Origin of the sequence: Pseudomonas sp. S30_BP2TU TE3576, assembly GCF_050436025.1 — a bacterium.
Classification (GTDB): domain Bacteria; phylum Pseudomonadota; class Gammaproteobacteria; order Pseudomonadales; family Pseudomonadaceae; genus Aquipseudomonas.
Map to the genome: position 1 here is coordinate 5,963,961 of NZ_JBNDLK010000001.1, position 52,141 is coordinate 6,016,101.

The 52,141-nt window shown below is 60.3% G+C and carries 31 protein-coding genes and 2 pseudogenes; 15 read left to right on the forward strand and 18 right to left on the reverse strand.

Annotated elements, in window-relative coordinates; genetic code table 11:
- Position 1: 1 nt before the first annotated feature.
- The gene (locus tag ABIA48_RS27265; protein WP_429492690.1) at positions 2–2,341 is read right to left on the reverse strand and encodes a tetratricopeptide repeat protein; all 2,340 of its coding nucleotides are present in this window, start codon (positions 2,339–2,341) and stop codon (positions 2–4) included.
- Positions 2,342–2,632: 291 nt separating this feature from the next.
- Positions 2,633–3,058, reverse strand: a complete 426-nt coding sequence (locus tag ABIA48_RS27270; RefSeq protein WP_007991867.1) for a YciI family protein — start codon at positions 3,056–3,058, stop codon at positions 2,633–2,635.
- Positions 3,059–3,237: 179 nt separating this feature from the next.
- On the opposite strand from ABIA48_RS27270, the gene ABIA48_RS27275 reads away from it, so the two are divergent.
- The 8 genes from ABIA48_RS27275 (at position 3,238) to ABIA48_RS27310 (ending at position 17,030) form a co-directional block, all read left to right on the forward strand.
- Complete coding sequence (locus ABIA48_RS27275) at positions 3,238–3,681, forward strand: polyketide cyclase (protein WP_429492692.1); 444 nt, start codon at positions 3,238–3,240, stop codon at positions 3,679–3,681.
- A 250-nt stretch (positions 3,682–3,931) separates the two neighbouring features.
- On the forward strand, positions 3,932–4,432 hold the full coding sequence (gene tpx, locus ABIA48_RS27280; RefSeq protein ID WP_429492694.1) for a thiol peroxidase: 501 nt from the start codon (positions 3,932–3,934) through the stop codon (positions 4,430–4,432).
- A 178-nt stretch (positions 4,433–4,610) separates the two neighbouring features.
- Complete coding sequence (locus ABIA48_RS27285; protein ID WP_429492696.1) at positions 4,611–5,927, forward strand: MdtA/MuxA family multidrug efflux RND transporter periplasmic adaptor subunit; 1,317 nt, start codon at positions 4,611–4,613, stop codon at positions 5,925–5,927.
- Positions 5,924–9,019 (forward strand): MdtB/MuxB family multidrug efflux RND transporter permease subunit, encoded by a 3,096-nt coding sequence (locus ABIA48_RS27290; RefSeq protein ID WP_429492698.1) that lies wholly within the window; start codon positions 5,924–5,926, stop codon positions 9,017–9,019. Before ABIA48_RS27285 ends, ABIA48_RS27290 begins: the two co-directional genes overlap by 4 nt.
- Before the next feature lie 148 nt (positions 9,020–9,167).
- On the forward strand, positions 9,168–12,275 hold the full coding sequence (locus ABIA48_RS27295; RefSeq protein WP_429492700.1) for an efflux RND transporter permease subunit: 3,108 nt from the start codon (positions 9,168–9,170) through the stop codon (positions 12,273–12,275).
- Positions 12,272–13,753 (forward strand): efflux transporter outer membrane subunit, encoded by a 1,482-nt coding sequence (locus ABIA48_RS27300; protein ID WP_429492702.1) that lies wholly within the window; start codon positions 12,272–12,274, stop codon positions 13,751–13,753. The genes ABIA48_RS27295 and ABIA48_RS27300 overlap by 4 nt, the downstream gene beginning before the upstream one ends.
- A gap of 270 nt (positions 13,754–14,023) precedes the next feature.
- Positions 14,024–16,105 carry a putative bifunctional diguanylate cyclase/phosphodiesterase gene (locus ABIA48_RS27305; protein ID WP_429492704.1) on the forward strand — a complete coding sequence of 694 codons (2,082 nt, stop codon included), beginning with the start codon at positions 14,024–14,026 and terminating at the stop codon, positions 16,103–16,105.
- 178 nt (positions 16,106–16,283) lie between these two features.
- The gene (locus ABIA48_RS27310; protein WP_429492706.1) at positions 16,284–17,030 is read left to right on the forward strand and encodes an SDR family oxidoreductase; all 747 of its coding nucleotides are present in this window, start codon (positions 16,284–16,286) and stop codon (positions 17,028–17,030) included.
- A 150-nt stretch (positions 17,031–17,180) separates the two neighbouring features.
- Here ABIA48_RS27310 and mapR read toward each other — a convergent pair whose 3' ends face one another.
- From mapR to ABIA48_RS27325, 3 genes and pseudogenes are all read right to left on the reverse strand, one after another.
- The gene (gene mapR / locus ABIA48_RS27315; RefSeq protein ID WP_429492708.1) at positions 17,181–18,590 is read right to left on the reverse strand and encodes a GntR family transcriptional regulator MpaR; all 1,410 of its coding nucleotides are present in this window, start codon (positions 18,588–18,590) and stop codon (positions 17,181–17,183) included.
- A gap of 187 nt (positions 18,591–18,777) precedes the next feature.
- Positions 18,778–20,190, reverse strand: a complete 1,413-nt coding sequence (gene ccoG, locus ABIA48_RS27320) for a cytochrome c oxidase accessory protein CcoG (protein WP_429492710.1) — start codon at positions 20,188–20,190, stop codon at positions 18,778–18,780.
- Positions 20,191–20,390: 200 nt separating this feature from the next.
- Positions 20,391–20,498, reverse strand: a pseudogene (locus ABIA48_RS27325) (DUF3203 family protein); the annotation flags it as partial.
- 246 nt (positions 20,499–20,744) lie between these two features.
- Here ABIA48_RS27325 and ABIA48_RS27330 point away from each other — a divergent pair.
- The 3 genes from ABIA48_RS27330 to glgB all read left to right on the forward strand — a co-directional run bounded on the left by ABIA48_RS27330 (position 20,745) and on the right by glgB (position 28,482).
- Entirely contained in the window at positions 20,745–22,739 is a 1,995-nt protein-coding gene (locus ABIA48_RS27330) for an alpha-1,4-glucan--maltose-1-phosphate maltosyltransferase (protein ID WP_429492712.1), read from the forward strand.
- Positions 22,740–22,906: 167 nt separating this feature from the next.
- Entirely contained in the window at positions 22,907–26,248 is a 3,342-nt protein-coding gene (gene treS / locus ABIA48_RS27335; protein WP_429492714.1) for a maltose alpha-D-glucosyltransferase, read from the forward strand.
- Positions 26,249–26,250: 2 nt separating this feature from the next.
- Positions 26,251–28,482, forward strand: coding sequence for a 1,4-alpha-glucan branching protein GlgB (gene glgB, locus ABIA48_RS27340; protein ID WP_429492716.1), 2,232 nt, complete (start codon positions 26,251–26,253; stop codon positions 28,480–28,482).
- A gap of 108 nt (positions 28,483–28,590) precedes the next feature.
- Here glgB and ABIA48_RS27345 read toward each other — a convergent pair whose 3' ends face one another.
- From ABIA48_RS27345 to glgA, 10 genes are all read right to left on the reverse strand, one after another.
- On the reverse strand, positions 28,591–31,440 hold the full coding sequence (locus ABIA48_RS27345; protein WP_429492718.1) for an RHS repeat domain-containing protein: 2,850 nt from the start codon (positions 31,438–31,440) through the stop codon (positions 28,591–28,593).
- Positions 31,441–31,521: 81 nt separating this feature from the next.
- A complete protein-coding gene (locus ABIA48_RS27350; protein WP_429492720.1) occupies positions 31,522–32,589 on the reverse strand; it encodes an autotransporter domain-containing protein in 1,068 nt (355 codons plus the stop codon).
- Positions 32,590–33,009: 420 nt separating this feature from the next.
- Positions 33,010–33,774 carry an endonuclease/exonuclease/phosphatase family protein gene (locus ABIA48_RS27355; protein WP_050548684.1) on the reverse strand — a complete coding sequence of 255 codons (765 nt, stop codon included), beginning with the start codon at positions 33,772–33,774 and terminating at the stop codon, positions 33,010–33,012.
- Positions 33,775–33,965: 191 nt separating this feature from the next.
- Positions 33,966–34,724, reverse strand: coding sequence for a PIG-L deacetylase family protein (locus ABIA48_RS27360; protein ID WP_429492723.1), 759 nt, complete (start codon positions 34,722–34,724; stop codon positions 33,966–33,968).
- 215 nt (positions 34,725–34,939) lie between these two features.
- Positions 34,940–37,102 (reverse strand): glycogen debranching protein GlgX, encoded by a 2,163-nt coding sequence (gene glgX, locus ABIA48_RS27365; protein ID WP_429492725.1) that lies wholly within the window; start codon positions 37,100–37,102, stop codon positions 34,940–34,942.
- Positions 37,103–37,320: 218 nt separating this feature from the next.
- A complete protein-coding gene (locus ABIA48_RS27370; protein WP_429492727.1) occupies positions 37,321–37,641 on the reverse strand; it encodes a DUF2934 domain-containing protein in 321 nt (106 codons plus the stop codon).
- A gap of 21 nt (positions 37,642–37,662) precedes the next feature.
- Positions 37,663–40,458: a malto-oligosyltrehalose synthase gene (locus tag ABIA48_RS27375; RefSeq protein ID WP_429492729.1), complete on the reverse strand. Its 2,796-nt coding sequence runs from the start codon at positions 40,456–40,458 to the stop codon at positions 37,663–37,665.
- The gene (gene malQ / locus ABIA48_RS27380) at positions 40,455–42,533 is read right to left on the reverse strand and encodes a 4-alpha-glucanotransferase (protein WP_429492731.1); all 2,079 of its coding nucleotides are present in this window, start codon (positions 42,531–42,533) and stop codon (positions 40,455–40,457) included. Before malQ ends, ABIA48_RS27375 begins: the two co-directional genes overlap by 4 nt.
- Positions 42,530–44,326 (reverse strand): malto-oligosyltrehalose trehalohydrolase, encoded by a 1,797-nt coding sequence (gene treZ / locus ABIA48_RS27385; protein WP_429492733.1) that lies wholly within the window; start codon positions 44,324–44,326, stop codon positions 42,530–42,532. The genes malQ and treZ overlap by 4 nt, the downstream gene beginning before the upstream one ends.
- A 12-nt stretch (positions 44,327–44,338) precedes the next feature.
- Positions 44,339–45,922 carry a glycogen synthase GlgA gene (glgA, locus tag ABIA48_RS27390; RefSeq protein ID WP_429492735.1) on the reverse strand — a complete coding sequence of 528 codons (1,584 nt, stop codon included), beginning with the start codon at positions 45,920–45,922 and terminating at the stop codon, positions 44,339–44,341.
- A gap of 560 nt (positions 45,923–46,482) precedes the next feature.
- On the opposite strand from glgA, the gene ABIA48_RS27395 reads away from it, so the two are divergent.
- Positions 46,483–47,295, forward strand: coding sequence for a crotonase/enoyl-CoA hydratase family protein (locus ABIA48_RS27395; protein ID WP_429492737.1), 813 nt, complete (start codon positions 46,483–46,485; stop codon positions 47,293–47,295).
- A gap of 6 nt (positions 47,296–47,301) precedes the next feature.
- Positions 47,302–48,132 carry an NAD(+) diphosphatase gene (gene nudC / locus ABIA48_RS27400; RefSeq protein WP_429492739.1) on the forward strand — a complete coding sequence of 277 codons (831 nt, stop codon included), beginning with the start codon at positions 47,302–47,304 and terminating at the stop codon, positions 48,130–48,132.
- On the opposite strand, the gene ABIA48_RS27405 is transcribed toward nudC, so the two are convergent.
- The 3 genes from ABIA48_RS27405 to ABIA48_RS27415 all read right to left on the reverse strand — a co-directional run bounded on the left by ABIA48_RS27405 (position 48,100) and on the right by ABIA48_RS27415 (position 50,162).
- Complete coding sequence (locus ABIA48_RS27405) at positions 48,100–48,879, reverse strand: TSUP family transporter (protein ID WP_429492741.1); 780 nt, start codon at positions 48,877–48,879, stop codon at positions 48,100–48,102. The genes nudC and ABIA48_RS27405 overlap by 33 nt on opposite strands.
- A 186-nt stretch (positions 48,880–49,065) precedes the next feature.
- Positions 49,066–49,542, reverse strand: coding sequence for a DUF1348 family protein (locus ABIA48_RS27410; protein ID WP_007983885.1), 477 nt, complete (start codon positions 49,540–49,542; stop codon positions 49,066–49,068).
- 56 nt (positions 49,543–49,598) lie between these two features.
- On the reverse strand, positions 49,599–50,162 hold the full coding sequence (locus ABIA48_RS27415) for a TetR/AcrR family transcriptional regulator (protein ID WP_429492743.1): 564 nt from the start codon (positions 50,160–50,162) through the stop codon (positions 49,599–49,601).
- Between the two features lie 217 nt (positions 50,163–50,379).
- On the opposite strand from ABIA48_RS27415, the gene pssA reads away from it, so the two are divergent.
- Positions 50,380–51,723 (forward strand): CDP-diacylglycerol--serine O-phosphatidyltransferase, encoded by a 1,344-nt coding sequence (gene pssA / locus ABIA48_RS27420; RefSeq protein WP_429492745.1) that lies wholly within the window; start codon positions 50,380–50,382, stop codon positions 51,721–51,723.
- A 259-nt stretch (positions 51,724–51,982) separates the two neighbouring features.
- A pseudogene (locus ABIA48_RS27425) lies at positions 51,983–52,141 on the forward strand (AraC family transcriptional regulator); the annotation flags it as partial.

A 52,141-nucleotide genomic window follows, 5' to 3' on the forward strand; every position in this document is an offset into this window, starting at 1 on the left:
GTTATTTCAACGCCGGATCCCCCTTGTTGATTTTCTTCCAGCCTTGCAGCAGCACCTGCGCCTTCGGTTCCTGTCCGTTGTCGAGGTAGTACTGGATCAGCGACAGCCGCGCATTGCGGTTGGCCGGCTGAACTTTCAACAACCGTTCCAGCTCTTCGCACGCGGCATCCACTTTGCCACTGTCATGCAGGGCCACCGCCAGCACGTAGCCGTACTGCGGGCTCTGCGGCTCCAGTTGCGCGGCTTTGCGCAGGAACGGCATGGCCTGGTCGGCTTTGCCCGCGCGTACCAGCGACAGGCCCTGAGTATGTTGCAGCAGGGCGGCGTCCGGGTGTTCCTTGAGACTTTGCACCATTAGCGCCTGGGCTTCCTGAGTGCGGCCGTTGGCTTCCAGCCATTGCACCAGCGTTACCAGTGCCGGATAGAAGTCCGGATCGCGTTGGAGCGCAATTCGCAGCAGGCCTTCGACATCACCACCACGACCACTGGCCTGATACAGCATCGCCAGGTTGAGATTGGCTTCGGCGCGTTCGGCCAGGCTTTTCTGCACCGTTTCGTACTCGGTAATGGCGGCATTCCAGCTGTCCTGGGCACCGCCCAGACCGTTGCGCGCCACGCTGAGCAAGTCCCGGGCTGCGGCAATGCGCACGGCTTTCACCGGGTCACTGAGCAACGGCGTCAATAGCTGTGCCCGCTCCGCTGGCGGCAGGAAAGCACTGATCGCCCGGATGGCGCTTTCACGCACTTGCGGGGCCGGATTGCCCAGATCCCTGGTCGCCAGTTTCAACGCCTGTTCGCTGGGGTACATCGGCAATTCGGTCAGCAGGGTCGCCCGTTGAATCGCTGGCAGATTGCTGCGTTGCAACTGCTCGTACAAGGCTTGCGCCGCGCCGGGTTGGCCGTTGCGGATCAGCCACAGGCTTTCGTCGTAGCGTGGGGCTTGTGGGCTACTGGCGGTATTCCACAGCTTGAATTGTTCGTTGATTTTGTCGCTGTCCTTGCCCAGGTGGCAGGTCAGGCAGGCGTCCGGCGTGCCGAGTTTTTTCGCTCGCTCGGGATTGGGAATGCTGAAGCTGTGGTCATGCCGGAAGTCGTTGCCCATATAGAACTTGCCGGGCATGTGGCAATCCACGCACTGCGAACCCGGTTGGCCCATAGTGTGGCGGGTGTGTTCGATGGAATCGTAGTTTTTCGCTTGCAGGCCTTTGCTGTCGAAGCCTTCCACGGTGGTTTTGCCGGCGGTGTTGTGGCATTGCAGGCATACACCGTTACCTGGCGCTTTCAGCTGGGTGCTGTGAGGGTTGTGGCAGTTGCTGCAACGCACGCCCTTGTCGAACATTTTGCTCTGGGCAAAGGAGCCATGTTCGAACACTTCGTCCTTGATCTTGCCATCCAGCGCATACAGCTCGCGGGTCAGGACGCTCGGCAGATAGTCATCCATCAGACGCTTGCCAACCGTGTTACCGTCGCCCAGCGGTGCGCGGCGCGAGTGGCAGCGGGCGCAGGTTTCGATTTCCACGGTAGCGTTCCTGTCCTTGAGGTCGACGGCAAATCCGGCGTGGATCAGGTCGGTTTTCTTCGCGGTCCATTCCAGGTGACTGGACGCCGGGCCATGGCAGGCCTGACAGCCGACACCGAGGCTGTTCCAGTGGCTGTCGAAGGTGTTTTTTGCCGCATCGAAATGGCGCTTGTAGCCGGTGGTATGGCATTCGACGCACATGAAGTTGGCGTTCTGGCTGGGTTTGCTCCAGTGCAGCGGGTTCTTGAAGGTCACCCCCTGGCCCGGATAAAGGTGAAACCAGCGCTGCTTCTCGGTATCCCAGGCCACGCCGAGGGCCTGTAGCCTTCCATCGCCGACCTCGATCAAGTATTGCTGCAACGGGGCAATGCCAAAGGTGTAAGCGACTTTGAAATCGGCATTCTTGCCATCGATACCCGGCGTATTGACCCAGAATTCGTCGCCTTTGCGCGAGAAAACCGTGGCCTCCTTTTCGGCCTTGAAGGTCACGTTATTGAAGTCGCCGAGCAGGGTGTCGGCACTGGCTTGCTGCATCGCCAATTGGTGATGGGAGCCTTGCCAGTCCTTGACCTGTTCGTCGTGGCAGCCCTGGCATTGTTGTTCATCGACCATCTTCGCCGGCGCGATAGCGACCGGTTGCACGGCGGGTGTGCTGACGGGAGCCGGCTTGAGTGGCGGCGGGGTGCTGCTTAGCAAAAACCAGCCGATGCCCGCCACGGCCAGGAGCAAGATGCCGATGGTGACAGGGAACAGATAACGCTTGATCAGGGCCGGTTGCGAATCATGGTTTGGGGATGCAGCTTTATTTTTATGTTTCGGCATCACGACTTCCATGGTCAAGGTGCGATTGCCGTCAGGCGTGCGTTGAAGCTTGATACAGCTTTGCCGGATGTCAAATGGCATTGTTTTGAGGCTGATGGCCCCTTCGCGAGCAAGCCCGCTCCCACAGGGGATCTGTGAGCGCCACAAGTCCCCTGTGGGAGCGGGCTTGCCCGCGAAGGCGGCCGCCAAGACACCGCATCCCCGCACATCCCCTCGCGAATATCCCTGACCCAGGCCTCACGGTCACTGTCGTACGCATGCTGAGGCAGTGGCCGACTCAGTCAGCGCCCATCAGTTTTTCTTCGCCTGCTCCCAAACCCGCTCTTCCTGCTCGCGCAGTTCCGGCGTGAACTCGGCTCCAAAGTCCTCAGCCTCAAACACCTGGCGAATCTCGATCTCGGCCTCGGTGCCCGGCATCGGGTTGGGGCAGCGCTTGACCCATTCGATGGCTTCTTCCCTGGACTTCACTTTCCACAACCAGAAACCGGCAATCAGTTCCTTGGTTTCGATGAAGGGACCGTCGATCACCGAGCGTTTGTCTCCTGAAAACTTTACACGAGCGCCTTTGCTGCTCGGGTGCAGGCCTTCGCCCGCGAGCATGATGCCGGCCTTGACCAGCTCTTCGTTGTAGTTGCCCATGGCTGTCAGCAGCTCTTGGCTGGGCATGACGCCAGCTTCGGATTCCTGGCTGGCTTTGATGATGATCATAAATCGCATGGTGATGTCTCCGTTGTATTTGAATGACTCGCTCAATGGTCGAATGGCTGCGGTGCAAATCGACAGCACGCTGAATAAAATTGTCGTAGGTGACACCATGGCAGATTTATTTTCGACTTCCATTTCACAACACAGTATTTCTGGCCTGTTCGTTTATTGACCAAAGGAATGTGTCCCCTATGCCAATCTTGCAGATCACCACGCTCATTCCCGGTCGCATACCCGAAGACGTCCTCGAATTTTGCCTGGAGGGCATCAACTTCCCGAAGATTTTCCCTGAACGCATCACCCCACTGGGTCATGTCGACCTGAGTCTTTTGCGGATTGAAGCCGGGCGGCAATTTCGCTTTCGCCACTGGATGTTCAATGTGATTCCAATGAACTGGACGGTGGTGATCCGTGAAGTCGGCGAAACGCATTTCATCGACGAAATGCTCAAGGGGCCGATGCGTGCCTTTCGTCACGAACATCGGGTAGCAGCAGGCGAGGGCGGTACGCTATATACCGACCGGGTCACCTACTCGGCGTTGGGGGGTGCTGCCATGGAGTGGTTGCTGGTCAATGGCTACATGCGGCGGATTTTCGAGGCACGACATCGCAATATGCTGGAGTTACTCAAATAACACCGCTGTCCCTGTGGGAGCGGGCTTGCCCGCGAAAGCGATCTGTCAGTCACTGCGATGCTGAATGTGCTGCCGTATTCGCGGGCAAGCCCGCTCCCACAGGGTTTAGTAGTGAGTGAGAAAACGCGTGTATCCAGTTTTGTGCGCTGATACATGACAATTTATGTTTGGCCATAGGTCGTCGGACAATTTCGTGGTTAACTTCGGCCTGGTCAAAATTCTCCAAACCAACGTCAGAAGGACTCCGTTCATGGCTCAAGTCACTCTCAAAGGCAACCCGGTTCAAGTCAACGGCCAACTGCCACAAGCCGGTTCCAAGGCGCCAGCCTTTTCCCTGGTTGCCGGCAATCTGTCCGACGTCACCCTGAAAGACTTTGCCGGCAAGCGCAAAGTACTGAACATTTTCCCAAGCGTTGACACCCCGACCTGCGCCACCTCCGTGCGCAAATTCAACGCCCAGGCCGGCAGCGTCGACAACACTGTCGTGCTGTGCATCTCCGCTGACCTGCCATTCGCCCAGGCCCGTTTCTGCGGCGCCGAAGGCCTGGAAAACGTACAGAACCTGTCGACCCTGCGCGGCGCCGAGTTCATCCAGAACTACGGCGTGGCCATCGCTGACGGCCCGCTCAAGGGCCTGACCGCTCGTGCCGTCGTGGTTCTGGACGAGAACGACAACGTGCTGCACAGCGAACTGGTTGGCGAAATCGCTGACGAGCCGAACTACGAAGCGGCACTTGCCGTACTGAAATAAGTACAGCATTACAATTGTTAACGGCCTGGCTCTGTCCAGGCCGTTTTCATTTGTGCTTCAGTGTCTTGCAGAAAACTCCTGTTACGTAAGCCAAAGGTAAATTGCCGGTAAAGGCGCTTTGCTTAAAACCTGCCAGTGCTTATCGTTCAGCCTCATGTAAAAAAAGCCCACGCGCCCAATGGTTGATCATTCAATGCAATCCTCCGCTTCCCGTAGTCCCCGTCGCTGGCTGTTCGGCCTGCTTGTCCTGTTGGTCATCGCTGCCCTGTGCTGGAAATTCTGGCCCGGCAGCGCTGCACCCAGAGAGGCTGCGGGGCAGAAAGCCGTTGCCGGACATACCGGCAAGTCGGGTGGAATGCGACCTGGATTCGGCGCAGCGTCCGGGCCTGTTCCGGTGCGTGTGGCGCCGGCAGTCAAGGGTGACTTCCCGCTGTATTTCAAGGCGCTGGGCACGGTCACGGCACTGAACACCATCAATGTCCGCAGCCGCGTCGGCGGTGAGCTGGTCAAGATCTATTTCGAAGAAGGGCAGATGGTCAAGGCCGGTGACCTGCTGGCCGAAATCGACCCGCGTCCCTACCAGAATGCCTTGCTCCAGGCCGAAGGCACCTTGCTGCAGAATCAGGCGCAGCTGAAAAACGCCCAGGTCGATGTCGAGCGTTATCGCGGCCTCTACAAGGAAGACAGTATCGCCAAGCAGACCCTGGACACCGCCGAAGCGCTGGTCGGTCAATTCCAGGGCACGGTCAAGACCAATCAGGCCGCCGTCAACGATGCCAGGCTCAATCTCGAATTCACCAGGATCCGTGCACCAATCACCGGTCGCGTCGGCCTGCGTCAACTGGACGTCGGCAACCTGGTAGCCGCCAACGACACCACCGCATTGGCGATCATTACCCAGACCCAACCGATCAGCGTGGCCTTCACCCTGCCGGAAAACAGCCTCGGTACGGTACTTGCCCGTTATCGCAGCGGCGCCAGGTTGCCGGCTGAAGCCTGGGATCGTGGTGATACCAAATTACAGGCCACCGGCGTATTGCAGAGTCTGGACAACCAGATCGACGTCACCACCGGCACGCTCAAGTTCAAGGCCCGTTATGAGAACAGCGATCAGTCGCTGTTCCCCAACCAGTTCGTCAACGTGCGCCTGCTGGCCGACACCCTCAAGGACGTCGTACTGGCGCCTTCCGCTGCGATCCAGTTCGGCACTAACGGTACGTTTGTCTATGCCCTGGACGGTGACAAGAAGGTCAAGATCCGTCAGTTGAAAGTCGGCGCCAGCGATGGCCTGAACACCGTGGTCACCGAAGGCCTGGCGGTGGGCGAGCGGGTCGTACTGGAAGGCACCGATCGCCTGAAGGACGGCAGTGACGTGGAAGTGGTCAATGACAGCCAGGACGTGCCGGTCACACCGACCGAACACTTGCAGGGCAAGTCGGCGACCAACGCGGCTGAGTCTGCGGCCACTGACAAGGCGAAAAAGGGCGGCGCATGAATCTCTCGCGGCTGTTCATCCTTCGCCCGGTAGCCACCACGCTGAGCATGCTGGCCATTATCCTGGCCGGCGTGATTGCCTATCGGCTGCTGCCGGTGTCGGCGCTGCCCCAGGTCGATTACCCGACCATTCGCGTCATGACGCTGTACCCCGGCGCCAGCCCGGATGTCATGACCAGCGCGGTGACTGCGCCGCTGGAGCGGCAGTTCGGGCAAATGCCCGGCCTGACGCAAATGGCTTCCACCAGTTCCGGCGGCGCGTCGGTGCTGACCCTGCGTTTCAGCCTCGACATCAATATGGACGTGGCCGAGCAACAAGTGCAGGCGGCGATCAACGCCGCGACCAACTTGCTGCCCAAGGACCTGCCGGCACCGCCGGTGTACAACAAGGTCAACCCGGCCGACACGCCGGTGCTGACCTTGGCCATCACCTCCAAAACCATGCTGTTGCCCAAGCTCAATGACCTGGTCGATACGCGCATGGCGCAGAAAATCGCCCAGATCAGCGGCGTCGGCATGGTCAGCATTGCCGGCGGCCAGCGCCAGGCGGTGCGGATCAAGGTCAACCCCGAGGCACTTGCGGCCAACGGTTTGAACCTGTCGGACGTGCGCACCCTGATCGGCGCCTCCAACGTTAACCAGCCCAAGGGCAACTTCGACGGCCCGACCCGGGTGTCGATGCTCGATGCCAACGATCAACTGACCTCGCCCAAGGACTACGCCAACCTGATCCTGGCCTACGCCAATGGCGCGCCGTTGCGGCTCAAGGACGTGGCGGAAATCGTCGACGGCGCCGAGAACGAGCGACTCGCTGCGTGGGCCAACGAAAATCAGGCCGTACTGCTGAACATCCAGCGTCAGCCCGGTGCCAACGTGATCGAAGTAGTGGACCGGATCAAGGCCTTGCTGCCGAGCATCACCGACAACCTGCCGGCCGGTCTCGACGTGGTGGTGCTGACCGACCGCACCCAGACCATTCGCGCCTCGGTCAAGGACGTGCAGCACGAACTGTTGATCGCCATCGCCCTGGTGGTCATGGTCACCTTCCTGTTCCTGCGTCGCGCCAGCGCCACGATCATTCCGTCGGTGGCCGTGCCGCTGTCGCTGATCGGCACGTTCGGCGTGATGTACCTGGCCGGGTTCTCGGTCAACAACCTGACCCTGATGGCCCTGACCATCGCCACCGGCTTCGTGGTGGACGACGCGATCGTCATGCTGGAGAACATTGCGCGCTTTATCGAGGAGGGCGACAGCCCGCTGAACGCGGCGCTCAAGGGCGCCAAACAGATCGGTTTCACCCTGATCTCGCTGACATTGTCGTTGATCGCCGTGCTGATCCCGCTGCTGTTCATGGCGGATGTGGTCGGGCGATTGTTCCGCGAGTTCGCCATCACGCTGGCGGTGGCGATCCTGATTTCCCTGGTCGTTTCCCTGACCCTGACACCGATGATGTGCGCGCGGTTGCTCAAGCGTGAGCCCGAGGAAGCAGAGCAGGGCCGTTTCTACCGCGCCAGTGGCGCGTTCATCGACTGGATGATCGCCGCTTACGGACGCAAGTTGCAGTGGGTACTCAAGCACCAGCCGCTGACCTTGATGGTGGCCATAGGCACCCTGGTACTCACGGTTTTCCTGTACATGGCGGTGCCCAAGGGCTTCTTCCCGGTGCAGGACACCGGGGTTATCCAGGGTATTTCCGAGGCACCGCAATCGATTTCCTTCGCCGCCATGAGTGAGCGTCAACAGGAACTGGCCAAGGTCATTCTGGCCGACCCGGCCGTCGAGAGCCTGTCCTCCTATATCGGCGTGGATGGCGACAACTCGACACTCAACAGCGGTCGGTTGCTGATCAACCTCAAGTCGCACCACGACCGTGACCTGAGCGCAACGCAAGTGATTGCCCGCCTGCAACCGGAGTTGGACAAACTGGTCGGCATCCGCCTGTTCATGCAGCCGGTGCAGGACCTGACCATCGAAGACCGGGTCAGCCGTACGCAGTACCAGTTCAGCATGTCTTCGCCGGACTCGGAACTGCTGAGCCTGTGGAGCGGGCGCCTGGTCGAAGCCCTGGCCGACCGCCCGGAATTGGCCGACGTTGCCAGCGATTTGCAGGACAAGGGCTTGCAGGTTTATCTGGTGATCGACCGTGATGCGGCGTCGCGGGTCGGTGTGTCGGTGTCGAACATCACCGATGCGTTGTACGACGCCTTTGGTCAGCGGCAGATTTCCACGATTTATACTCAGGCGAGCCAGTACCGCGTGGTGCTGCAATCGCAGTCCGGCGAGAAGATCGGCCCGGATGCGTTGAACCAGATTCACGTCAAGACCACCGATGGCGGGCAGGTGCGCCTGTCCAGCCTGGCGCATATCGAGGAACGCCAGGCACAGCTGGCGATCACTCACATCGGCCAGTTCCCGGCGGTGATGATGTCCTTTAACCTCGCGCCCGGCGTGGCGTTGGGGCATGCGGTGCAGATCATCGAGCAGGTGCAGAAGGACATCGGCATGCCGATTGGCGTGCAGACCCAGTTCCAGGGCGCGGCCGAAGCCTTCCAGGCCTCGCTGTCGAGCACATTGCTGCTGATTCTGGCGGCGGTGGTGACCATGTATATCGTGCTGGGCGTGCTCTACGAGAGCTATATCCACCCGATCACCATTCTTTCGACCTTGCCTTCGGCGGCGGTGGGTGCCTTGCTGGCGTTGATCCTGAGCGGCAACGACCTGGGCATGATTGCGATCATCGGTATCATTCTGCTGATCGGCATCGTGAAGAAGAACGCGATCATGATGATCGACTTTGCCCTGGACGCCGAGCGCAATCAGGGCTTGGACCCGCAAACGGCAATCTATCAGGCGGCTTTGCTGCGTTTCCGGCCGATCCTGATGACCACCCTGGCCGCGTTGTTCGGTGCCGTGCCGTTGATGCTGGCCACCGGTTCCGGCGCAGAACTGCGCCAGCCGCTGGGTCTGGTAATGGTCGGCGGCCTGTTGCTGAGCCAGATTCTGACGCTGTTCACTACGCCAGTGATTTACCTGTATTTCGATCGTCTCGGTCGGCGCTTTGGCAAGACCGGCGCTCAGGAGACGGCGCTATGACGGCCTGCATAACCTGTGGGAGCGAGCCTGCTCGCGATGAGGCCCGTTTGTTCAACATCATTGCTGGCCGATACACCGCTATCGCGAGCAAGCTCGCTCCCACAGGGGGGCAGCAGGGCTCGTGGGTTGGTGCCGGGAGCAGTCATCGATGAATCTCTCGGGACCTTTCATCAAGCGCCCGGTCGCAACCATGTTGCTGAGCCTGGCCATCATGCTGCTGGGCGGCGTGAGCTTCGGTTTGCTGCCCGTATCGCCGCTGCCGCAAATGGATTTTCCGGTGATCGTGGTGCAGGCCAGCCTGCCTGGGGCCAGCCCCGAGGTCATGGCGTCGACTGTGGCCACGCCGCTGGAGCGCTCCTTCGGCGCCATCGCCGGGGTCAACACCATGAGCAGCCGTTCCAGCCAGGGGTCGACCCGGGTGATCCTGCAATTCGACCTGGACCGCGACATCAACGGTGCGGCGCGGGAAGTACAAGCGGCCATCAATGCCTCGCGCAACCTGTTGCCCAGCGGGATGCGCAGCATGCCGACCTACAAGAAGGTCAATCCGTCCCAGGCGCCGATCATGGTGCTGTCGCTGACATCCGATGTGCTGGAAAAAGGCCAGCTCTATGACCTGGCCTCGACGATTCTGTCCCAGAGCCTGTCCCAGGTGCAGGGCGTCGGTGAGGTGCAGATCGGCGGCAGCTCCCTGCCAGCGGTGCGTATCGAGCTCGAACCGCAGTCGCTGAACCAGTACGGCGTGGCCCTGGACGATGTGCGCAATACCATCGCCAATGCCAACGTGCGCCGGCCCAAGGGCTCGGTGGAAGACGATCAACGGTTGTGGCAGGTCCAGGCCAACGATCAGTTGGAAAAAGCCAAGGACTACGAGTCGCTGATCATCCGCTACAACGGCGGCGCGGCCCTGCGCCTGAAGGACGTGGCCAAGGTCAGCGATGGCGTCGAGGACCGCTACAACAGTGGTTTCTTCAACGATGACGCAGCGGTATTGCTGGTGATCAACCGGCAGGCCGGCGCCAACATCATCGAGACGGTCAACGAGATCAAGGCCCAGTTGCCGGCGTTGCAGGCGGTGCTGCCGGCCAGCGTCAAGCTGAACCTGGCCATGGACCGCTCGCCGGTGATCAAGGCCACGCTGCACGAAGCGGAAATGACCCTGCTGATCGCCGTGGCGCTGGTGATTCTGGTGGTGTTCCTGTTCCTCGGTAACTTCCGCGCCTCGCTGATCCCGACCCTGGCGGTGCCGGTGTCGCTGGTCGGCACCTTTGCCGTGATGTACCTCTACGGCTTTTCGCTGAACAACCTGTCGTTGATGGCATTGATCCTGGCCACCGGGCTGGTGGTGGACGATGCCATCGTGGTGCTGGAGAACATTTCCCGGCACATCGACGAAGGCGTGCGGCCGATGAAGGCTGCGTACCTCGGCGCCCAGGAAGTCGGCTTTACCTTGCTGTCGATGAACGTGTCGCTGGTGGCGGTGTTCCTGTCGATTCTGTTCATGGGCGGAATCATTGAAAGCCTGTTTCGCGAGTTTTCCATCACCCTGGCGGCCGCCATCGTGGTGTCGCTGCTGGTGTCGTTGACCCTGACGCCGATGCTCTGCGCCCGCTGGCTCAAGCCGCATACGCCGGGGCAGGAGAACCGCCTGCAACGCTGGAGCCAGCGGGCCAATCACTGGATGGTCGGCAAGTACGCAACCAGCCTCGACTGGGTGTTGCGTCACAAACGCCTGACGCTGCTCAGTCTGTTCGTGACAATCGGCGTTAACATTGCGCTGTATATTGTTGTTCCTAAAACATTTTTACCTCAGCAGGATACCGGTCAGCTGATCGGTTTCGTGCGCGGCGACGACGGCCTGTCGTTCAGCGTGATGCAGCCGAAGATGGAGATTTTTCGCCGTGCGGTGCTCAAGGATGAAGCGGTAGAAAGCGTCGCCGGATTCATCGGCGGCAGCAACGGCACCAACAACGCCTTCATGCTGGTGCGCCTGAAGCCGATCAAGGAACGCAACATTTCCGCGCAGAAAGTCATCGAACGCCTGCGCAAGGAAATGCCCAAGGTTCCCGGTGCACAGCTGATGCTCATGGCGGACCAGGACCTGCAATTCGGTGGCGGCCGCGAGCAAACCACCTCGCAATACTCGTACATCCTGCAAAGCGGGGATCTCGGGGCATTGCGCGAGTGGTATCCGAAAGTTGTCACCGCGCTCAGGGCCTTGCCGGAGCTGACGGCGATTGATGCCCGGGAAGGCCGGGGTGCCCGGCAAGTGACCCTGATCGTGGACCGCGACCAGGCCAAGCGCCTGGGTGTCGACATGGACATGGTCACGGCGGTGCTGAACAACGCCTACAGCCAGCGGCAGATTTCGACCATCTACGACAGCCTCAACCAGTATCAGGTGGTGATGGAGGTCAACCCGAAGTACGCCCAGGACCCGATCACCCTCAAGCAGGTCCAGGTGATCACCGCTGAAGGCGCGCGGATCCCGCTGTCGACCTTCGCACATTACGAAAACAGCCTGGAAAACGACCGGGTCAGCCACGAGGGCCAGTTCGCGTCGGAAAGCATTTCCTTCGACATGGCCGAAGGCGTGACGGTGGAGCAGGGCACGGCCGCCATCGAGCGGGCGATTGCCAAGGTGGGCTTGCCGGAAGACGTGATCGTCAAGATGGCCGGCACCGCCGATGCCTTTGCCGCCACGCAAAAAAGCCAGCCGTTCATGATTCTCGGCGCGCTGGTGGCGGTGTATCTGGTGCTGGGGGTGCTGTACGAAAGCTACATCCATCCGCTGACCATCCTGTCCACCCTGCCGTCGGCCGGGGTCGGCGCATTGCTGTCGATCTATGTGCTCGGTGGCGAGTTCAGCCTGATTTCATTGCTGGGGCTGTTTCTGCTGATCGGCGTGGTGAAGAAAAACGCCATTCTGATGATCGACCTGGCGTTGCAGCTGGAGCGACAACAGGGCATGGCGCCGCTGGAATCGATTCGCAGCGCCTGTTTGCAACGTTTGCGGCCGATCCTGATGACCACCCTGGCGGCGATCCTCGGTGCCTTGCCGTTGTTGCTGAGCCGCGCCGAAGGGGCGGAAATGCGCCAGCCGCTGGGCCTGACCATCATCGGCGGGCTGATCTTCAGCCAGGTGCTGACGCTTTACACCACCCCGGTGGTTTACCTCTATCTCGACAAACTGCGCCATCGTTTCAATAAATGGCGTGGGGTGCGTACTGATGCTGCTCTGGAAACTCCGCTATGACTGAACGTTCGCTTTTCAACCTGGCTGCACCGCTGATCACGGCTCGAGGCTCGCGTTTGTTGAGCCTGTCACTGTGCGTGGCGATGCTCAGTGCCTGCGCCGTCGGCCCGGATTACCAGCGCCCGCAAACCGCCGAACCGGCGCAGTACAAGGCTGCAGAGGGCTGGCGTCAGGCCAACCCGAGCGATGCCCTGGCTTGCGGCGCTTGGTGGGAGTTGTACGGCGACCGGCAACTCAATGACCTGATCGACAAACTCAACCGCTCCAACCAGACCGTGGCCCAGTCCGAGGCCCAGTTCCGTCAGGCCCAGGCATTGGTGCGTAGCGCACGCGGGGCGTTTTTCCCGACGGTCGACCTGAACGTGAGCAAGAACCGTTCAAGCCAGGGCACCGGCAGCAGCAGCTCCAGCCTGAGCAGTTCGTCCAGCGGTATTCGCAATACGTACTCGGCCCAGGTGGGTGTCAGTTGGGAGGCGGATGTGTGGGGCAAGCTGCGCCGTGGCCTCGAAGCCGATACTGCCAATGCCCAGGCAAGCTTTGCCGATTTGGCCGCGATGCGCCTGAGCCAACAGTCGGAGCTGGTGCAGAATTACCTGCAATTGCGCGTGATCGATGGCCAGAAGCGCCTGCTCGAAGACACAGTCTCGGCTTATCAGCGGTCGCTGAAAATGACCGAAAACCAGTACCGCGCCGGCGTATCCGGCAAGGATGCCGTGGCCCAGGCCCAGACGCAGCTCAAAAGCACCGAAGCCGACATGGTCGACCTGATCTGGCAACGCGCACAGTTCGAGAACGCCATTGCTGTGCTGATCGGCTTGCCACCGGCGGAATTCAGTCTGACGGAAAGCAGTGACATTCCGCAGTTGCCGCAAGTACCTTCGGCACTGCCTTCGCAGCTGCTGGAGCGTCGCCCGGACATCGCTTCCGCCGAGCGTTCGGTGATGGCCGCCAACGCCAACATCGGCGTGGCCAAGGCCGCCTATTACCCCGACCTGACGTTGAACATGAACGGCGGTTATAGCAGCAGCACGTATTCCAACTGGATCAGCCTGCCGAACCGCTTCTGGTCGGTAGGACCGCAATTGGCCATGACCCTGTTCGACGGCGGCCAGCGCTCGGCGGAAGTCGACCGCAGTGAAGCGGCCTATGACGAAACCGTCGCCAAGTACCGCCAGACCGTGCTGGACGGATTCCGCGAGGTGGAAAACTTCCTGGTGCAGCTCAAGGTGCTGCAGGATGAAGCCGTCGTGCGCCAACAGGCTTTGGATGCCGCCCGTGAATCGTTGCGCCTGACCCAGAACCAGTACAAGGCTGGTTTGATTGCATACATCGATGTGGTCGTGACCCAGGCGGCGGCGCTGAGCAACGAGCGCAGTAACCTGGACCTGCTGCAAAGCCGCTTGATCGCCAGCGTGCAGTTGATTGCGGCATTGGGGGGTGGCTGGGATGGACAGCTTGAGGTGAGCGAAAACCGATAGCGCAATCCCTGTGGGAGCGAGCTTGCTCGCGATAGCGGTGGTTCAGGCAACATCCATGCTGAATGTATCGCGAGCGAGCTCGCTCCCACAGGTTTTGTGGCGCCAGCAGCCTGACGCGAGTTAATGTAAAACCTTAAAACAGACGTTTCATCGGACTGATGGCCCTTTGCTCATTTTGTGAGTGCGTTCTCATTTGGAATCAGTACAATCGCCGCATTTTCCCCCGGCGATAATCGATAACATTAACGGGGGCATTCGCGAGAAGTCCCCATGCTCATCGGAAGCTATTCCCCCACTCTGGTCATCATTTCGCTCTGTGTAGCGATTCTCGCCTCATACACCGCACTCGACCTGACCGGACGCATTGCCACCGCCAAGGGGCGCGCCGTGCATTTATGGACCGCGGGTGGGGCCATTGCCATGGGCATCGGCATCTGGTCGATGCACTTTATCGGCATGCTCGCGTTCAAGTTGCCCATCGATCTGGGCTACGACGGCGCAATCACCCTGTTGTCGCTGTTGATCGGCGTGCTCTCCAGCGGTTTCGCGCTGTGGCTGGTCAGCCAGCCGCAATTGCCGGCCTGGCAGCTGGCCTTTGGCGCGTTGGTCATGGGCGCCGGCATCAGCGCGATGCACTACACCGGTATGGCAGCCATGCGCATGCAACCGGGTATCGACTACGACCCGACGCTGTTCGGTACTTCGCTGATCATTGCTGTCGGTGCTTCGGGTGCGGCATTGTGGATCGCTTTCCGTTTGCGCCAACACACACCTTATGTCCGCCTGATCCGTGGCGGTGCCGCCGTGATCATGGGCATCGCCATCGTTGGCATGCACTACACCGGGATGGCTGCCGCACGCTTTGCCGACGGCAGCTTTTGTGGCGCAGCGGCCAACGGGTTGAGCGGCAATGGCCTGGACAACCTGGTGCTGATTACCACGTTGGCGGTGCTGAGCATCGCCTTGTTGACCTCGATCCTTGATGCACGCCTGGAGGCGCGCACCGCGAGCCTGGCCCTGTCTCTGACCGAGGCCAACCGTGAACTGACCCAACTGGCCCTGCACGACACCCTCACCGGGTTGCCGAACCGGATGTTACTCGCCGATCGAATCGATCAGGCTATGTCGCGGGTCCGCGAAGAGGGTGGTTGCTTTGCCCTGATGTTCATCGATCTGGACGGCTTCAAACCGGTCAACGATGCCTTTGGTCACCACATGGGTGATCTGTTGTTGCGCGAAGTGGCCTTGCGCCTGCGCGAAGAATTGCGCAGCCAGGACACCCTGGCGCGGATCGGCGGTGACGAGTTCGTGTTGCTGGTGCAGTTGAACGATCAGATCGACGCCTTGAACCTCGCGGCCCGTCAGGTCGGGTTGATCGCGGGTGCCTTTCGGGTTGCCGAACATGATTTGCATATTTCTGCCAGCGTCGGCATCGCGCTCTACCCGGGAAACGGGCAGTCTGCCCATGAATTGCTGATGAACGCCGACGCGGCGATGTATCACGCCAAGGGCGCGGGCAAAAACGGCTACAGCTTTTTCGACGCCTCGATGAACAGCAACGCCCGCAAACAGTTGCAATTGCTGCAGGACCTGCGCAATGCCGTGGAACATCAGGAATTCAGCCTGCATTACCAGCCAAAATTCGATGCCGCCAATGGTCGCCCGGTGGGCGCCGAGGCCTTGTTGCGCTGGGAGCACCCGACCCAAGGGATGCTGTTGCCGGACAAGTTCATCGAACTGGCGGAGAAAACCGGGTTGATCATTCCGATCGGCGAGTGGGTGCTTAACGAAGCCTGCCGCCAGATGCGCGAGTGGTACGTGCAGGGCTACACCGATTGGCGCATCGCGGTGAACCTTTCGGCCATCCAGTTCTGTCATTGCGGGTTGGTCCAGAGCGTCGCCAAGGCCTTGGCGGCTCATCACCTGCCGGCCAACAGCCTGACCCTGGAAATCACGGAAACCACCGCCATGAGCGATGCCGATGCGAGCATGACGGTGCTTCAGGAGCTGTCGGACATGGGCGTCGACCTGTCCATCGACGATTTTGGCACTGGCTATTCGAGTCTGATGTACCTCAAGCGCCTGCCGGCGAACGAGCTGAAAATCGACCGCGGTTTTGTCCGCGATCTGGAGCGTGACAGCGATGACGCCGCCATTGTTTCGGCCATCGTGGCCCTTGGCCAGGCGCTGGGGTTGCGCATCGTTGCCGAGGGTGTCGAGACGGGTGTGCAGCAGGACTTCCTGACACAACTCGGTTGCGATTCGTTGCAGGGTTACCTGCTGGGGCATCCGCTGCCGGCCGAAGGTTTCATGATGGAAATCCATCGCTCGGAGCGATTGGCGCTGGCTTGACAGTCCGTGTCATCGTTCATCGCGGGCAAGCCACGCTCCCACAGAATATGCAAAACCTGTGGGAGCGTGGCTTGCCCGCGATGGCGTCTGTGCAAACGCTGCCGAATTCATGCAAAAACCGTCATTGGCGGTTATTCTTGGCCCCGACCGCTTAAGCTTTGATTGGGGGAAAGCTCGCATGGACAAAGTCATCGTCATCACCGGCGGCAGCCGCGGCATTGGTGCCGCCACCGCTCTGTTGGCCGCCGCGCAAGGCTATCGGATCTGCATCAACTACCAGGCGGACGAACAGGCCGCGCTCAGCGTGCTGGAGCAAGTCCGTGCGCTCGGTGCGCAAGCCATTGCGGTACGGGCCGACGTCAGCATCGAAGACGAAGTCATCGCGCTGTTCAATCGGGTAGACAGTGAACTGGGGCGGGTCACCGCGCTGGTGAACAACGCCGGCACCGTCGGGCAAAAATCCCGGGTCGACGAAATGTCCGAATTCCGTATTCTCAAAATCATGAAAACCAACGTCCTGGCGCCGATCCTCTGCGCCAAGCACGCGATCCTGCGCATGTCGCCCAAGCACGGCGGGCAGGGCGGCAGTATCGTCAACGTGTCCTCGGTGGCTGCACGCTTGGGCGCGCCCAACGAGTACGTCGACTACGCCGCCTCCAAAGGCGCGCTGGACACCTTCACCATCGGCCTGTCCAAGGAAGTGGCGGGTGAGGGGATTCGCGTCAACGCCGTGCGTCCCGGCTACATCTACACCGATTTCCATGCCCTGAGTGGCGATCCGGATCGGGTCAGCAAGCTGGAATCTGCGATTCCGATGGCCCGGGGCGGGCGCCCGGATGAAGTGGCCGAGGCGATTGTCTGGTTGCTGTCGGACAAGGCTTCTTATGCGACGGGGACTTTCGTCGATCTCGGCGGTGGGCGTTGATCTGAGGTTTGCGTTGTCAGTGCTGGCCTCTTCGCGGGCAAGCCCGCTCCCACAGGGTTTCCTGGTGTACGCAAAGTCTGTTTACACCGGAAAATACCTTGTGGGAGCGGGCTTGCTCGCGAAGGCGATAGTGCAGGCAACATCTAACCCTTAAAACGACCGCACAATCCGCCCCAACGTCTCCATTGCCTTTTCCGCAGCCTCGTCCCACGGGCTCCCGTAATTCAACCGAATACAATTCCTGAACCGCTGCGCCGGTGAAAAAATCGGCCCTGGCGCAATGCTGATCCCCTGCGCCAACGCCATCTGAAACAACTTCAATGAATCCATCTGCTCCGGCAATTCCAGCCACAAAAAGTACCCGCCTGCCGGTTGGCTGACCCGCGTTTGTGCCGGGAAATACCGGGCGATGGCGGCGAGCATGGCGCTTTGCTGGTCTTCCAGCGCGTGGCGCAATTTGCGCAGATGCCGGTCGTAGCCCCCGTGTTGCAGGTAATCGGCGATGGCCGCCTGGGCCGGCATCGACGCGCACAGCGAGGTCATGAGTTTCAGCCGTTCGATTTTTTGCGCATAGCGACCGGCAGCCACCCAGCCGATGCGGTAGCCGGGAGCGAGGCTTTTGGCGAACGAACCGCAGTGCATCACCAGGCCTTCGGTATCGAATGCCTTGGCCGGTTTCGGGGCTTGTTGACCGTAATACAGTTCGGCGTAGACATCGTCTTCGATCAGCGGTACCTGATGGCGGCGCAATAATTCCACAAGCTGCTGTTTCTTTGCCTCGGGCATGGTTGCGCCCATGGGGTTCTGGAAGCTGGTCATGCACCAGCAGGCCTTGATCGGGTGGCGTTCCAGGGTTTGCGCCAGTACGCCAAGGTCGATGCCATCGCGCGGATGCACGGGGATTTCCACGGCTTTGAGCTTCAGGCGTTCGAGCACTTGCAGGCAGGCGTAGAACGCCGGGGCTTCGATGGCCACCAGATCGCCTGGTTCAGTGACTGCTTGCAGGCACAGGTTCAGCGCTTCCAGGGCGCCGTTGGTGATCAGCAGTTCTTCCATCGGCAGCATCAGCCCGCCGACCATGTAGCGCAGGGCGATTTGTCGGCGCAGTTGCGGGTTGCCGGGTGACATGTCGGTGACGACCATGCGCGGGTCCATCTCGCGGGTGGCGCTGGCCAGGGAGCGGGACAAACGTTGCAGGGGAAACAGCGTCGGGCTGGGGAACGCCGAGCCGAAGGGCACGGTGTTCGGGTCTTTGATCGAGTCGAGCACCGAGAACACCAGTTCGCTGACATCGACTTCGGTGGACTCGTTGACCTGATGGCTGATTTCCGGCTCGGAAAACGGCCGTGGTGCATGGGCGTTGACGAAGTAGCCGGAGCGCGGACGGGCACGGATCAGTCCACGACGTTCCAGCAGGTAGTAGGCCTGGAACACTGTCGACGGGCTGACCCCGTAGGTCTGGCTGGCGTAGCGCACCGACGGCACACGCTGGCCCGGGCCGAGGACGCCGGAGCGGATCAGTTCTGCGATGTCGTCGGCGAATTTTTCGTAGCGTTTCATCTAAGCCCCGGATTGTTGGTATTCAATGTGGCGAGGGGGCTTGCCCCCGTCGGGCTGCGTAGCAGCCCCTATTAGAGTTCATGCAAATGAATCTGGCTCACTGGTTTGGCGACTGCTGCGCAGTCGAACGGGGGCAAGCCCCCTCGCCACAGGGGAGCGCATTTCACACGGACCGCAGTCTAAGGGATCAGCGATTCATCGGCGCAACAAACCGGCTCTTCGCCACGCTATAGATGTCAGGCTCATCGCTGTCGACCACCTTGAAGCTGATGCTCTGCGAACTGCTGGCCGGACGCTCCGTGAGCATCGCCACCGACACTGGCACATCGATAATCTCGCCCGGCGCCAGGCTCAACACGGCCTTGCCCTGCAACTCGAAATCATCGGCATCGACCAGGCTCAATTGATAGTCCTGACGCTGCTGGGTCTTGTTGATCACCTTCAGACTGTAGATGTTTTCGATCTGCCCCTGGCTGTTCTCGCGGAACAGGCCCCGGTCCTTGCTGACGTCGAGCGACACCATTGGCCGTTCCACCAGGGCCACTACCAGCGCGGCGATCATCACCAGCAATACGGCGGTGTAGCCGATCAGGCGTGGGCGCAGCAGGTGAGTCTTGCCTCCTTGCAACTGGTGTTCAGAGGTGTAGCTGATCAGTCCCCGGGCGTAGCCCATTTTGTCCATGATCGAATCGCAGGCGTCGATGCACGCGGCGCAACCGATGCATTCCATCTGCAAGCCATCGCGGATGTCGATGCCGGTCGGGCAGACCTGTACGCAGAGCTGGCAATCGATGCAATCGCCCAGGCCGACTTCGGCGGGTTTGACTTCGCGTTTGCGCGGGCCACGGTTTTCGCCTCGGGCCACGTCGTAGGAAATGGTCAGGGTGTCTTTATCGAACATCACGCTCTGGAACCGCGCATAGGGGCACATGTGCATGCACACCGCTTCACGCAGCCAACCGGCGTTGATGTACGTGGCACCGGTAAAGAACAGCACCCAGAACAGGCTGACGCCGCTCATTTGAAAGGTCAGCAGCTCTTCGGCCAACGGTCGGATCGGTGTGAAGTAGCCGACGAAGGTCAGGCCGGTCAGCAGGCTGATGGCCAGCCACAAGGTGTGCTTGGCCGCGCGCCGCATCAGTTTGTTCAGGCCCCATGGCGCGGCTTGCAATTTGATCCGCTGGTTGCGTTCCCCTTCGGTGATCTTTTCGCACCACATGAAGATCCAGGTCCACGAACTTTGCGGGCAGGTGTAGCCGCACCAGACCCGGCCTGCGAACACGGTGATCGCAAACAGGCCGAACGCGGCAATGATCAACAGTGCCGAGAGCAGGATGAAATCCTGCGGCCAGAAGGTCGCGCCGAAGATATGGAACTTGCTCTCGGAAAGATCCCAGAGCACTGCCTGGCGGCCGCCCCAGTTCAGCCACACGGTGCCGAAAAACAACAAAAACAGAAAACCCGCACCGCTGATCCGCAGGTTGCGGAACAACCCGGTGAAGCTGCGGGTGTGGATCAGGTTGTCGCTGGACTTGGCCTTCGTCTTTAAACGCGAAGGTTCGAATGTTTCAACGGTTCGGACGGGGATTCTCTCGCTCATGGTCTTTCGCTCATCAGCCTCCATCAGGCATGAGCACTATGAGCGGCAATCTGTTTGCATAACAGACTCAGGTATTGCATTAAAAAGCGGATCAGATGGCGCTGTTCCCACGGCGTGCGACAAGTTGAAGCAGCCGTCGTCGTTACGCACAAACACCTATCCGGAACAGCTATGGCGGAGGTTGATCACTGTCAGTCAAATCACCGAATCACTGTCGGCACCTTCAAGCGCCGGCGTCCATCCACTGCGCCTGCGACGGTCCATACGTCGGCTTCTGCTTCGGTGAGGGTGATATGGATACGCCGGCCTTATGTCCACGGCCGGGAATCTATTGTTCATTGTTCAAGCTTACGGTGGCACATGGCGTGAGTCGTGCTTAAGTAGGTGGACTAATTGGTTGACCGCTGCGCGAAGGACTTGATTCCGGAAAATGCTGATGAAACTTTCCCGACGGCTGTCGCTCGGAACCTAAGTGAATGTATCCCGGGGCGGATGACCCGGCGGGATGGCGACCAGACACAAGTGCGTCCATGGGGCGTTAGGAGAGAGGCTCGATGACGGCTGATAAACCGACTGAGTTGAGCTACAACCCGCATATGCCGCTGTCGCAGGCGTTGTTGCTGCCGCGTATCGTCATAGAAAACTGCATGCCGACCCTCGAAGGCGGACAGTTCGCGGTCAAGGCCGTGGTGGGGCAGGACGTGGTGGTGACGGCCAAGGTCTTCGCCGACGGGCATGACAAACTGGCGGTGCGGGTGCGCTGGCGGGCCGAAGACGAGGACGTCTGGCAAAACGCTGTCATGAACGATCTGGGCAATAACAGCTGGCAGGGGCAGTTCCGTGTCGACAGCCAGGGCCGTTATCGGTTCTGTATCGAAGCCTGGATCGATCAGTTCGCCAGTTTTCGCTACGAGCTGGAAAAAAAGCATATGGCTGCCGTGCCTGTCAGCCTGGAATTGCAGGAAGGCCGGATTCATGTCCAGCAGGCCGCCGAACGCAGCGATGGGCCACTCAGCGAGCAACTGGCGGCCTTGCACCATGAACTGTCAGGACTGCTGGAAACCGAGCAGATTGCACTGTTTCTGCACCCGCGTAGCGCCGACCTCATGGCCCGCGTCGATCATCGCGCTTTCCTGAGCCTGAGCCCGGAGTATCCGGTGGATGTGGAGCGTGAACTGGCGCAGTTCGCCAGTTGGTATGAATTGTTTCCGCGTTCGATCACCGACAGTCCCGCACGCCATGGCACCTTCAATGACGTGCATTCACGGCTGGCGATGATCCAGGACATGGGGTTCGACGTGTTGTATTTCCCGCCGATCCACCCGATCGGGCGCAGCTACCGCAAAGGCCCGAACAATTCCCTGACGGCGGGTCCCGATGATCCGGGCAGCCCCTATGCGATTGGTAGCGAGGAGGGCGGGCACGAGGCGATTCACTCGCAGTTGGGTACCCGCGAAGACTTCCGCCGACTGGTCGCGGCCGCTGCGGCCCATGGCCTGGAAATCGCCCTGGATTTTGCCATCCAGTGTTCCCAGGACCATCCGTGGCTCAAGCAGCACCCGGGCTGGTTCAACTGGCGGCCGGACGGCACGATCAAATACGCAGAGAACCCGCCGAAGAAATACCAGGACATCGTCAACGTCGACTTCTATACCCCCGAGGCGATTCCGAGCCTGTGGCTGGAACTGCGTGACATCGTGGTGGGCTGGGTCGAGGAGGGCGTGAAGATTTTTCGCGTCGATAACCCGCACACCAAGCCGCTACCATTCTGGCAATGGCTGATCGCCGATGTACGGGCGTTGTACCCCGAGGTGATATTCCTCGCCGAAGCTTTTACCACCCCGGCCATGATGGCGCGCCTGGGCAAGGTCGGTTATTCCCAGAGCTACACCTATTTCACCTGGCGCAACACCAAGGCCGAACTGGCGAGTTATTTCACCGAACTCAACGAATCGCCATGGCGCGAATGCTTTCGGCCGAATTTTTTCGTCAATACGCCGGACATCAACCCGGCGTTCCTCCATGACTGCGGGCGTCCCGGGTTTCTCATCCGCGCCGTGCTGGCAACCATGGGCTCAGGCTTGTGGGGCATGTACTCGGGTTTCGAGTTGTGCGAGTCGGCGCCGGTGCCAGGCAAGGAGGAATACCTCGATTCCGAAAAGTATGAGATCCGCCCACGGGATTTCAACGCGCCGGGCAACATCATTGCCGAAATCGCCCAGCTCAACCGCATTCGCCGGCAGAACCCGGCGTTGCACACGCATCTGGGCCTGAAGGTGTACAACGCCTGGAACGACAACATCCTGTACTTTGGCAAACGCAGCGTTGATGGCAGCAACTTCATTCTGGTGGCGGTCAGCCTCGATCCGCACAACGTGCAGGAAGCGAGCTTCGAGTTGCCGTTGTGGGAAATGGGTCTGCCCGATGACGCCAGCACCCAGGGCGAAGACCTGATGAATGGCCATCGCTGGACCTGGCACGGCAAGCAGCAATTCATGCGGATCGACCCGGCGTACCAGCCGTTCGGGATTTGGAGGATAACTGTTTAAACGCAAAACCTGTGGGAGCGAGCTTGCTCGCGATAGCAATTTTGTGGGCAACTTCTTTGTTGAATCTTCAATTGTCATCGCGAGCAAGCTCGCTCCCACAGAAATCTCATTGCGTTTGACTCGAGTGATCAGCCCGGCGGGACTTTCGAATTCACCAGGAGTTTCACATGGCGAAGAAACCCAAGGCAGCCACGTTCATCAAGGACCCGCTCTGGTACAAGGACGCGGTGATCTATCAAGTTCACGTCAAATCGTATTTCGACTCCAACAACGACGGGATTGGCGACTTTCCCGGCCTCATCGCCAAGCTCGATTACATCGCCGACCTGGGCGTCAACACCATCTGGCTGTTGCCGTTCTATCCCTCGCCACGGCGCGACGACGGTTATGACATCGCCGAGTACCGCGGCGTACACAGCGACTACGGCACCATGGCCGATGCCAGGCGCTTCATTGCCGAGGCGCACAAACGCGGCCTGCGGGTGATCACCGAACTGGTCATCAACCACACCTCCGACCAGCACCCGTGGTTCCAGCGTGCACGCAAGGCCAAGCCCGGTTCGGCGGCGCGGGACTTCTACGTATGGTCGGACGACGACCAAAAGTACGATGGTACCCGCATCATTTTCCTCGACACCGAAAAGTCCAACTGGACCTGGGACCCGGTCGCTGGCCAGTATTTCTGGCACCGCTTCTACTCCCACCAGCCGGACCTGAACTTCGATAACCCGCAAGTGATGAAAGCGGTGCTGTCGGTCATGCGGTACTGGCTCGACATGGGCATCGACGGCTTGCGCCTGGACGCGATTCCCTACCTGATCGAACGTGATGGCACCAACAACGAAAACCTGCCGGAAACCCACGACGTCCTGAAAAAGATCCGCGCCGAAATCGACGCCAATTACCCTGATCGCATGCTGCTGGCCGAGGCCAATCAATGGCCGGAGGACACACAGTTGTACTTCGGCGACATCGATAGTAAGGGCTTGAACGGCGACGAATGCCACATGGCCTTTCACTTCCCGTTGATGCCGCGCATGTACATGGCCCTGGCCCAGGAAGATCGCTTCCCGATCACCGACATTCTGCGCCAGACCCCGGATATCCCAGCCAACTGCCAGTGGGCGATTTTCCTGCGCAACCACGATGAGCTGACCCTGGAAATGGTCACCGACAAGGAGCGCGATTACCTGTGGAATTATTACGCCGCCGACCGCCGGGCGCGGATCAACCTGGGGATTCGCCGGCGTCTGGCGCCGCTGGTGGAGCGTGATCGACGCCGGGTCGAATTGCTCAACAGCCTGTTGTTGTCGATGCCCGGCACGCCGACCCTGTATTACGGCGACGAGATCGGCATGGGCGACAACATCTACCTCGGCGACCGCGACGGCGTGCGCACGCCGATGCAATGGTCGATCGACCGCAACGGCGGCTTCTCCCGTGCCGACCCGGCCAGCCTGGTGCTGCCACCAATCATGGACCCGCAATACGGTTATCTGTCGGTCAACGTCGAAACTCAGGCTGGCGACCCGCATTCGCTGTTGAACTGGACCCGGCGCATGCTCGCTGTGCGCAAGCAATCCAAGGCCTTCGGGCGTGGTACGTTGAAAATGCTGTCGCCCAGTAACCGGCGGATTCTGGCCTACACCCGTGAATACACCGGCGTGGACGGTAAATACGAAGTCATTCTGTGCGTGGCCAACGTGTCGCGCAGTGCCCAGGCCGCCGAGCTCGATTTGTCGGCCTACGTCGGCATGGTGCCGGTGGAGATGCTCGGGGGGAACGCGTTCCCGCCCATCGGCCAGTTGAATTTCCTCCTGACGCTGGCGCCTTATGGCTTCTATTGGTTCGGCCTCGCCGCCGAAAACCAGATGCCGAGCTGGCACGTGGAGCCCGCGCAGAGCCTGCCGGACTTCACCACGCTGGTGCTGAAAAAGCGCATGGAAGAGCTGCTCGAAGCGCCGTCACGGACCACGCTGGAGCAAAACATCCTGCCGAACTGGTTGCAGAACCGCCGCTGGTTCGCCGGCAAGGACGCCGCCATCGAGCAAGTCGAACTGGCGTATGGCGTGCGGTTCGGCGATCCGCAGCATCCGGTACTGTTCAGTGAGATCAACGTCACCAGCGGTGGCCAGAGCAGTCGCTACCAGTTGCCGTTCGGCTTTATCTCCGAAGACCAGGTCGGTATGCCGTTGCCGCAGCAATTGGCGCTGGCACGGGTACGGCGTGGGCGTCAGGTTGGTTTGATCACCGATGCCTTCAGTCTGGAAAGCTTTGTGCATGCCGTGTTGCAAGGCTTACAGGCCGGCAGTGTCTTGGCCTCCAGCGATGGCGAGATTCGCTTCGAGCCCACCGCCGAGCTGGAAAAGCTCGGCCTGAACGCTGAGTCCCCGGTGCGCTACCTCTTCGCCGAACAGTCCAACAGCTCGGTGGTGATCGGCAACAGCCTGGTGCTGAAACTGATCCGCAAGGTGGCCTCAGGGGTGCATCCGGAGCTGGAAATGAGCGCGTTCCTGACCGCCGCCGGGTTCGGCAATATTTCGCCATTGCTGGGGGCCGTGGTGCGTCGGGATGCAGCGGGTGAAGACAACCTGCTGATGATCGCCCAAGGTTATCTGAGCAATCAGGGCGACGCCTGGGAGTGGACCCGGAACAATCTCGAACGGGCGCTGCGCGATGAACTGGCCGACGCGGTGTCCGAGCAGGAGCAGCATTACAACGCGCTCGGCGAATTGAAAGATTTCGCCGCTATGCTGGGCCGGCGACTGGGGGAAATGCATCAGGTGCTGGCAGCGCCGAGCGCCAACCCGGACTTCTTGCCGCAGGTCACCACGCAGCAGGAGGCACTGGCCTCGGCCAAGGATGTTGCAGCGCAAGTCGGGCAAGCGCTGAACTTGCTCAAGCAGCATAAAAATCAACTGAACCCGGCGGACCAGACCTTGGTCGGCCGTTTACTGGACAACAAAAAAGCCATTCTCAGTCATGTGCAATTGTTGGGAAAAAAGACTGCGGGCGGCTTGCGCATTCGTGTGCACGGCGACTTGCATCTGGGGCAAGTGCTGGTGATCAAGGGCGATGCCTACCTGATCGACTTCGAAGGCGAACCGGCGCGGCCGTTGCATGAACGACGGGGCAAACACAGCCCGTACAAGGATGTCAGTGGTGTGCTGCGTTCCTTCGATTATGCAGCGGCAATGGCGATCAACGTGCAGAACGTCGATAACACCGCGGCGGCCGATGCCGCCCGTTTGCGGGTGACCGATCGCTACTTGAGCGAGGCGCGCCAGGCATTTGTCGACGCTTATCGGCTGGCGGCAGCTAGTCTTGCCCATGCATGGCAAGATCCCGAAGGCGAGGATGCCGCGCTGGCGTTGTTCGGTCTGGAGAAGGCGGCGTATGAAGTCGCCTATGAGGCGGAAAATCGCCCGACCTGGTTGCCCGTGCCGTTGCACGGTTTATATGGATTATTAAGTGGGCTTAAACCCTTTTCCGATCTTGGTGGAGAGTAGTCATGAGTGTCTCGAACAAGGAACAGGGTCATCACAAAGAAGCGCTGCTACCCAGCGCGCGGGATATCGATGCATTGGTGCGCGCCGAGCATATCGATCCGTTTGCAATTCTCGGCCCTCACGCCGATGGCGCTGGCGGGCAGTTCATTCGCGCTTATTTGCCGGGTGCCCTGAGTGTGCAGGTGCTGGCCAGGGCGTCCGGCGAAGAGCTCGGGCATCTTGAAGCCACAGCGACGCCGGGGTTGTTTGTCGGGCATTTCGACCATGCGCAGGCGTATCTGCTGCGCACCCGTTGGGCCGGCGGCGAGCAAACGGCCGAAGACCCCTACAGCTTCGGCCCGTTGCTGGGCGAAATGGACTTGTACCTGTTTGCCGAAGGCAATCACCGCGACCTCAGTGCGTGCCTGGGCGCGCAACTCAAGACCGTGGACGGCGTCGACGGCGTGCGTTTCGCCGTGTGGGCGCCGAATGCCCGGCGGGTGTCGGTGGTGGGTGATTTCAACGTCTGGGACGGGCGCCGCCATCCAATGCGCCTGCGTCATCCCACCGGTGTCTGGGAGTTGTTCATCCCGCGCCTGCAAGCAGGGGACGCCTACAAATACGAGATTCTCGGCGCCCACGGCATTCTGCCGCTGAAAGCCGACCCGGTAGCGCTGGCCACCAGCCTGCCGCCAGACACCGCGTCGAAAGTCGCTTCGCCGCTGAAGGTCGACTGGCAGGACCACGACTGGATGCTGTCCCGTGGCGAACGCCAGCGCCCGACCGCGGCGCTGTCGATCTACGAGTTGCACGCCGGCTCATGGCAATGCGAACTCGATGACCTCGGTGAAGTGGCCCGGCAATACACCTGGCCTGAATTGGCCGAGCGACTGATTCCGTACGTGAAGGAACTGGGCTTCACCCACATCGAACTGATGCCGATCATGGAACACCCCTTCGGCGGTTCGTGGGGGTATCAGTTGCTGTCGCAATTCGCTCCGAGTGCGCGTTTTGGCACCCCGGACGAATTCGCCGCGTTCGTCAACGCCTGCCACCAGGCCGACATCGGGGTGATCCTCGACTGGGTACCTGCGCATTTTCCGACCGATGTCCATGGCCTGGCCCAGTTCGACGGCACGGCGTTGTACGAGTACGGCAACCCGCAAGAAGGCTTCCACCAGGATTGGGACACGCTGATCTACAACCTCGGGCGCACCGAAGTGCATGGCTACATGCTGGCGTCGGCGCTGCACTGGCTCAAGCATTTCCACGTCGACGGCCTGCGCGTCGATGCAGTGGCCTCGATGCTGTACCGCGACTACTCGCGCAAGGCCGGCGAATGGGTACCGAACCGCCATGGCGGGCGGGAGAACCTGGAGGCGATCGACTTCCTGCGCCACCTCAACGACGTCGTGGCACTGGAAGCGCCGGGCGCACTGGTGATCGCCGAAGAGTCCACCGCATGGCCGGGCGTCAGCCAGGGCACGCAACAGGGCGGCCTGGGCTTTGCCTACAAATGGAACATGGGCTGGATGCACGATTCGCTGCATTACATCCAGCAAGACCCGGTCTACCGCGCCCATCACCACAACGAGCTGAGTTTCGGCCTGGTGTATGCCTGGTCCGAACGTTTCATCCTGCCGATCTCCCATGATGAAGTAGTGCACGGCAAACATTCGCTGATCGACAAAATGCCCGGCGACCGCTGGCAGAAATTCGCCAACCTGCGGGCCTACCTGAGTTTCATGTGGGCGCACCCGGGCAAGAAACTATTGTTCATGGGCTGCGAGTTCGGCCAGTGGCGCGAGTGGAACCACGACCAGCAACTGGACTGGTACTTGTTGCAGTACCCCGAACACAAAGGCGTGCAAAAACTGGTGGGTGACCTCAATCGCTTGTACCGCGAAGAGCCGGCACTGCACGAGCAGGATGATGTGCCGCAAGGCTTCCAATGGTTGATCGGCGACGACGCGATCAATAGCGTCTATGCGTGGTTGCGCTGGAGCAAGGAAGGCAAGCCGGTGCTGGTGGTAGCCAACTTCACGCCGGTGCCGCGCGAGGCGTATCGCGTCGGGGTGCCGTTTGCCGGGCAGTGGAGCGAGGTGCTCAATAGCGATTCGTCTATCTATGCCGGTTCCAACTACGGCAACAGTGGCGGGGTTGTTGCCGAAGAAACGCCGAGCCATGGGCAGGCGTTGTCGTTGGTGTTGAATTTGCCGCCGTTGGCGGTGTTGATGTTGCGGCCGGAGGGGTAGCTGACTTCCATTTTATTCGATAACCCTGACAGGTCGACGCTCATATAAGTACAGCCTGTCAGGGATGGTTAGTTATAAGTTTTATTTGTTTCTGATGCGCAATAATAACTAAATCCATTTCGCACTGAGCGTTGCCTCGAACTTTCTTTGAGTAATTTCAATGTGGTGTAGCCCCCAGCTGTCCTTAGAAATACTGTTGACGACAAATTGAGTCATTGGCTTGAATAAACCCTCCGTTTCGGGGGTGTGATTTACTTTAAATGCTTTGCTTGTCGTTTCTATAAGTACTGGGTGCGTTTGCCGTGAGGTGCTAGGAACATGAAATTTGTCTGTGAATTTGCTTGCGGTTTTTTTGTCTGGAGTAAAAGCCATAAATATGCTGGTTTGTAGTATGTCACCTACTTTAATGCTATCTGGATTTTGCAATTTAGTTCCGCGGTAGAGCACGCCTGCCATTTTCGGACCAAGTGATGCTGCCAATAGGTTAATTGTTTTTTTAGAGTCTTTGGCGTGGAGCTCTAGTAGTTTTATCGCTGGGTCGTACGCTTTCTGCTTTCTGGCAAGGGGCAGCTTAAGTGATCCGAAGTTGCCATTATTTTTTATGAGCTCTGAATGGGCTGCCGTTCTGGTTTCGGGGAGCGATTTTTTTATTACGTCAGAGGGGTTGTTCTCGTAGTGGTTGCGGCTATGTCCCTTGAAGTAAAGGGCGCCCGCATTTGTTCCCCAAATGAGTTGTATTCCCTCTTTTTCACCTTCTGTTAAAGGTCTGTCATAGGCTTCTGGTTGTCCTATGAAGCCGAGACGAGCTCTGAAGTAATCAATATATTTTTCAGGTTGTACTTTTTTGAGTTCCAGGTAGTCGGTGGCTGTGCTGATTAAGTCTGCTTCAGGAAGGTCGTTCTTGTGTTTAATAAGCTGTCTCTCAATGGAGTTTATTTCGTCCTGCGTTAACTCCTTTCCTGTATTCCCATCCAGATCACCAAAATTTATGGGTCTATTTCTGACCATCGCAAATAAATTCATCCCATCCACATATCCCGCCGGATCCGGATTAATCCACCGCTGCAACCACGGCGCGTAATAGCGGAATCCGTAGTAATAAAGCCCCGTTGCATCCCGCTCTTTGCCCGAATAACGCACGGTTTTGTACTTGGCTTCTGTGGCCGAACGTGCCGCGAAACAAGCCGTGCCGCCAAACGGGTAATACCATTCCTGGCTGATCAGGTTGGCGTTTTGGTCCAGTTCCAGCGTGCTGGATTGCAGGTGGTCGTTGAGGCTGTAACGCACCTGATCGTTGGCAATGTCTCCGGGTTTTTGGGCGACCCAATGCAGCACCTGCACGCTATTGCTGCCGGCGCTGGCGTTGATCACGTGAAGGACTTCCCCGGTGCCGCCGTGACTGCGGATTTCCACGCCGGGCAGGTAGCGCACTTCGCTGATCAGTGTGCGGGCGCCGGTCTGGGTGGCGCGGAGCTTGCGCACGCGTTGTCCGCCGTCGTCGTAGAGATAGCGTTCGTAGTCATCCTCTGCGCTTTCACGGATCACCGGGCGCACGACGGTCAGTTGATTGCGCAAATCCCATTCCAGCGCCTGGCCGACCTGCAGTTCACGCAGGTTGCCATTGGCATCGAACCCGGCGGCCAGTTCCGCTTCAGTCGGTGGCCGGCCGTTGCGCTCGGGCAGGCAGTGGTTGCTGTACCGGGCGCGAGTCAAAGTGCGGCCGTGGGCCTGGGCGCCGACGTGCACCAGGTTCAGCAGATTGCCGCCGGCGTCGTAGTGGTAGGTCTGGGTGTAGTGGGCGATCTGGTTGGGGTCGAGGGGCAGGGGTTGCAGGTCGGGCAGGGCAGGACCGCCGTGGCCGGTTTTGGCTTCCCGGCCGCTGGCTTCGATCAGTTGATCGAGGGTGTCGTAACGGTAGGTCTTGATCGGTTCGATGCGCTGGTTGTTGAAGTAGCGGATCGCTTGGGCGGCGTCTTCGAGGCTTAGCACGTTGCCGGTGGCGTCGTAGCTGTAGCGCAAGTCTTGAAGGGGCGTGCCATCGGCTTTGTGCGCGCTCAAGCCAATGAGGCGTGCGTCCGCGAGGTCGTAGCGGTGGCGGGTGATCACGCCGTTGCCGGCGGTTTCCGTTTCGATCTGGCCAGCGGCGTTGTAGTGCAGATCGCTGACCAGCGTCATCTCGTCCTCACCGACCAAGGTCAACCGAGTGTTTTTCAGTTGGCCGGCGACGGTGTAGGCAAAGCGCTGGCGGTTGCCCAACGCATCCGTTTGCTGGAGTAGTTCGACGCTGGGTGCGTAGGCCTGCGAGGTGGTGGCGCCGTCGCCGGGTTCAAGCAATGCATCGCGGGCGGTTTCACTCACCGGCCAATCTGGCGCATCGGCAGCGCGCAAAAAGTGCCGGGTCTGTTGCAGCACTGCGCCACCGATTCCCAGTTCCTTCAAGTGCAGCGTGCCAGCCGGATCGTCATGCCGAACTAATTGACCGCATAGGTTGTGGGCAACGGCGTCGTCATCAACCCCGGCATAGGTCAAGCGCTCAGGCACCAGTTCAGTGCCATCGCCACCACGTTCGCGCACGGCCACCGGGCGCAACAGCGCATCGAACTGGGTTGACGAATGACTGCCACGCCCGTCCCACCGCTCCACGATTTGCCCAGCAGCGCCTGGCAGCGCCACCCGCCACCCGGCGTCCACACTGTCACTCGCCAACGGCACAGCGGACAGGCTGAACACCTGACTCACATTCGCCGGCACCGACCCATCGCTCTGAGCCAAGGCAAACAGATACGGATCACGACTGGCCACCGGCCGGCCGTTGGCATCAAACCGTTGATGCGTCACCCGCACCTCAACCGGATCGGTCGCCTGCCGCCGGTGGAACTGCACCGCCCGGAGCGCCAGACCCCGTGGGTCCATGACCGCAAGGGTCGGGGTGCCGCCATGCACATAATCCACAGGCATCGGTGAGGGCCTTGACTAGGGTTATCTGCCCTCACAATGCATCACCACCAGCGCCTTGGATACTGTAAGAAATACCAGTTTTCACCAGCGCATCCGCACACCCAGGCTGCCAATCAAACCGTTCAGATCGTTGTCGTCCACGTCGCTGCTGTAGTCGGCGCTGACGTACAGGCTTACGGACGGGGTGATTCTGGCGACGAGACCCAGACCCAGTTCCACGGTAGATGAACTACGGCTGCTGCTGATCTTGTCCACCTGATCGAGCGTCACAGTGTTGCCGCTGTACACCGTGCGCCATAAGTTGGTCCGCACGTAGGGTTCGACCGGCAAGCCGTTGATGTCGTAACTGCCTTTCAAGTGCGCACCGACCCGGCCACTCCACGAGTTCAGGTCAGTGGCAGACGCGTTGCCTGATCCGGCATAGGGGGTGTCCAGGGTGATGCGCTGATTGATCAACTGCGCCTGGGGTTCAATCACCCAGTTTTCGCCCAGGCCGATGGGGAAGCCACCTTCCACCGACAGCGTCATCGCGCTGCCCTCGGTGGCTCTTCGGGTCCCTTGCGCGTTGCGGCTGAAGCCGCTGACCCGGCCACCACTGGCGGTCAGGTCGACGTGCCAGCCTTGCGGCCCGGTCAGGCTCCAATAAGCGCCGAGACTTTGCCCCTGGAGCTTGAGTGTGTCGCTTCCGGGATTGGACATTGCCGGGGTGACCTGCGCGCCGTTGTTGTTGAGCTGGAAGTGACTCGCACCGCCCACCAGGCCGACCCTGTGCGTATGGCCACTGGCGCTTTGCAGGGTCAGGATCGCCGGGCCTTTGAGTTCGTTGGTGCCGGGGACGGCCAGCCCCGGGGATAGGTAATCGGTTTGTGCCTGGCGAGAGGGCTGGCCGTAGAGTTGGTCCCAGGTCGTAGGGGCGGCGTCTTCGGTGGTCAGGCTGGAACTGCGTAGATCGGGGTGAGCGCTGAATTGACCGGGATAGGTTACTGCGATGGTAGACAAACCGGGCGTCGGGATGTCCTGGCGATACCATGGGGCTGTGTCTTGTTCGGCAGTGGCGGCTTGCACTTCGATGGAGGAACACAGCAGGAGTGAACTCGACACCGTGAAAAAAATGACTTTGATCTCTTGTGGGGTGAGTGAAATTTTCATGGAGGTCTGCCTTGTAGTCGCATGCGCAATCTCGCTCTGGCGTCTCTCCTACCCCGAATGAGGGGCGACCGAATGGATTAGGACCTGTCACGGACTGCCCGTTTTTACGGGAGTCCGCGGCTGGTCCTGGTGGTTATTCCGGGGGTAGTAACGTGAAGTCAAGAAGACCGAAACGGTCGAGTCAAGAGAATCGCCGATCAGTGGTAATGGTTTAAGTGACTGATTTATGACGTATCTCTAAGTTCTTGTTTGTTTGAAAAAGCGTCAAAAAAACCTCGGCTCAGAGTGCTTTTCAACCTTCACCACTTCACCCGAACCCCCACGTTACCGAATGTTCCCCGTTGTTGGTTGCTGTCGATATTGCTGGTGTAGTCGACACCGGCATACACACTGACGGATGCCGCGACGCTCAGCACCATCTCAGAGATGCACTTCCACCGCCAACGGCAAATGGTCAGAAAGGTGCGTCCACGGCTTGTTCCCGAGTATTTGCGGCTCATGGCTGCTGGCGTTGCGCAGGTAGACACGGTCCAGGCGCAACAAGGGAAACCGTGCGGGGTAGGTTTTGGCCGGCCGGCCATGGTGGCGTTCGAAGGCTTCGTGCAAGTCATCGCGGCGGGCAAGGGCGGCGTTGCCCTGCATTTGCCAGTCGTTGAAGTCGCCGGCAATGATCACCGGCGCCTGGTCAGGCAGGGACTCGAGGAGTTGGCAGAGCAACTGCAATTGCAGCTGACGATGACTTTCCAGCAGGCTGAAGTGAACGCAGATGGCATGGACTTCGCTATGCCCCGGTACGTCCAGCACGCAATGCAGCAAACCGCGGCGCTCCGGACCGGTAATGGAAACATCCAGGTTTCGGTACTCGCGGATCGGGTATTTCGACAGCAGGGCATTGCCATGATGACCGGCGGGATAGACAGCATTGCGCCCATAGGCGAAGTCGCTCCACATGCTGTCGGCAAGGAATTCATATTGCGAGGTTTGTGGCCAATCGTTGTAGCGCGAGGAGTGGCGTTCGTGCTCGCCGACGACTTCTTGCAAAAACACCAGGTCTGCCGACGTACTGCGCACCGCTTCACGCAATTCGGGGAGGATGAAGCGCCGGTTGAGTGCGGTGAATCCCTTGTGGGTGTTGACCGTCAGCACTCGAAGCCGATGGATGGCCGGGGGTGTGTTCAATGGCATTGATTCGGCTGTTTGCCGTGTTGAATGACTGGCCACATGCGCTCCTCTGATTCAAGGCTGCCTATGTATGCGACTGAGGCATGGACGGGCAGTTCAGTTTGCCTTTAACGCCAACGCGCCAAATCTGACACTCTGCGGCGCTCTCAGGCTTTTCGCGAGCAGGCTCGCTCCTACAGAAAAGCGCTGTGGGCTTAGACGAAGACGATTTCATAAGGCAAACGGATGCGCTCCAGTAGCGCTCGAGGCAGCAACGGCGCTAGACCGATGGCCGGTTCGCCATCGAGTTGGCTGGCGTAGGCGTGGGTGGCGTGGCTCTTGCGGGCTACGGTCCAGGTATCGAGGCGCACCTTGCGTGCACGATGCCAGGGAATCAGCTCGCGGTCCCTTGCCGGCCAGTGCCAGGCCCAGAGCGGTACGTCGTTGTAAGTTGCCCCTGCGCTGGCCGCCGCTCTGGCGCTGGCGCGGCCAACGGTGTCGTGGTCGACGTTACCGTCCTCGCGCCAGGTGCTGAACACCACATCACCGGGGCGCAGGTAGCGTGTGATGAATCGGGTTATCTGTTCTTCGTATTCCGCCAGCGCGTTGTCGGTAAACCCGCCACGAATCCACTTCAGGCTGTGCATCGGCAACCCGAGCCGGCGTATGGCTTCGACGCTTTCCTGGGGACGAAATACGCTGAGGCGTTTTTCCGACCACTGCCGAGAGCCCGGATGGCTGGCGCTGCCGTCGGTGATCGAGAGCAATTGCAATGGGTGGCCCAGGTTGCTGAGCAATTGCAGGAGGCCGCCGCAGGTCACGACTTCATCGCCGGGGTGCGGGGCAATGAGCACTGCGCGTGCGCCGGTGGGTACCAGGGTTTGGGTGCTGATGACCGGAATGTTGTCCAGTTGCGGGGCACTGTTCCAGATCTGTGATGGCAGGCTGGCTTCGCTGATGGAAACGGATTTCATGGGTACCACGTCCTTGTTTTGCTTCGCCTTCAGTCGTGCGCGGTCCAGGCCCGGCAGACCCGTGAGGGCTCGTTGATAGCAATGTGCGGCAAGCCAAACCCGGGATTGCCACGCATCGAGTATTGCTCATGTAAGGCTATTCGTCGCGTCGCGAAGTTATCCAAAATGATTTTTCCGCTCTGCGGTGTTGGCGCCATGAATGCCGGATGTCTCCTTTATTCTTCTTCCTCATGTTGCAACTCGAACAGCAGCAAGGAGCGGCCGGTGACCGAGTACTCATGGCCAAACTCCAAGCGCTCCTGGCCGTGGATCGACGGCTGGTTAGTGTCGATCATGCACGTCCAGAAACCGCCGTCAGGCACTTCCGGCAGCCGGAAATTGACGATGTCGTGATGGGCATTGACCACCAGCATTAACGTCGCATCCGCGCCTTTGCGGCGTATACCGGTTTCCTGGGCACGGCCATCGAGCAGCATGCCCAGGCAACGATTGTGCGCATCGTGCCAATGCTTGGTGGTCATTTCCGAGCCATCCGGCGCCAGCCAGGTCACGTCCTTGACGCCGATGTCCTCGTTGTAATTACCCACCAGGAAGCGTCCACGGCGCAGGATCGGATACGTCAGGCGCAACTTGATCAGGCGTTTGACGAACTGGAGCAGGGCCTTGCCGTCTTCGCTGAGGTCCCAGTTGACCCAACCGATCTTGCTGTCCTGGCAGTACGCATTGTTGTTGCCGTCCTGGGTGCGGGCGAATTCGTCGCCGGCCACCAGCATCGGCGTGCCCTGGGCCAGCAGCAGGGTGGCGAAGAAATTGCGCATCTGCCGATGCCGCAGCGCGTTGATTTTGGGATCGTCGGTGGGGCCTTCGACGCCGTGGTTCCATGACAGGTTGTTATTGCTGCCGTCCTGATTGTCTTCGTCGTTGGCTTCGTTGTGTTTGTCGTTGTACGACACCAGGTCATTGAGGGTGAAACCGTCGTGGGCGGTGACGAAATTGACTGATGAGCAGGGCCGGCGGCCACGTTGGTTGAACATTTCGCCCGAAGCGGTCAGGCGGCTGGCAAAGTCAGCCAGTTGCCCGTCGTCGCCTTTCCAGAACGCGCGCACGGTGTCGCGGAATTTGTCGTTCCATTCGACCCACCCCGGCGGAAAGCGCCCGACCTGGTAACCGCCGGGACCGCAGTCCCAGGGTTCGGCAATCAGTTTGACCTGGCGCAGCACCGGGTCCTGGCGGCAGGCCACCAGGAAGCTGTGGCGTTCGTCGAAGCCGTCGTGATAACGCCCGAGGATGGTCGCCAGGTCGAAGCGAAACCCGTCCACGTGCATCTCCGAGGCCCAGTAGCGCAGGGAGTCGGTGACCATTTGCAGCACGCACGGGTGGCTCAGGTCCAGGGTGTTGCCCGTGCCGGAATCGTTGATATAGAAGCGCTTGTCATCGGGCTTGAGGCGGTAGTAGGACGCGTTGTCGATGCCGCGCATGGACAGGGTCGGGCCTTGTTCGTTGCCCTCGGCGGTGTGGTTGTAGACCACGTCGAGGATCACCTCCAGGTTGGCTTCGTGCAGGTGCGCAACCATTTCCTTGAATTCGGCAATCTTGCCGCTGGCCAGGTAACGCGGGTCGGGGGCGAAGAACGCAATGCTGTTGTAGCCCCAGTAATTGGTCATGCCCTTGTGCAGCAAATGCTGGTCGTTGACGAACGCGTGGATTGGCAGCAGTTCCACGGTCGACACGCCGAGCTTGCGGATGTATTCCACCACATCGTCAACCATCAACCCGGCAAAGGTTCCGCGCAGGTTTTCCGGAACCGAAGGGTGACGCATGCTGAAACCGCGCACGTGGGTTTCATAAATGATCGTCTTGTCCCACGGCACGCTGACACGATGATCGTGGCCCCAGGTGTGCGCCGGGTCGATGACCTTGCACTTGGGCACGAAGGGCGCGCTGTCCCGCTCGTCGAAGCTGAGGTCGGCGTCGGGGTGACCGATGGTGTAGCCGAACAGCGCTTCGGACCATTTCAACTTGCCGACCAGCTGTTTGGCGTAGGGGTCGATCAGCAGTTTGTTGGGGTTGAAGCGATGGCCGTTGGCCGGGTCGTAGGGACCGTACACGCGATAGCCGTAGATCAGCCCCGGATGAGCGTCGGGCAGGTAGCCGTGGTAGATCTCGTCGGTGTATTCGGGCAGTTCGATGCGTTCGAGTTCCACCTCGCCGGTGTCGTCGAACAGGCACAGTTCAACCTTGGTGGCGTGGGCGGAAAACAGGGCGAAGTTGACTCCCAGTCCATCCCAGGTGGCGCCCAGCGGGAAGGGCAGGCCTTCGCGGATTCGCGTGACCTCGGCACGAGGGGCTGGCGCGGCGGCTTTCTTTGGACTGGTCATAAGTGCTCCTGGCTACAAAAACTCGCTGATCAGCATTGCAACCTGTGGGAGCGGGCTTGCTCGCGAAGGCGGTGTGTCAGGCAACATCAATGCTGAAAGTGATGGCCTCTTCGCGGGCAAGCCCGCTCCCACAGTGTTTGATGGTGTGGCTGCAATCTGTGGCAATGCACAGGTCCCTGTGGGAGCGGGCTTGCCCGCGAAGGGGCCTCAAGACATATTCAGACCGCGGGCGGTTTTCGTGGTGCTCGAGGTTTTTTCTCGACGGCTTTTTCCCCCGGCGGAATCACTTTCGAAGCCGCTGCAGGCTTGGCTTTGGTTTTGGGCACAGCGATTTTGCTTTCGCCAGCCTTGCCATTGGCCGTTTTGCTGACCGGGGTTTTGCTCGCCGCTGCTTTAGCTGGTTTTTTCGGGGCCAGGGCTTCGGCTTCTGCCAGTTTGCACGCCATCTCCCAGTGGCGGGCCTCCTGACCTTCGGGCTTTCCTTCGGACTCCCAGATCTGATAGGCGAATTCGCGGATGCGTTTATCGTCGGTACTCATCGCTATGCTCCTGAACTGAACTCAAGTGTGGGTTGTTTGAATAATCAGATTGACCGGGAAATCCCCCAGCGCGGCGCTAACCGGCAGTTCCCTGTGTTTTGTGACTGTGATGCCGGAAAAAAGTCCCTGCAGATGCTCGTCAGGGACGGTGAACGGCAATTTGACCCGGGTATCGCCCCACAGCGGCGCGTGGACCTGTGGGTTGGCACCGTTTTTCTGCAGTTCGGCACAGCGTATCGGCACAATCACGATGGCGCGTTTCCCCCCCCGTTCACGGACAAAACCCAGCACTCGATGGGCCTCGCTGCCCACCACTTCCAGGGCCTGGTAAGTGCCACGCCGAAACAGCTCGGCATGCTCGGCACGCAGGTTCAAGGTGCGCGCAATCAAGGCTTGCTTGATCCGCCCGTCACGCCAGTTCGCCAGCAGGTCCGCTGGATCAACCGGTGGCTGCATCGTCTGCTGGCGGCGGGTGTAATCCACCGGGCGACGGTTGTCCGGATCGACCAGGCTGAAGTCCCAGAAATCGTTGCCCTGATAAAGATCCGGCACGCCGGGCACGGTCATGCGCAGCAAGGTTTGCGCCAATCCGTTGAGCGCACCGGGAACGGCAATCGATCGGGCAGTCTTGGCGAGGGCGGTGCGCAACAGCTCACCTTCGGGGCTGAGCAACAGGCGCCGGATGAAGTCCTCGGTCGCTTGCTCGTAAGGGTCATTGGGCGCGCTCCAGCTGCTTTGCAGTTTGGCTTCGCGCAGGGCCTTGCGTTGCCACTGGCAGAGGCGTTTGGCGTAGTCCTCGAGCGCCGATGGATTATCGATACCCAACTCCAGTGGCCAGCTGCCGAGGATCGTTTGATACAGAATCAATTCATCGCCCGCCGACGGCACTTGATCGTCATCGCGCAATGGCCGGGCGAGGGCGCGCCACAGGTCAATCTGGTCGGCGTACCAGGTACTGCGTTCACTCAGTACCGCCAGCCGCGCCCGTGAGTCTTCGCCGCGCTTGTGGTCGTGGGTGGCGCTGGCCAGCAGATTGTCCGGGAAGGTTTCGAGGCGCTCGAGGCAGGCCTGATGAAAGTCGGTGACCGCTGCGCTGAACCGTTCGGTGTTGAAGCCCACGTCATTGCGCGAGAGCAGGACTGCCGAACGATAGAACGCGGTGTCCTCCACCGCTTTCGCCGCTGCCGGCGAGGTCAGTTGCTGGAAGCGTACGCAGGCGTGCTTGAGGCGTTTGCGCTGGCGACCGGCCGGGCGCTGCCGCCAGGGCTCACCGCCGAGCCAGCCGGCCAGGCAGTCGAGCACCGGCCAGTCTGCCTCGCCCAGGGTTTGACGGGCGCCGTCCATGGCCTGCTGGAAAAACACCTCGTCTTGGGGCGAACGGCCAAGGGCGCTGATGTAGGTGCGGTACACCGGGAAGTGCACGATCAGCGCTTGCAATGCCCGGCGAATGGCGCCGAGGGTCAGGTCGCGGGTCATGAGATTGTCCCGGGCCACTTGCAGCAAGGCCTGGGCGACGCTTTCAAAATCCCCGGCCAGGGAACCGTTGAGGATTTGCTGGCGGGCCAGTTGTGCTTCCCGGGAGAAATCGGCGGGCCGCTCACTGTGACGCTGCCAGAGTCTGGCCAGTGTCTGCGCGCCCCGTGGGTCGTGTTGCAGCAGTGACAACTGGTTCATGAATTCGTAACCGGTGCTGCCGTCCACCGACCAGTCGCGATGCAGGGTCTCGCCTTCGCCGAGGATCTTCTCGACATAGATGGGCAAGTGGCGGCCCGCTGACAGACTGTCCACCCGGCGGCGCAGTTTGCGGCAGTAGCCCCGCGGGTCGGCGAGGCCGTCGATATGGTCGATGCGCAACCCGTCGATCAGCCCTTGCGCCACCAGTTGGAAGATCTTCGCGTGGGTGGCTTCGAACACCGCCGGGCGCTCGACGCGCAGACCACCGAGTTCATTGATATCAAAGAAGCGTCGCCAGTTGATGTCATCGGCGGCGGTGCGCCAACTGGCGAGGCGATAGCTCTGGCGTTCCAGCAGGTTGTGCAGGCGCCGCAAGCCTTCGCCGGTGAGTGAGTCGTAGTTTTTCAAGTGTTGCTCGATGGCTTGAGCAATGAGCGGATCGCTGACCAGATCGCACAGTTCTGCTTTCAGCGGCATGGCCAGGCTGTGGGCGTCGGTCTGGTAGCTCAAAGTGCTGAAACGATCGGCCAGGGTCTTGAGTTGTTCGGCCTGTTGCGCATCAAGCGGTGCATCTACCCTGAGCAATTCGCCGTAATCGCTTGGGCAAATGGGAAAGTGGTGTTCGTAGTGCTCGACATGGAACGTGCCGTGCCAGGCATCGAATCGCAAGGGCAGGGTGCCGTCCTGCAACGCGACGCCGTAGTCGCTGCCGAGAAACGGCAGGAGCAACTGGCCTTCCATCAACGGATCGGGGGAGTGCCACTGGATATCGAAAAACTCGCCATAGGGGCTCAGGCGCCCCCACTCCAACAAATCCAGCCACCAGGGATTATCACTGCCGCCGACCGCCATGTGGTTGGAGACGATGTCGAGGATCAAGCCCATGTTCTGCCCGTGCAAGGCGCTGACCAGACTGCGCAGCGCCGCCTCACCACCCAGTTCCGGGTTGACCCTGGTCGGGTCCACCACGTCATAGCCATGCATCGACCCGGCGCGGGCGCGCAACAGCGGGGAGGCATAGACATGGCTGATGCCGAGGCGGGCGAAATACGGCACCAGTGGCACCGCATCTTCCAGCGTGAAGCCTTTATGAAATTGCAGCCGCAAAGTGGCGCGCAGCGGGCGGGTCAGCTCTTTTGTCATCGATCACGCTCGGCCGCCTGAAGTCGCGCACAGGCGAGCAGTTCCAGACGTCGTGCCGCATCCGGTCCATCGAGCAGGGCTTCGCTGTAACCGGGCAAGCGCCGCGACCAGTTGGGGTGGGTATCGATCGTGCCGGGCAGATTGGCCTGTTGTTCCACGCCAAGCGCATCTTCCAGCGGTAGCAGCACCAGTGGCGCCCGGGTATGACCGAGAAAACGCACGCTGGCATCGAGCACCTGGTCAGTTTCGTGGGACTCTTCGCGAAAGTTTTGCGGGTCCTGGCTCAACGCCCGGCGCAGGCCTTCGCGCTCACGTTCACGGTGCTGGCGCCATTCGATTTCAGCGCTGGCATCGACCAGGCCGAGCCGGGCGTTCCAGTCGATATCGCGGCCATGCCACCAGCCGTTGAGGGTGGGCAGGTCATGGGTGCTGGTGGTCGCCAGGGCGTTATCCGGCCAGTCAAGGATGGGTTTGAAGTGCGTGTTGTCCTGTTCGAACAGCAGTACCCGCATGCCGAGTATCGAACGGGCGATGAGTTTTTCCCGCAGGCCGTCCGGCACGGTGCCGAGGTCTTCGCCGAGGACGATGGCTTGATGGCGATGGGATTCCAGGGTCAACAGACGCAGCAGATCGTCCACCGGGTAATACAGATAAGCACCGTCGGCCGGTGGCGAGCCGTTGGGGATCACCCACAAACGCTGCAAGCCCATGACGTGATCGATGCGCAAGCCACCGGAGTGGGCGAAATTCGCCCGCAGCATTTCGATGAAGGCCCGGAAGCCATTGCGCACCAGGCCTTCAGGGGAGAACGCGGAAACCCCCCAGCCCTGGCCACTGCGGTTGAGAATGTCCGGTGGCGCACCGACGGTGAGGGAGGCAAGCAGTTCGTCCTGCCGGCTCCAGGCCTGGCTGCCGCCGCCGTCGGCGCCGACGGCCAGGTCGGCGATCAGGCCAATACTCATGCCGCTGGCGCGGGCGGCGGTTTGCGCGCGCTCCAGGCAGCGGGTGATCAGCCACTGACAGAAGGCGAAGAAGCCGATGCGTTCGGCATTCTCTTCGGCAAATGCCGCCAGTTCGGCGCTGCGCGGGTTGCGCCAGGGTTCGGGCCACTGCCGCCAGTCGAGGTGCTCACCGCGGGCGGCGCGAGCCTCCTGGATGGCTTCGAAGCGGCAGTGGTTTTCCAGTGCTTCACCAGCGGCGTGACGAAAACTGCTGAAGTCTGCGTGTAACGGGTGTTCGCCGTGGACGAAACCCTCGTACAGCGATTGCAACAATCGATGCTTGGCTTCGGCGGCGGCCGGCCAGTCAATCAGCGGACGTTCTTCCAACTCCTTGAGTTCTTTTGCCAGTCCGGTTGCATCAATGGCGGTACGCAGTGCGCGTTCGCCGAGAATGGTGCCGGGGGCGCAGTAAAGGCTGTTGAGAAACAAACGGCTGGACGGCGAATACGGACTGTAGCGTCGGGTGTCACTGGAAAACATCGCATGCAACGGGCTGATCGCCAGCGCCTCGGCGCCACGCTCACCGGCCACCCGGGCGAGGTCTTCCAGCGCCTGGGTGTCACCAAATCCGCCATCGCCGGGGCGGCGCAATCCATACAACTGCACGCTCAGGCCCCAGGCGCGCGGGATCGGATTATCCACGGCATCGGCCACGCTGTAGCAACGGGCCGGGGCCACTGCCAGGGTGAAGGTTTGTCCGTCGATGTTGACCTGTTGATAGCCGACCGGTATCAGCCCCGGCAGTGCGGCGTTGGCGTCCAGTTTCAGGTCGAGCCGCGAACCGTCTTCGAGGTGGATGTCGCAAGGGGTTTGAGGCTCGAAGTAACGTGACAGATCCAGGCCCACTCCCACATCGGCGGTGATCAAAGGCGGCAAGCGGTGCGTTTGTTGCACCGCCTGCAATTCCAGCAGGCTGGCGTCGATTTCCTGGGCACTGCCGGCCGGGTGGCCAAGGCCGGTCAGCACATTGCGCAACACTGAAGGCGGGACTTTTTGCGGGCGACCGTTGGCGTCGATCCAGTCGACTGCGAGGCCGGCACGGCTGGCCAGGATTTCCAGTTGCGCATCACTCATGGACGCTCTCCATACGAGGTAGCAAGGGGGGCTGCGGCGGCGAGGCTGACGAGCGCGCAATACGGGGCAAGGGTGCCTTGGACCAGCAGGTCGGTGCTCTGTGGCGGGTATTCGAACAACTGCGCGGCACCGGACAGTGAGGTGTGGACAACGGGCCTGTCGCTGAGGTTCAGGTCAATGCGCAGTTGGCTGCCATCGCCCAAACGCCAGGCTGCGCTGACCGCGCCTTCGCCCAGCACGTCGCTGCCCAGTGCCTGGGCGCCCGGCAGGCGCGGGATGATGTGCCGGTGACGGATCTGCAACAGCCGGCAATACAGGTCGTGCATCTCGCAATGGCCGGTCGATGGCAGGACAGGGCGGGACGCTGCAAACGTCTGCGGGTCATTCGGGTCCGGAATGTGTTCGCGCAGGACAGGGTCCGCAAACGTGCTGAACGCAGCGAACTCATTGCGCCGGCCGTCGCGGACCTGCCTGGCCAGTTCACCGTGATGGCTGGTGAAAAACAGGAAGGGTTGTTCGACGGCAAACTCGTCGCCCATGAACAGTAGTGGAATCATCGGCGACAACAGCAGCAACACCGTGGCGGCCCGCAGTGCTTGCGGATGGGCGAGTTGATGCAGGCGCTCGCCGAAGGCCCGGTTGCCGATCTGATCATGATTCTGCAAAAACAGGATGAATGCGCCGGGCGGCAAATGCCCGCTGGGTTCACCGCGCACTACACCATGGCGGTTGAGATCGCCCTGGAACGCGAAACCCTGGCTCAGGCAGCGCGCCAGTTGTTCGGTGGGGCTTTGCGCGTAGTCGGCGTAATAGGCTTCGGTTTCGCCTGTCAGCAATACATGCAAGGCGTTGTGACCGTCGTCATTCCATTGCCCGTCGTAACCATGCTCGAGCAGGCTGGCCTGGTTGTGTTCGTTCTCCACCATCAGCCAGACATGTCGCGCCGGTCCTGTCTGCTGGCGCACCCGTCGTGCCAGTTCCTGGAGGAAATCCGGGTCTTCGATGGCGTGCACCGCATCCAGGCGCAACCCGTCGAAGCGGTATTCCAGCAGCCACATCAAGGCGTTTTCGATGAAGAAGTCCCGTACTTCGCGGCGCCGGAAGTCGATGGCGGCGCCCCATGGAGTGTGTTGGTCTTCGCGGAAGAAACCCTTGGCATAACGATGCAGGTAGTTGCCGTCCGGGCCGAAGTGGTTGTAGACCACGTCGAGAATCACCGCCAGGCCGTGGCCGTGGGCGGTGTCGATCAAGTGCTTGAGTTGCTCGGGGGAGCCGTATGAAGCCTGGGGCGCGTAGGGCAGGACGCCGTCATAGCCCCAATTGCGCTCACCGGGAAACTGCGCGACAGGCATCAGTTCGATCGCGGTGACGCCCAGTTCGACCAGCCGCGCCAGATGCATCTCGACGGCACTGAAGCCGCCGAGCGTACCGACGTGCAACTCGTAGATCACCGCCTCGTTCCACGGGCGTCCCCGCCAAGCACTGTGTTGCCACGTATAGGCCAGCGGATTGACCACCACGCTGTGCTGGTCAATATCGCCGGCCTGAGCGCGGGAGGCAGGGTCGGGCACCTCCAGCTCACCGTCGATGCTGTAGCGGTAACGCGTGCCTGCCGGACAGCGGGTGTTGCTCACGAACCAGCCGTCGGCCTGGGGCAGCAACGGCAAGGACTGTCCATTTTCCAGTTCGACACTGACGTAAAACGCATCTGGCGCCCACAACGCGAATCGCGTGTGCTCGGCATCCAGCATGATTGCGCCGTGGGGCCAGGTCTCAAGGGTCCGTAACGGCATCTTGCAAGCCTCTTACTGTTTGTTCGATTTCCCCAGCGCTTTCGCCACAAGCTGTTCGTAGAGTTCGGCGTAGGGTTCGACCGCCTTGCACCAGTTGAATGGCGCTGCCATGGCCCGGCAGCGCATGGCATGCAGCAGGTCGGGGAAGGCGAACACCTTGAAGGCCCGGCTCAGGGCTTCCTGGTAGCTCTGCACGGTGGATTCATCGAACAGGAAACCGGTCACGCCGTTTTCGATCGTGTCGGCCAGGCCACCGGTATTGCGTGCCACCGGCAACGAACCGAAGCGCTGGGCGTACATCTGGCTCAGGCCGCACGGCTCGTAACGCGAAGGCATCAGCAGGAAATCGCTGCCAGCGAACATGCGTCGGGCGTCGGTTTCGTTGAAGCCGATGCGCACGCCGATCTGCCCCGGGAAACGCAAAGCCAGTTCGCGCATTGACTGTTCTTCTTCCGGCTCGCCACGGCCGATGATCGCGATCTGGCCGCCGGATTTGACGATGTACTCGGAGACCGCTTCGGTGAGGTCCAGGCCTTTCTGGTAGACCAGACGCGAAACCACCGCGAACAGCGGTCCTTCGGAATCTTGCAGGCCAAATAGCTCACGGACATGGGCGGCGTTCACGGCCTTGCCGTCCCAGTCGCCAATTTCGAACGGGCAGAACAGGTGCGGGTCGGTCGCCGCATCCCAGCTTTCATCGATGCCGTTGGGAATCCCGCTGAGCAGGCCTTGCTGGGTCTTGGCGGCGAGAAAACCGTCGAGACCGCAGCCGAAGTCCGGGGTGGTGATTTCCTGGGCGTAGGTCGCGCTGACCGTAGTGATGTGGCTCGAGTAGGCCATGCCGGCCTTGAGGAACGACATCTTGCCGTAGAACTCCATGCCCTCCTGTTGCAGCGCGTGATGGGGAATGCCCAGCTCGGGGCACGAACCCAGGCTGATCACGCCTTGATAGGCCAGGTTGTGAATGGTGAATAGCGTCGGCGTGCGCTGCCCACGCCAGTGCATGTAGGCCGGGGCCAGGCCAGCCGGCCAGTCGTGGGCGTGCACCAGGTCCGGGCACCAGTGGATTTGCGCGAGGTTGGCGGCAATATCGGCAGCTGCCAGGCCGAGGCGGGCGAAACGGATATGGTTGTCCGGCCAGTCGCGGCCGTTGTTGGCGCCGTAGGGCGAACCTTCGCGCTCGTAGAGTTCGGGGCAGATCAACACGTAAATGACCAGACCGTCGGGCATGTCCATGCGCCCGATCTTGCACGGTGGCAATGCGGCATGACCGCCGAGCTCACCGATGATATGAATGGGGTTCTCGCTGTGCAGTACCTGCGGGTAACCCGGGATCAGCACCCGCACATCATGCAGATGGGCCATGGCCCGTGGCAACGCCGCGGAAACGTCGCCCAGGCCACCGGTTTTCACCAGGTCGGCAATTTCCGAGGTGACGAACAACACTTTTTTACGGTTCGGATTCTGCTTGGCTACCGGGGCCGGCGTCCTGGTGCCAGGAACGCTGACGGGTTGGGTGTTTGCGGCAGTTACGGCGCTCGACTCGCCGATCTGATGAGCACGCTCTCCCTGTATTTCCAAAGCCGTACTGATCATATGAATCTCCCGTGTTGTTGATCTAATTCTTAGGTCTGGCAAACGGTGTTTCACGGCCAATTCCCGTGGCCGGGCGCAAACGCGCTACGCATCATTGAGCAAGCGCTGCCCAATGCGTCGAAGCAAAAGGGGTGAATGAGCCATTGCAAAGATTGCACCAGTCGCAACGCACCTTCTTTTCAGAGGACCGATCGGGATTGGAAAAAGTTTCGACTATTTTTCCACTTTGTGACCGACCGGTTTCGTCTTGAGAAAATGAGTCTAGGCCAGAACTTAGAGCGGTAAAGGTCAGATGGCAAAATTGTTCGACAATCGGTTTGTAGCGGTACGGACGTGCCTGATCGAGGTGCAAACGTCCCGACGAAGTGCAGGTTTTTTTGCGTTTTTGCCTCAAAAAGTCACTGGGCAGTCACATAAATGTGCGAAGCGCTTTGAGGGCTTCGCACTGTTATGGTGCGCACTTGGCAAGTCCCGCATTTGGCCGAACCACTGCCTTACAGCCCACCTTGGTGCCTTGTTATAGTTCGGGCCTCATTTTTGCCCGCAAAAGGATCACTGGCATGTCTCAGTACAGCGCGTTCAACGTCGAACTGGTCGATAAAATCGCCCATGTGCAGATCAACCGTCCGGAGAAGATCAACTCGATGAACGCTGCGTTCTGGAGCGAGATCGTCGAGATCTTCCAGTGGATCGACGACACCGATGAAGTGCGCGTGGTGGTCCTCAGCGGGGCAGGCAAGCATTTTTCATCGGGTATCGACCTGATGTTGCTGGCCGGGGTGGCCAATGAATTGGGCAAGGACGTGGGGCGCAATGCGCGCCTGTTGCGGCGCAAGATCCTCAGCCTGCAAGCGTCGTTCAACGCGGTCGATAACTGCCGCAAACCGGTGCTTGCGGCCATTCAGGGTTACTGCCTGGGTGGCGCCATCGACCTGATTGCCGCGTGCGACATGCGTTATGCCGCCGGGGACGCACAATTTTCGATCAAGGAAATCGACATCGGCATGGCCGCCGACGTCGGAACGTTGCAACGCTTGCCGCGGATCATCGGTGACGGCATGCTGCGTGAACTGGCTTACACTGGTCGCACGTTTGGTGCCGACGAAGCGCGAGGCATGGGCCTGGTCAATCGCGTCTACAGCGACAACGCCAGCCTGCTTGACGGTGTCATGGGCATTGCCTACGCAATCGCCAGCAAGTCGCCGATCGCCGTCACCGGCACCAAAGAGATGATCAGTTATATGCGTGACCATCGCATCGATGACGGCCTTGAATACGTCGCTACCTGGAACGCCGCCATGCTGCAATCCACCGATCTGCGCGTGGCCATGGCCGCCCATATGAGCAAACAGAAACCCGAATTTCTGGATTGATTAACCATGATTCCTCGCTGGACCACCGCAGTACTGGATACCGACCAACCCGGAGGCTGGGCCGTTGCGCGCAGCCCCGAAGGCTTTCTGTTCGATGACAATGGCGCTCTGTTTCCGCGCGAATGGTTAAAGCGTCAGGACCTGTCGATCCTCGCCGAACATGGCATCGGTCATCTGGATGGCGAGCCGGTGTACCTGCTGGAGCTGCGCAATCACAGCGAAGTGCCGGGTTGCAACTGGAAAGGTCTGCGGGCGTTCATGCTGGAAGGCGATCACACGGTCTACAAGATTCTCGGTTACGCCGCACAGATCGGCACCTGGGCCCGCGAACACCGCTTTTGTGGCAATTGCGGGCAAGTGACCCATCAGGTGGTGCGTGAACGGGCGATGTACTGCGAACCCTGTGACTTGCGCTATTACCCGCGAATCTCACCGAGCATGATCGTGCTGGTGACCCGCGGCGACGAGATTCTGCTGGGGCGTTCGCCGCGCTTCGTGCCGGGTGTCTATAGCACCCTGGCCGGGTTTGCCGAACCGGGCGAATCGGCCGAGGACTGCCTGATTCGCGAGGTTCGTGAAGAGGTGAGCATCGAGGTCAGGAACATCCAGTACCTGGGCAGCCAGTGCTGGCCGTTCCCGCATTCGATGATGCTCGGTTTTCATGCCGAATACGCCGGTGGCGAGATCGTCTGCCAGGAGGACGAGATCGAAGACGCCCAGTGGTTCAACGTTCGCGACCTGCCGCCGTTGCCGGCGTCACGCTCGATTGCCCGTTACCTGATCGACGTCTACGTGGCGCGGCGTTTAGGCCACGCTGAACCAGTGCTGCCAGGCTAGGCGCACGGTCAGGCCCAACACCACGGTGATGAACACCGGACGAATGAATCTCGCGCCGCCGCTGATGGCGGTGCGGGCGCCGAAAAAGGCGCCGACCATCAACGATGAGCCCATGCACAGGCCGATGATCCAGTCCACCTGACCGGAAAAGATGAAGATCGACAGCGCCGCTGCGTTACTGACGAAGTTCATGCTGCGCGCCACACCGCTGGCCTTCACCAGGTCGATGGGGTAAAGCAGCAGGCTGCTCACGGTCCAGAACGCGCCCGTACCGGGACCGGCCACGCCGTCATAGAAGCCGAGGCTGAAGCCTTGGGTCGACTGCCACTTTTTCTTGATCGGTGCGTTGCTGTCCAGCGGCGCTTTCGGCGTGCCGCCAAACAACAGATAAACACCGCAGGCGAAGACGATCACCGGCAGCATTTTGTTCAGCCATTCCGCCGGCAGGTAATGCGCGACCACGGCGCCAGTCAGCGCGCCGACCAGGGTGCCGACGATGGCATGCACCCATTGCGCGGGATGGAACAGCTTGCGTCGGTAGAAGGTGAAGCTGGCGACGGCCGAGCCGAAGGTCGAACTGAGTTTGTTGGTGCCCAGCACCAGATGCGGCGGCAGGCCGGCCGTGAGCAAGGCGGGGGTGGTCAACAGACCACCGCCACCGGCAATGGCGTCGATGAAGCCGGCAACAAAAGCGACAAGGGCCAGGATGGCCAGGGTGGAGAGGTCAACGCTGAGTTCGAAAGGCATGGGATCGGCTTATTCGGCGGGTGAAGAAAGAGGCTGCGGGGAAGGGCAGCATCTTAACCACCTGCACAACACAAAACCAATGTGGGAGCGGGCTTGCTCGCGAAAGCGGTGTGTCAGCCAGCATTTATGCTGGATCTGACGGCCTCTTCGCGAGCAAGCCCGCTCCCACAAGTGGTATCGGTGAATTTACAGGCCAAGATCCGACAGGCTCGGATGATCGTCTGGACGACGCCCTAACGGCCAGTGGAACTTGCGCTCGCTTTCCTTGATCGGCATGTCATTGATGCAAGCGAAGCGGCGGGCCATCAGGCCGTCCTCGTTGAACTCCCAGTTTTCGTTGCCGTAGGAGCGGAACCAGTTGCCCGAGTCGTCGTGCCATTCATAGGCATAACGCACGGCGATGCGGTTGTCGGTGAATGCCCAGAGTTCCTTGATCAGCCGATAATCCAGCTCCTTGGCCCATTTGCGGGTCAGGAAACCTTTGGCTTCTTCGCGGTTGTGGGCGAACTCGGCGCGATTGCGCCATTGGGTGTCCAGGGTGTAGGCCAGGGACACGCGCTCCGGGTCCCGGGAGTTCCAGCCGTCTTCAGCCAGGCGAACTTTCTCGATGGCCGATTCACGGGTGAAAGGGGGCAATGGCGGACGAATTTCGGCATTAGACATTTGCAGTCTCCGTATCAAGTTGATGTTCAAACATATTGTTGAGCTTGATTGAGTTGTTACAGGTCCAATAACTTTCGCGCCATGCATTGCGCATTATCGGCGGCACTGTGATCACCCGTTACAAGCGCCACGGTAATGGCACCATCGATCAGGATCAGCAGCTGTCTGGCCAGCATCTGCGGATCCTCGGCACCATATTCGGTACACAGCTCGCACACGTAGTCGAGCAGTTTCTGTTTATGTTCTTTGGCGACCAGGCGCACCGGGTCTTGCGGGTCGCCGGTTTCGCCACTGGTGTTGATGAAGGCGCAGCCGCGGAAGCCTTCGGAGGCGAACCACGTTTGAAGTACGGTAAACAGGTTGAGCAGCCGCCCGGCCGGGGTTTGTGCCTGGTTGACTTCGCTTTGGTACCAATGCATCCAGCGCTGGTCCCGCCGTTGCAGGGCAGCCACCACCAGATCGTCCTTGTTGGCGAAGTAGCGGTAAATGCTTTTTCTGGAGACACCGGCGGTTTTCACCAGGAGATCCATGCCAGTGGCGGCAATGCCACTTTTGTAGATCAACTTTTCGGTGACATCCAGAATAATGTCGCGTGTGTCATTGCTAGTGATTTCGTTCATGTGGCTAACAGTAGAATGATCGTTCTCCTTGGTCAATCGATATTTTTGTAGTGCCTGATAAATGGTCTTCGCGAGCAAGCCCGCTCCCACAGGGGAACGCAATTCAAATGTGGGAGCGGGCTTGCTCGCGAAGAGCGCATTACAGACAGTAACAAGACCCAAAGCTATCGATGGTGTAAGCTCTCAACCTCTTCGGATTCGACCCATTGCGAGCCCTATGCCGTTGCTTTTCAAACGCTCCCTGCTGCCCAAGCTGCGCAGTTTTCCGCTGACGGCCGATGCCGTCAGCATCCTCTCCGGCGCTGCCGAATTCCGTCGTTGCTTGCTGGAGAAAATCGCCAGCGCGACCCGGCGCATTTACATCGTTGCGCTGTACCTGCAACAGGATGAAGCCGGCCAGGAAATTCTCGATGCCTTGCACGCCGCCAAACTGGCGCGTCCGGAACTGGATGTGGTCGTCGTCGTCGACTGGTTGCGCGCCCAGCGCGGGCTGATCGGTGCCGGCAAGCAACCGGGCAACTCCGCCTGGTATCAGGAAATGACCCGCACCCACGAAAGTGTTGTGCCGGTCTATGGCGTCCCGGTACAAACCCGCGAACTGTTCGGTGTGTTGCACCTTAAAGGCTTCGTGATCGATGACTGCGTGATCTACAGCGGCGCGAGCCTGAACAACGTCTATCTGCACAAGTTCGACAAGTACCGCTACGACCGCTATCACCTGCTGCACAATCGTGATCTGGCCGATTCGATGCAGCACCTGGTGCAGCACGGGCTCATGGCTTCCAAAGCGGTGCACCGCCTCGACCTGCCGAACCTGCCGACCACCCGCAGCCTGCGCAATGACATCGGTGACCTGCGCAGCCGCCTCAAGCACGCGGCGTACGACACCACGCGGGGCACCACCGACAGGACCGGTTTGTCCGTCAGCCCGCTGCTCGGCGTCGGCAAGAACAATCCGTTGAACCGGGTGATCTGCGAACTGATCGCCAGCGCCCAGCAGCAACTGACCATTTGCACACCGTATTTCAACCTGCCGCTGGCGATCATCCGCGAGATCAACCGCGCGCTGGCTCGTGGGGTGAAGATCGACATCGTGGTCGGCGACAAGACCGCCAACGACTTCTACATTCCGCCGAGCGAACCGTTCCGGGTCATTTCGGCGCTGCCGTACCTGTACGAAATCAGCTTGCGCCGATTTGCCAAGCGTCATCAGCGCCACATCGACAGCGGGCAGTTGAACCTGCACCTGTGGCGTGATGGCGACAACACCTATCACCTCAAGGGCATGTGGATCGACCGGCGCTATACCTTGCTGACCGGCAACAACCTCAATCCGCGGGCGTTTCGACTCGATCTGGAAAACGCCCTGTTGATCGATGATCCCCATGGCGAACTGCTGGAGCCGCGTGGCAAAGAGCTGGCGGAGATCTTCCAGCACACCCGGCGAATCGAGCACTTCCAGAACCTGGAAACCCTCGCCGAGTATCCGGTGGGCGTCGCCAAGTTCCTCAAGCGCGTGAGCCGTGTGCGGATCGAGCGGTTGCTCTATCGCATCCTCTGAAAAAGATCGCAGCCTGCGGCGACTGACGCCTTCGCGGGCAAGCCCGCTCCCACAGGGATCTTTGTCGTACACAAACTCTGTGTTCGCTGAATAACCTGTGGGAGCGGGCTTGCCCGCGAAGGCGTTTTCACTTTCAGTACATCAACGACAGGCACACTGCTTTCGCGAGCAAGCCCGCTCCCACAAGGGATCTGCGTTGAGGTAGCGGTTTCAGCTAATATGCCCCCCACTCGAACAAGAACAGGGCTTGCCGCGATCCATGTCGGAAAAAGACACCATCTCCATTCAACTGGTGCGTGAAGCACTGTTGCAAAGCTGCGCGCCGGGAATCGCCACGCAAGAGGTGTTGAACAAGGTTGGCATCGACCCGCAGCTGTTGGGCAACACCGACGCCCGCGTGCCGGCCACTGCTTATGCG

Excerpts from the sequence above, each read along its gene's own strand:
- ABIA48_RS27265 (WP_429492690.1), bottom strand. The coding sequence starts at position 2,341 with ATGCCGAAACATAAAAATAAAGCTGCATCCCCAAACCATGATTCGCAA.
- ABIA48_RS27270 (WP_007991867.1), bottom strand. The coding sequence starts at position 3,058 with ATGCGATTTATGATCATCATCAAAGCCAGCCAGGAATCCGAAGCTGGC.
- ABIA48_RS27275 (WP_429492692.1), top strand. The coding sequence starts at position 3,238 with ATGCCAATCTTGCAGATCACCACGCTCATTCCCGGTCGCATACCCGAA.
- tpx (WP_429492694.1), top strand. The coding sequence starts at position 3,932 with ATGGCTCAAGTCACTCTCAAAGGCAACCCGGTTCAAGTCAACGGCCAA.
- ABIA48_RS27285 (WP_429492696.1), top strand. The coding sequence starts at position 4,611 with ATGGTTGATCATTCAATGCAATCCTCCGCTTCCCGTAGTCCCCGTCGC.
- ABIA48_RS27290 (WP_429492698.1), top strand. The coding sequence starts at position 5,924 with ATGAATCTCTCGCGGCTGTTCATCCTTCGCCCGGTAGCCACCACGCTG.
- ABIA48_RS27295 (WP_429492700.1), top strand. The coding sequence starts at position 9,168 with ATGAATCTCTCGGGACCTTTCATCAAGCGCCCGGTCGCAACCATGTTG.
- ABIA48_RS27300 (WP_429492702.1), top strand. The coding sequence starts at position 12,272 with ATGACTGAACGTTCGCTTTTCAACCTGGCTGCACCGCTGATCACGGCT.
- ABIA48_RS27305 (WP_429492704.1), top strand. The coding sequence starts at position 14,024 with ATGCTCATCGGAAGCTATTCCCCCACTCTGGTCATCATTTCGCTCTGT.
- ABIA48_RS27310 (WP_429492706.1), top strand. The coding sequence starts at position 16,284 with ATGGACAAAGTCATCGTCATCACCGGCGGCAGCCGCGGCATTGGTGCC.
- mapR (WP_429492708.1), bottom strand. The coding sequence starts at position 18,590 with ATGAAACGCTACGAAAAATTCGCCGACGACATCGCAGAACTGATCCGC.
- ccoG (WP_429492710.1), bottom strand. The coding sequence starts at position 20,190 with ATGAGCGAGAGAATCCCCGTCCGAACCGTTGAAACATTCGAACCTTCG.
- ABIA48_RS27330 (WP_429492712.1), top strand. The coding sequence starts at position 20,745 with ATGACGGCTGATAAACCGACTGAGTTGAGCTACAACCCGCATATGCCG.
- treS (WP_429492714.1), top strand. The coding sequence starts at position 22,907 with ATGGCGAAGAAACCCAAGGCAGCCACGTTCATCAAGGACCCGCTCTGG.
- glgB (WP_429492716.1), top strand. The coding sequence starts at position 26,251 with ATGAGTGTCTCGAACAAGGAACAGGGTCATCACAAAGAAGCGCTGCTA.
- ABIA48_RS27345 (WP_429492718.1), bottom strand. The coding sequence starts at position 31,440 with ATGCCTGTGGATTATGTGCATGGCGGCACCCCGACCCTTGCGGTCATG.
- ABIA48_RS27350 (WP_429492720.1), bottom strand. The coding sequence starts at position 32,589 with ATGAAAATTTCACTCACCCCACAAGAGATCAAAGTCATTTTTTTCACG.
- ABIA48_RS27355 (WP_050548684.1), bottom strand. The coding sequence starts at position 33,774 with ATGCCATTGAACACACCCCCGGCCATCCATCGGCTTCGAGTGCTGACG.
- ABIA48_RS27360 (WP_429492723.1), bottom strand. The coding sequence starts at position 34,724 with ATGAAATCCGTTTCCATCAGCGAAGCCAGCCTGCCATCACAGATCTGG.
- glgX (WP_429492725.1), bottom strand. The coding sequence starts at position 37,102 with ATGACCAGTCCAAAGAAAGCCGCCGCGCCAGCCCCTCGTGCCGAGGTC.
- ABIA48_RS27370 (WP_429492727.1), bottom strand. The coding sequence starts at position 37,641 with ATGAGTACCGACGATAAACGCATCCGCGAATTCGCCTATCAGATCTGG.
- ABIA48_RS27375 (WP_429492729.1), bottom strand. The coding sequence starts at position 40,458 with ATGACAAAAGAGCTGACCCGCCCGCTGCGCGCCACTTTGCGGCTGCAA.
- malQ (WP_429492731.1), bottom strand. The coding sequence starts at position 42,533 with ATGAGTGATGCGCAACTGGAAATCCTGGCCAGCCGTGCCGGCCTCGCA.
- treZ (WP_429492733.1), bottom strand. The coding sequence starts at position 44,326 with ATGCCGTTACGGACCCTTGAGACCTGGCCCCACGGCGCAATCATGCTG.
- glgA (WP_429492735.1), bottom strand. The coding sequence starts at position 45,922 with ATGATCAGTACGGCTTTGGAAATACAGGGAGAGCGTGCTCATCAGATC.
- ABIA48_RS27395 (WP_429492737.1), top strand. The coding sequence starts at position 46,483 with ATGTCTCAGTACAGCGCGTTCAACGTCGAACTGGTCGATAAAATCGCC.
- nudC (WP_429492739.1), top strand. The coding sequence starts at position 47,302 with ATGATTCCTCGCTGGACCACCGCAGTACTGGATACCGACCAACCCGGA.
- ABIA48_RS27405 (WP_429492741.1), bottom strand. The coding sequence starts at position 48,879 with ATGCCTTTCGAACTCAGCGTTGACCTCTCCACCCTGGCCATCCTGGCC.
- ABIA48_RS27410 (WP_007983885.1), bottom strand. The coding sequence starts at position 49,542 with ATGTCTAATGCCGAAATTCGTCCGCCATTGCCCCCTTTCACCCGTGAA.
- ABIA48_RS27415 (WP_429492743.1), bottom strand. The coding sequence starts at position 50,162 with ATGAACGAAATCACTAGCAATGACACACGCGACATTATTCTGGATGTC.
- pssA (WP_429492745.1), top strand. The coding sequence starts at position 50,380 with ATGCCGTTGCTTTTCAAACGCTCCCTGCTGCCCAAGCTGCGCAGTTTT.